57 protein-coding genes (1 of these 57 only partly in view) are annotated in these 53,948 nt (G+C 58.3%); 31 read left to right on the top strand and 26 right to left on the bottom strand.

Annotation, left to right across the window (positions count from 1 at the left end):
• The 7 genes in view from JK208_RS13560 to JK208_RS15925 are tightly spaced (at most 54 nt apart) and all read right to left on the bottom strand, a layout consistent with a single transcriptional unit that may run on beyond the window.
• A protein-coding gene (locus JK208_RS13560) for a hypothetical protein (RefSeq protein WP_328750155.1) crosses the window boundary here: on the bottom strand, nt 1-311 show its 5' portion. It extends 118 nt beyond the left edge of the window; the window shows 311 of its 429 coding nt (coding positions 1-311); the start codon lies at nt 309-311; its stop codon lies off the left edge, out of view.
• An 11-nt stretch (nt 312-322) separates the two neighbouring features.
• Entirely contained in the window at nt 323-2,656 is a 2,334-nt protein-coding gene (locus JK208_RS13565; protein WP_194268048.1) for a DotA/TraY family protein, read from the bottom strand.
• Between the two features lie 3 nt (nt 2,657-2,659).
• Nucleotides 2,660-4,219, bottom strand: a complete 1,560-nt coding sequence (locus tag JK208_RS13570; protein WP_077804214.1) for a hypothetical protein — start codon at nt 4,217-4,219, stop codon at nt 2,660-2,662.
• Nucleotide 4,220: 1 nt separating this feature from the next.
• The gene (locus tag JK208_RS13575; RefSeq protein WP_077804213.1) at nt 4,221-5,414 is read right to left on the bottom strand and encodes a hypothetical protein; all 1,194 of its coding nucleotides are present in this window, start codon (nt 5,412-5,414) and stop codon (nt 4,221-4,223) included.
• The gene (locus tag JK208_RS13580) at nt 5,414-5,956 is read right to left on the bottom strand and encodes a hypothetical protein (protein ID WP_077804212.1); all 543 of its coding nucleotides are present in this window, start codon (nt 5,954-5,956) and stop codon (nt 5,414-5,416) included. The genes JK208_RS13575 and JK208_RS13580 overlap by 1 nt, the downstream gene beginning before the upstream one ends.
• Nucleotides 5,953-6,339, bottom strand: coding sequence for a hypothetical protein (locus JK208_RS13585; protein WP_077804211.1), 387 nt, complete (start codon nt 6,337-6,339; stop codon nt 5,953-5,955). The genes JK208_RS13580 and JK208_RS13585 overlap by 4 nt, the downstream gene beginning before the upstream one ends.
• A 54-nt stretch (nt 6,340-6,393) precedes the next feature.
• Nucleotides 6,394-6,732, bottom strand: coding sequence for a hypothetical protein (locus tag JK208_RS15925; protein ID WP_077804210.1), 339 nt, complete (start codon nt 6,730-6,732; stop codon nt 6,394-6,396).
• A gap of 163 nt (nt 6,733-6,895) precedes the next feature.
• Between JK208_RS15925 and JK208_RS13595 the strand changes: the two genes are divergently transcribed.
• The 10 genes from JK208_RS13595 (at nt 6,896) to JK208_RS13640 (ending at nt 17,958) form a co-directional block, all read left to right on the top strand.
• Nucleotides 6,896-7,672, top strand: a complete 777-nt coding sequence (locus JK208_RS13595; RefSeq protein ID WP_077804209.1) for a helix-turn-helix domain-containing protein — start codon at nt 6,896-6,898, stop codon at nt 7,670-7,672.
• 248 nt (nt 7,673-7,920) lie between these two features.
• The gene (locus tag JK208_RS13600; RefSeq protein ID WP_235993407.1) at nt 7,921-8,814 is read left to right on the top strand and encodes a hypothetical protein; all 894 of its coding nucleotides are present in this window, start codon (nt 7,921-7,923) and stop codon (nt 8,812-8,814) included.
• Between the two features lie 128 nt (nt 8,815-8,942).
• Nucleotides 8,943-9,572, top strand: a complete 630-nt coding sequence (locus JK208_RS13605; RefSeq protein WP_015074968.1) for a DotI/IcmL/TraM family protein — start codon at nt 8,943-8,945, stop codon at nt 9,570-9,572.
• A gap of 11 nt (nt 9,573-9,583) precedes the next feature.
• Nucleotides 9,584-10,561 (top strand): DotH/IcmK family type IV secretion protein, encoded by a 978-nt coding sequence (locus JK208_RS13610; protein WP_077804207.1) that lies wholly within the window; start codon nt 9,584-9,586, stop codon nt 10,559-10,561.
• On the top strand, nt 10,558-11,856 hold the full coding sequence (locus JK208_RS13615) for a DotG/IcmE/VirB10 family protein (protein ID WP_077804206.1): 1,299 nt from the start codon (nt 10,558-10,560) through the stop codon (nt 11,854-11,856). The genes JK208_RS13610 and JK208_RS13615 overlap by 4 nt, the downstream gene beginning before the upstream one ends.
• Before the next feature lie 67 nt (nt 11,857-11,923).
• The gene (locus tag JK208_RS13620) at nt 11,924-13,108 is read left to right on the top strand and encodes a hypothetical protein (protein ID WP_077804205.1); all 1,185 of its coding nucleotides are present in this window, start codon (nt 11,924-11,926) and stop codon (nt 13,106-13,108) included.
• A 10-nt stretch (nt 13,109-13,118) separates the two neighbouring features.
• The gene (locus JK208_RS13625) at nt 13,119-13,652 is read left to right on the top strand and encodes a hypothetical protein (protein WP_077804204.1); all 534 of its coding nucleotides are present in this window, start codon (nt 13,119-13,121) and stop codon (nt 13,650-13,652) included.
• 102 nt (nt 13,653-13,754) lie between these two features.
• Nucleotides 13,755-14,186: a hypothetical protein gene (locus JK208_RS13630; RefSeq protein ID WP_077804203.1), complete on the top strand. Its 432-nt coding sequence runs from the start codon at nt 13,755-13,757 to the stop codon at nt 14,184-14,186.
• Between the two features lie 6 nt (nt 14,187-14,192).
• Nucleotides 14,193-14,840 carry a hypothetical protein gene (locus tag JK208_RS13635; RefSeq protein WP_207728952.1) on the top strand — a complete coding sequence of 216 codons (648 nt, stop codon included), beginning with the start codon at nt 14,193-14,195 and terminating at the stop codon, nt 14,838-14,840.
• A 13-nt stretch (nt 14,841-14,853) separates the two neighbouring features.
• Nucleotides 14,854-17,958, top strand: a complete 3,105-nt coding sequence (locus JK208_RS13640) for a secretion protein (RefSeq protein ID WP_077804202.1) — start codon at nt 14,854-14,856, stop codon at nt 17,956-17,958.
• 43 nt (nt 17,959-18,001) lie between these two features.
• Here the strand turns inward: JK208_RS13640 and JK208_RS13645 are convergent, their stop codons facing one another.
• Nucleotides 18,002-18,289, bottom strand: a complete 288-nt coding sequence (locus tag JK208_RS13645; RefSeq protein WP_077804201.1) for a type II toxin-antitoxin system RelE/ParE family toxin — start codon at nt 18,287-18,289, stop codon at nt 18,002-18,004.
• Entirely contained in the window at nt 18,246-18,542 is a 297-nt protein-coding gene (locus JK208_RS13650) for a type II toxin-antitoxin system RelB/DinJ family antitoxin (RefSeq protein ID WP_077804200.1), read from the bottom strand. Before JK208_RS13650 ends, JK208_RS13645 begins: the two co-directional genes overlap by 44 nt.
• 225 nt (nt 18,543-18,767) lie before the next feature.
• Between JK208_RS13650 and JK208_RS13655 the strand changes: the two genes are divergently transcribed.
• The 9 genes from JK208_RS13655 to JK208_RS13695 are packed head-to-tail and all read left to right on the top strand — an operon-like array spanning nt 18,768 to nt 26,449.
• Complete coding sequence (locus JK208_RS13655) at nt 18,768-19,220, top strand: DotD/TraH family lipoprotein (protein WP_194268050.1); 453 nt, start codon at nt 18,768-18,770, stop codon at nt 19,218-19,220.
• Nucleotides 19,213-20,211: a type IV secretory system conjugative DNA transfer family protein gene (locus tag JK208_RS13660; RefSeq protein ID WP_194268051.1), complete on the top strand. Its 999-nt coding sequence runs from the start codon at nt 19,213-19,215 to the stop codon at nt 20,209-20,211. Before JK208_RS13655 ends, JK208_RS13660 begins: the two co-directional genes overlap by 8 nt.
• Complete coding sequence (locus JK208_RS13665; protein WP_194268052.1) at nt 20,208-21,374, top strand: type IV pilus twitching motility protein PilT; 1,167 nt, start codon at nt 20,208-20,210, stop codon at nt 21,372-21,374. Before JK208_RS13660 ends, JK208_RS13665 begins: the two co-directional genes overlap by 4 nt.
• Nucleotides 21,374-21,622 (top strand): IcmT/TraK family protein, encoded by a 249-nt coding sequence (icmT, locus tag JK208_RS13670; RefSeq protein WP_064273037.1) that lies wholly within the window; start codon nt 21,374-21,376, stop codon nt 21,620-21,622. The genes JK208_RS13665 and icmT overlap by 1 nt, the downstream gene beginning before the upstream one ends.
• Nucleotides 21,619-22,038 (top strand): hypothetical protein, encoded by a 420-nt coding sequence (locus JK208_RS13675; protein WP_194268053.1) that lies wholly within the window; start codon nt 21,619-21,621, stop codon nt 22,036-22,038. Before icmT ends, JK208_RS13675 begins: the two co-directional genes overlap by 4 nt.
• Nucleotides 22,035-22,532 (top strand): lytic transglycosylase domain-containing protein, encoded by a 498-nt coding sequence (locus tag JK208_RS13680; RefSeq protein WP_194268054.1) that lies wholly within the window; start codon nt 22,035-22,037, stop codon nt 22,530-22,532. Before JK208_RS13675 ends, JK208_RS13680 begins: the two co-directional genes overlap by 4 nt.
• Entirely contained in the window at nt 22,529-23,692 is a 1,164-nt protein-coding gene (locus JK208_RS13685; RefSeq protein ID WP_077804192.1) for a hypothetical protein, read from the top strand. Before JK208_RS13680 ends, JK208_RS13685 begins: the two co-directional genes overlap by 4 nt.
• The gene (locus JK208_RS13690; RefSeq protein ID WP_077804191.1) at nt 23,689-24,129 is read left to right on the top strand and encodes a hypothetical protein; all 441 of its coding nucleotides are present in this window, start codon (nt 23,689-23,691) and stop codon (nt 24,127-24,129) included. Before JK208_RS13685 ends, JK208_RS13690 begins: the two co-directional genes overlap by 4 nt.
• Before the next feature lie 4 nt (nt 24,130-24,133).
• Nucleotides 24,134-26,449, top strand: coding sequence for a type IV secretory system conjugative DNA transfer family protein (locus JK208_RS13695; protein WP_211576440.1), 2,316 nt, complete (start codon nt 24,134-24,136; stop codon nt 26,447-26,449).
• Nucleotides 26,450-26,664: 215 nt separating this feature from the next.
• On the opposite strand, the gene JK208_RS13700 is transcribed toward JK208_RS13695, so the two are convergent.
• The 4 genes from JK208_RS13700 to JK208_RS13715 are packed head-to-tail and all read right to left on the bottom strand — an operon-like array spanning nt 26,665 to nt 31,693.
• Nucleotides 26,665-27,351 carry a DUF6037 family protein gene (locus tag JK208_RS13700; RefSeq protein ID WP_328750176.1) on the bottom strand — a complete coding sequence of 229 codons (687 nt, stop codon included), beginning with the start codon at nt 27,349-27,351 and terminating at the stop codon, nt 26,665-26,667.
• Nucleotides 27,352-27,400: 49 nt separating this feature from the next.
• On the bottom strand, nt 27,401-30,577 hold the full coding sequence (mobF, locus tag JK208_RS13705) for a MobF family relaxase (RefSeq protein ID WP_211576441.1): 3,177 nt from the start codon (nt 30,575-30,577) through the stop codon (nt 27,401-27,403).
• Entirely contained in the window at nt 30,574-30,924 is a 351-nt protein-coding gene (locus JK208_RS13710; protein ID WP_077804186.1) for a hypothetical protein, read from the bottom strand. The genes mobF and JK208_RS13710 overlap by 4 nt, the downstream gene beginning before the upstream one ends.
• Nucleotides 30,925-30,934: 10 nt before the next feature.
• Nucleotides 30,935-31,693, bottom strand: a complete 759-nt coding sequence (locus tag JK208_RS13715; protein WP_077804185.1) for a Bro-N domain-containing protein — start codon at nt 31,691-31,693, stop codon at nt 30,935-30,937.
• Nucleotides 31,694-32,141: 448 nt separating this feature from the next.
• Between JK208_RS13715 and JK208_RS13720 the strand changes: the two genes are divergently transcribed.
• From JK208_RS13720 to JK208_RS13740, 5 genes are all read left to right on the top strand, one after another.
• The gene (locus JK208_RS13720; protein WP_149026844.1) at nt 32,142-32,696 is read left to right on the top strand and encodes a hypothetical protein; all 555 of its coding nucleotides are present in this window, start codon (nt 32,142-32,144) and stop codon (nt 32,694-32,696) included.
• 115 nt (nt 32,697-32,811) lie between these two features.
• Nucleotides 32,812-33,657 carry a hypothetical protein gene (locus JK208_RS13725; protein WP_077804183.1) on the top strand — a complete coding sequence of 282 codons (846 nt, stop codon included), beginning with the start codon at nt 32,812-32,814 and terminating at the stop codon, nt 33,655-33,657.
• A complete protein-coding gene (locus JK208_RS13730; protein WP_077804182.1) occupies nt 33,657-34,223 on the top strand; it encodes a hypothetical protein in 567 nt (188 codons plus the stop codon). The genes JK208_RS13725 and JK208_RS13730 overlap by 1 nt, the downstream gene beginning before the upstream one ends.
• A 109-nt stretch (nt 34,224-34,332) precedes the next feature.
• Entirely contained in the window at nt 34,333-35,142 is an 810-nt protein-coding gene (locus tag JK208_RS13735) for a hypothetical protein (RefSeq protein ID WP_077804181.1), read from the top strand.
• 22 nt (nt 35,143-35,164) lie between these two features.
• On the top strand, nt 35,165-35,566 hold the full coding sequence (locus tag JK208_RS13740) for a hypothetical protein (protein ID WP_077804241.1): 402 nt from the start codon (nt 35,165-35,167) through the stop codon (nt 35,564-35,566).
• A 108-nt stretch (nt 35,567-35,674) separates the two neighbouring features.
• On the opposite strand, the gene JK208_RS15930 is transcribed toward JK208_RS13740, so the two are convergent.
• Nucleotides 35,675-35,953: a hypothetical protein gene (locus JK208_RS15930; RefSeq protein WP_228119316.1), complete on the bottom strand. Its 279-nt coding sequence runs from the start codon at nt 35,951-35,953 to the stop codon at nt 35,675-35,677.
• A 126-nt stretch (nt 35,954-36,079) separates the two neighbouring features.
• Here JK208_RS15930 and JK208_RS15935 point away from each other — a divergent pair, with 126 nt between their 5' ends.
• From JK208_RS15935 to JK208_RS13760, 4 genes are all read left to right on the top strand, one after another.
• Nucleotides 36,080-36,295 (top strand): antitoxin VbhA family protein, encoded by a 216-nt coding sequence (locus JK208_RS15935; RefSeq protein ID WP_063905511.1) that lies wholly within the window; start codon nt 36,080-36,082, stop codon nt 36,293-36,295.
• Nucleotides 36,296-36,302: 7 nt separating this feature from the next.
• Entirely contained in the window at nt 36,303-36,785 is a 483-nt protein-coding gene (locus JK208_RS13750; RefSeq protein WP_211576442.1) for a Fic family protein, read from the top strand.
• Nucleotides 36,786-37,166: 381 nt separating this feature from the next.
• On the top strand, nt 37,167-39,128 hold the full coding sequence (locus JK208_RS13755) for an AAA family ATPase (protein ID WP_211576443.1): 1,962 nt from the start codon (nt 37,167-37,169) through the stop codon (nt 39,126-39,128).
• 41 nt (nt 39,129-39,169) lie between these two features.
• Nucleotides 39,170-39,721 carry a hypothetical protein gene (locus JK208_RS13760; RefSeq protein ID WP_211576444.1) on the top strand — a complete coding sequence of 184 codons (552 nt, stop codon included), beginning with the start codon at nt 39,170-39,172 and terminating at the stop codon, nt 39,719-39,721.
• Nucleotides 39,722-39,836: 115 nt separating this feature from the next.
• Here the strand turns inward: JK208_RS13760 and JK208_RS13765 are convergent, their stop codons facing one another.
• Nucleotides 39,837-41,492 (bottom strand): site-specific integrase, encoded by a 1,656-nt coding sequence (locus tag JK208_RS13765; RefSeq protein WP_211576445.1) that lies wholly within the window; start codon nt 41,490-41,492, stop codon nt 39,837-39,839.
• A 500-nt stretch (nt 41,493-41,992) separates the two neighbouring features.
• Complete coding sequence (locus JK208_RS16100) at nt 41,993-43,075, bottom strand: site-specific integrase (RefSeq protein WP_349291998.1); 1,083 nt, start codon at nt 43,073-43,075, stop codon at nt 41,993-41,995.
• Nucleotides 43,076-43,230: 155 nt separating this feature from the next.
• On the opposite strand from JK208_RS16100, the gene JK208_RS13775 reads away from it, so the two are divergent.
• Nucleotides 43,231-44,145: a hypothetical protein gene (locus JK208_RS13775; RefSeq protein WP_211576447.1), complete on the top strand. Its 915-nt coding sequence runs from the start codon at nt 43,231-43,233 to the stop codon at nt 44,143-44,145.
• Between the two features lie 175 nt (nt 44,146-44,320).
• Here JK208_RS13775 and JK208_RS13780 read toward each other — a convergent pair whose 3' ends face one another.
• Nucleotides 44,321-44,995, bottom strand: a complete 675-nt coding sequence (locus JK208_RS13780) for a hypothetical protein (protein ID WP_077804178.1) — start codon at nt 44,993-44,995, stop codon at nt 44,321-44,323.
• 314 nt (nt 44,996-45,309) lie between these two features.
• Nucleotides 45,310-45,978: a hypothetical protein gene (locus JK208_RS13785; RefSeq protein ID WP_077804177.1), complete on the bottom strand. Its 669-nt coding sequence runs from the start codon at nt 45,976-45,978 to the stop codon at nt 45,310-45,312.
• 250 nt (nt 45,979-46,228) lie between these two features.
• Here JK208_RS13785 and JK208_RS13790 point away from each other — a divergent pair, with 250 nt between their 5' ends.
• Complete coding sequence (locus JK208_RS13790) at nt 46,229-46,396, top strand: hypothetical protein (protein ID WP_167369412.1); 168 nt, start codon at nt 46,229-46,231, stop codon at nt 46,394-46,396.
• Nucleotides 46,397-46,549: 153 nt separating this feature from the next.
• A complete protein-coding gene (locus tag JK208_RS13795; protein ID WP_211576448.1) occupies nt 46,550-46,810 on the top strand; it encodes a hypothetical protein in 261 nt (86 codons plus the stop codon).
• 154 nt (nt 46,811-46,964) lie between these two features.
• On the opposite strand, the gene JK208_RS16105 is transcribed toward JK208_RS13795, so the two are convergent.
• From JK208_RS16105 to JK208_RS13825, 8 genes are all read right to left on the bottom strand, one after another.
• Nucleotides 46,965-47,090, bottom strand: coding sequence for a hypothetical protein (locus JK208_RS16105; protein ID WP_255376059.1), 126 nt, complete (start codon nt 47,088-47,090; stop codon nt 46,965-46,967).
• A 141-nt stretch (nt 47,091-47,231) separates the two neighbouring features.
• Nucleotides 47,232-47,360 (bottom strand): hypothetical protein, encoded by a 129-nt coding sequence (locus tag JK208_RS16110; RefSeq protein WP_268898553.1) that lies wholly within the window; start codon nt 47,358-47,360, stop codon nt 47,232-47,234.
• 28 nt (nt 47,361-47,388) lie between these two features.
• Nucleotides 47,389-47,883 carry a single-stranded DNA-binding protein gene (gene ssb, locus JK208_RS13800; protein ID WP_077804176.1) on the bottom strand — a complete coding sequence of 165 codons (495 nt, stop codon included), beginning with the start codon at nt 47,881-47,883 and terminating at the stop codon, nt 47,389-47,391.
• Between the two features lie 741 nt (nt 47,884-48,624).
• Entirely contained in the window at nt 48,625-49,449 is an 825-nt protein-coding gene (locus tag JK208_RS13805) for a hypothetical protein (protein ID WP_077804175.1), read from the bottom strand.
• A 326-nt stretch (nt 49,450-49,775) separates the two neighbouring features.
• Nucleotides 49,776-50,981, bottom strand: a complete 1,206-nt coding sequence (locus JK208_RS13810; RefSeq protein ID WP_149026843.1) for an ImmA/IrrE family metallo-endopeptidase — start codon at nt 50,979-50,981, stop codon at nt 49,776-49,778.
• 71 nt (nt 50,982-51,052) lie between these two features.
• Nucleotides 51,053-51,754, bottom strand: a complete 702-nt coding sequence (locus tag JK208_RS13815; protein ID WP_077804173.1) for a hypothetical protein — start codon at nt 51,752-51,754, stop codon at nt 51,053-51,055.
• A 240-nt stretch (nt 51,755-51,994) separates the two neighbouring features.
• Nucleotides 51,995-52,651: an Abi family protein gene (locus JK208_RS13820; RefSeq protein WP_077804172.1), complete on the bottom strand. Its 657-nt coding sequence runs from the start codon at nt 52,649-52,651 to the stop codon at nt 51,995-51,997.
• 125 nt (nt 52,652-52,776) lie between these two features.
• On the bottom strand, nt 52,777-53,283 hold the full coding sequence (locus JK208_RS13825; protein ID WP_077804171.1) for a helix-turn-helix domain-containing protein: 507 nt from the start codon (nt 53,281-53,283) through the stop codon (nt 52,777-52,779).
• Between the last annotated feature and the right edge of the window lie 665 nt (nt 53,284-53,948).

The following is a 53,948-nucleotide window of genomic DNA, read 5'->3' on the forward strand; positions in this document are numbered from 1 at the left end:
TCGGCGTACTCTTCCCATTCTTTCGTCAGGGCGCACTGGCGCTCCAAAGTCTCTGCCACTTGGGCAAGTTGCTTTTCGAGATCGCTGATCCGAGCTTTCCGCTCTGCCATGATCCCTTCTTGCCATTTAATGTGATCAAGAAACTCCACGCCTTTCGCTGTAAGGGTGTCGATAAGATTATCTTCTTTGCGGCGCCGTAAGCGATTCTGGAAGCGTTCGACAAACTGCCTGTTTTCAAGGTCTGTTTCCGCTGCCATTCGCCCGAGAGCGTAGCCAGCCCATCCGCTCAATCCACTGCCATCACTACTCACGGCTGCCACCTTCAGGTTGTTTTGGAGAGTGTTGTATCAATAACCCGTTTGCGGTCCCCGGCTGCTCCTTGACTACCCTTGCCTTGACCGTCCTCTTTTTTCATCACTGACTTAAGTGAACTGTCAATTCCTTTTAAGGTTCCTGCCATACCAACGACGGCTGCATCCCGAGAGAACTGGTCCAGATCGACCCGGCTTCCTTCATGAAAGCCAATCATGGCCGGAACGCGTTCGGGAAGGATACCAATCAACCTGAAGCACATCAGCGCCAGCGTGATGTGAACCGTCACGTACAGGCCGAGCATCACGACAATGCCTACCAGATTGGTCACGATCCAGCCATGCGACAACACGAACCCTGCGGCAACCCCGAACGTCTGGTGAACCAGCCAGGACATGGCATCAAACACGAAATAGCCGAGGAAAAGTCCGAACAGCATCAGGGTCGGCCGAAAGAGGACGTTAAAGATCAGGGCGTATCCTGCCTTCGCGTGCCCATGAAGACCTTCACCCGACATTGTCATGTGGGCGAGCATCCAGAGCGGAACCGCAATCACACCTTCGCAGACCAGAATAAGCCAGCCCGCAACGGCTGCCATCCACATGATCCAGGGCACCATAGGCAGCACAAAGGCCAGCATGAGGCCGGGAACCAGGAGCGCCATGGACCCCGACAGAATGGGCGTACTGAGAAAACTGACAACGATATGCCCGACCCCAATACCCGTTGCAGCCGCAAAATTGCCCGTCAAAGCCGCACCAGCCGCTGTAATCGCGGATCCGGTGTCCGAGCTGAGAAGCGCTGCTGATGCCATGACCAGAAGGGCGGTCGTGACCATCCAGTTTCCCAGGCCCATGAGATTCCCGAAGGGATCCGTCCAGTAGCCCTCAGCACCAGACGGCTCGATGAACGCCATGGCTGTCTGGAGTGTGTAGTCAGTCAGATGAAGAGACCGCGCCACCTGCGACAGGACGCCTGCGCCATCGCCTGTTGGCGTAACACCCGCGTAAAGGTCGCTGCTGCCGCCTGGAGCATTCATGCCGTCCTGCGTCACAACCATGTTGGAGATATTGGCGAGAAGCGCACCAATGGACTGCATCAGCGGCGCGATGTCCCCATGTAGATCTTCGCCAAGGCCGGCATAGGTTGGCGCGCTGACGCTCGGCGTTGAGGCCATCAGGGACATGGTCTCGCCGTTGAGTCGGGCGAACTCAAGATAATAGGCCCCTGCGCCCGTCCAGCCGAGGCTATCCAGTCGGTTCTTGGTATTTGCAGCACTTCCGTTCGTGCCGCTGTTCCACGCCTGAAAACTTGTGCTTCGCTGCATCACGGCGGCCTGAACCTGCTGGCGGATGCTGGCAGCCTTGGCCGTCAGCTTGCTGGTATAGTCGTTCGTGGCCTGCGTCATGAGGGCTACGAGCGGTGCGAGACTGGACGACTTCTTGGTCTGCCAGAATTGGTTCGCAACCTGCTGAACCTGTGGCCGGATCTCGCCAACCAGGACGCTGTCGAGGATCTGCTGCTGCATGGCGGCCGTATCCACAGTCACGCCCAGAACCTTTGTCGCGGCCCGGGGCGCCTGAATGGTCACAGAGCCGCAGACCGGCTGACCATCCCCGGTTGTCATCTGATATGGGTAGGTGATGACGCCGACATCCGCGCCTGGAAGAACCCAGACGCGCTGACCGGTAGGAGCCGGCACAAGGCTGGAATTGGATGAGGCCAGATTGACCAGATCCCGGCACATCTCATTGGCGATCAGGCCTGCCACAATGGTCTTCGTGCCCGGCACCATAGGCTGCGCGATGGTTTTCCCGTCTGGCCCGATCGCCTGCACTGCCGACGAATAGACCGTCTTCGCCATACCGACGCCCCAGAGAGATCCCTGGACGAACGCGGCCTGACCGGCACTGAAGCCACCTGCCACCGGAAGCATCATAACAGCCCCGAAGGCCATCCGCACGATGCTCATGGACGTCTGGTTTGAACCAAGCACCTTCGACGTTTCAGCCGAGCGGTGCATGTTCATCATCATGACGTAAGAGACAAACGCCATGGCCAGCGCCATGACGAAACCGGACAGATCGCCCAGCATGGTTCCGATAACCGTGGCCTCGGTGCCGGTGGAGGTCGAGGACGACCCGAAGACCGGAAAGACCGACTTGATCATTGTCGCGGCCCAGTCATCACCGGGATCGAGCATGTTCCAGGTCACGCCGTAGGTGGAGTTCCCGGACGTCGAGTTGCCTGTGACCGACTGTGCGTGAGCTATCCCTGTTGCGAGTGAGAGAGGCAGGGCGCAGAGCGCCCAACCTGTTCTGCTGAGCCGTCTGAAGAAGATCATCAGTTACATTCCCGGGCTTGCGCTAGCGGACGCGGACGGAGACGGCCGAAAGACAGAGGCAACGGCCTCGACCGCCTTTTTCAGCAGCTCACGCGCCTTCTCTGAGAGATCTTCGACCATGCTGGTCCCGGCTTCCTTTCCCGGCACCCCCTTGGCGAGTTCGCCAATCTTGCTGTCCAGGCCGTTGAAACGCTGCTCAACCTGAGCCTCTGTCCCACGCTCTAGCCCAATGTCGGCGGCTTTTTCGCGGTGAGCGCCATAGGCCGCGACGGCTTCACCCGCTTCTTTCAGTTGCGCTGCGAACGCCTGGTTGGTGCTCCGCTCGGCTTGAAATCGTGATTGCAGGCCCTCATGCCGACCTCCCGGCCGCATTTCGCTCAACACGCCATCCATGCCGTTTGGCTCGGATTTTGCGGCGTCTGCAATTTCACGCATCACCGAAGATGCAGGCGTATTCTGCACGGCTTCCAGAGCACTCTGCGCCTTCAGGCCGAGGGCTTCCGTCCGATCCAGATGGTTGGCGTCCGCCTGCTGTCCATGGGCAGCGTTCATCGTCTGCGCCTTGGCCATCCAGTTAGACCCGGGCGTTACGGTCTGCTGCACAGCCTCGGGACGAATGGCCTGTGCGAGACGGGTAAAAAGACCCGGACCGCGCACCTGATAGACAACCTTTTCATCGTCCTTCTGCTCATGCTGGTCTTCTGCCTTTTCGGACGGACCAGTCTTCGTGCGGCTCCCTGCATCCTGCGCCGGACCAGTCTTGCTTCCCCCCTCAGGCTTCTGCGTGGTTGTGCTTTCATTTTGTCCTGCTCCGGTTGACTGAGGGCGGGCGCGGCCATCCATCTCGGGTTGACTGTTCCTGTCACCACCACCTGGCGAAGGGTGCATCCTGTTATCGGCGGCCTCGGGTCCAGGCGAACGCGCTGGAGCGACAGTCTCTTCCTCCTGCGGCCCTTCTTCGTGATCCAGATCGGGAGCATCCGGGACGTCTTCAAAAGGCGGTGGCTCAGGGCTCCCATCGAACTCGGAGGCCGGTTCCACAGGTCTGACATCTGCTTGTTCATTCTCTGTGACGGTCTGCGCTTCCGGGTCGTGCGTAGAGAACCGTGCGGCGTTGGCGACCCGATCCGTTAGCGAGTGCAGAACCTCGTCAATCTCCGGATTGCCCTGCTGGTCAGCGCCCATGGAGGCCACCTGCTCGGAAACGGAGCGCACGTTGTCAACCAGCCGCTGATCCATCAGATCGGGGGTCTGTCGCATAAAGTCCTTGAGGGTCTCGGACGTCAGGCCGGGCACGGTCATGGCGCGTTGCGTCATCTCTTCGCGCAGCCCGCTCTCCTGAGGCAGGACTGGACCGACCAGACGCTCAGCATCCTGAAGCACATAGGCCACGTTCGTCCGAAACCGGTCATTGGCGGCGAGGTCCGGATCCTGCTGCTTCTGCGCCAGCAGAGTGATCTGACCGGCAAGCTGGGGAGCCTCTTTTTCAAGTTGCGGCCGCACGCGCTCCAGGCTCTGGAACACGTCTACGAGGGCGGGGGGCTGGGTATCGTTCTGGGCCATGTCAGCCTCCGGGATTGACGTTAGGGGACGGGATCGGGGCAAGTCTCTTGGCCTCGCTTTCCTCTTCGTGCTGCGCCACCTGCGTTGCGGCGAGCGAGGACTGGAAAAGGCCGAGGCGGTAATTCTGCAGGGCGAGGTAGTTGGCCTGCGCCTGCTCGATGGCCAGCTCACGCATCACGGTGGCGGGCGGCATCTGCTGAAGGTTCTTGTTCCAAGTCACACCGGAGACACGACGGTTGACCTCAAGGCTCATCGAGGTCAGCCACGAGGCCTGATCCGAAACGGCCATCCCTTCGGCCTGCATCTCTGTTTTCTGCACATCCGTCAGGTTGATCGACGGGATCTCAAGCGAGGTGATGAAATTCATCACGTAGCGCGACAGCGACATGCGGGCGTTGTAGGCACGACGACGCAACGCGGCTTCGCGGCCGGACGTGGACGTAAGCTGCTCACCGCGCAGTGCGGCCGGTGCCACGGGTTGAATGAGTGTGGTGCTGTAATCGTTGGCAGCGTCCACACCGCCGTCAACCGACAGGGTATCCTGCCCGAACAGGGAAATAGCCCGTTGGTCCGCATTGGGCAGGCGGGAGAGAGCAGAGCACAGACCGGCCGTGACGTCTTCCTGTGAGCAATACCGCCGTCCGTGCAGCGCCATGCTTGAGGCCACGCCCTGGCCCTTGCCGTAATACGACGGCGTTCCGGCGTCGGCTTCTCCCCGACTGTCCGTAATTGTCGCAATGGCCCGTGTTGCCGTGCGCGCAGACTGCGAAGCCCCCTGGGTGGCCTGCGACCCGTCGATCCCCGTGCAGAACTCGGGGTTCATCATGTGCTCGTCGCGGATTGTCGTATCCTGCTGGCGCCGAGCGAACTCCGCCATGGCTGTATTGGACGCATCGGCGATCCGCTGCTCTGCGGCGACACCAGCCTTTTCGTAATTACTGAGTTGGGTGAACCCCTTGTTCAGCATAGAACTGACGGAGTTCGGGTTCGTCAGGCTGTCCATCGAGCTGTTCAACTGCGACGTCAGAGTCTTGGTCATTGACGACAGCGCACTGCCCGTAAACTTCTGTAGGGCGCTGATGGCCGCGACCACGGCCGCTTCACCGATGAACGCATTCGCAGGCTTCGGCATCGCGACAAGAACGGTCGTGCAGAGGAGCATCGTTGCGATTGTTGGATTGAGGCGGATCTTCATCAGAATACCCCATCCAGCGGTGTGCTTGTGTACCCGGTCGGCAAGCGTGGCTCACCACGCACATAGCCATTGGAATCCCCGTTCCCGAGACTTCCGGCCGCGAGCTGGGGACCGTTGCCGCCAAAGTTCAGGGACGGGCACATCAGGCCATTCCCGCCTGAGAGGCCAAGGCCGACATTCACACCGTTCAGGCTCAGGCCACACTGCTGCGCGGCCCCGACGGTGTTGTTCCACTCACTCTGGGCCGCAGAACAGATCTCTCCTTCGACCTGCCCGACAACGTCATTGATCAGCGCCGCAGGGTTGGCGATGTTTGTCAGGAGATTGAGGCCGGTCCCGTTAAAGAATTTGTCGAGACACGACAGGCCGCTGACGCTTTCAGGCTGCTTTTCGTAGGCATTGTTGGCCTTGATCCGCCCGTTGACGGCGTCCGCTGCGGCCCGTGTCAGGGTGGCGCAGGCCTGACTGCCCTGTGTTGCGGCGGAGGCACCTACGGGAAGCAACAAGGCAGCCGCGATAAATAGAAAGGGTGCCCGTTTCATGCGGCCGACCTTTCTTCTTCGGGGTCAAGAAGATCGCGCAAAAGCGCCAGACGGTCCTCTGAGAAAACCCGGGCAGAGAGTTCTGCCCGCTTCTCGCTATCGGTCCAGGTGACAAGGTCGGCACGGCTGGCGACAGCGGCTGCCACGAGATCCTCTCCACCGGCTACGGTCGAGATCACCTCGGACACAAGGGTCCGCCGCTCCTCATTGGGGAGGGACACGAGAAGATCGGCCAGAGAGGCCGTGACCGCCCCGTCGGTGCCGAACGTGTGTCCATTCCGGACACGGAAATGCTCAAGCAGATTGTGGCGTGCGAGAGCGAGATTGGGAGCCAGAGAACTCTGCGGGGTCTCCCTGTGCGGTGTTCGATCGTCTGGTGACATGCCTCTCTCCTGGGTAAGTCCCAGCAGAGAAGCAAGTCGATCTGCGACTAACGCTTATTTCTTCAAAATAGTGACGTGTGCGCGCCCAACCTCGATACGCTCACCGAGTGGGCTGACTGTGGTGGCCAGAACCTTGTTCCATTCCCGACCGCCCTGCCAGTCCACGGCCTCACCCGGATCGACGCCCGCGCCATAGGTCACGCGCACTCCTGAGGGGACGATTTGTCTGATCGCGAAGGAGAGTGGCACCTGATGACCATATCCAGCAGTCATGCGGAAATGATGGACTATCTTCGGCGGCGCAGTCTGGATGGACGGTTCTACAGGAGGCGCGAGAGAGACTGGTCCCGAGGGCGCAGGCTGCACATGAGCTGGAGGCAACATTACAAACATTCGGTCTCTCCTGAAATGACTTAAAGTTCTCAATCGCAAATCGACGTGCGACTAAGGAGAAATGTTAAATACGAACTCAGTTGTCAGGGGCGCTCTCGTTGGTATTTTGCTGTATCTGGACCCGAAATCTGGTGCGTAGGCCTGCCGAGAGAGAGAACTAGCCATGAACAAGAAAACAGAGACGCAGGTAAGTGACGGGCAATCTGACGAATACCTTGTGGACCTGGGACAGAGAATTAAGGATGTCCGGGAAGGCAAAGGGATGAATGTCGTAAATATCTGTTTCGTAACAGACTTGGCTGTCGGGACAATTTCAAATATCGAGCGGGGGAAAAATGTATCTTATGTGACCCTGCATAAGATACTTCTGGCCCTTAAAACCCCTCCCAACGAAATACTCCCACTTGATAATCACGATATATTGCCGATCGAAGTTACAATCAGCGAGGAGGAAACTCAGAAGTATCTGGAGCTCGCTGACGCTTTCCAGAAAACTTCAGGGTCTTTATCTCACCTCATCCAAAAACTTCATCTGGCCCGCGAACATGATGTTGCCGCCCGCAAGGGTGCCACCGCCTCAGAAAGCGATCCGCGAGAGCCTGTTGTAAAGCAGCTGGGTGAGAGAATCAGAGATATCCGACTTGCGCGTCAGATGAGTATTTCTGAATTAGGCGCAGCTAGCGGGCATCAGACGCCGGCTATGCAGCTCATTGAAATTGGTCTGCGAAAGCCATCAATTGAGTCTCTTCGACGCATCGCAGCGGCCTTGAAGATCGCTACAGCCGATCTGTTTCCTGGTCTCCCCAATCAGAAAGATATTTTTAATTCTCTCCGCACGCTCGGGCTCTACAGCAATATCCAGAGCGTCCGCGAACAGGTGGAATTTTTTAATGACAGCTTCATCGCATTGAGCGGCGCCATACAGAAAACCGTGAACTAACGGAAAACTTTTAGTCGTTCAGTGTTATATCGCTTGTAACCGATGATCTATCATCGGATAAGTCCTTATACGTTGAAACGTGATAGGGACTTCCGACGATGTTTGCACGCAGCCTCCGCTCCTCACTCCCCGCCCTCGGCAGCGTAGAAGAAGCGTTATTTCACTCGTCTGATGTTAAAAGTGAAAAAGAGCAGCACCTGATTTCTCCCGGAAAAAATTCCGAGGAAGTCAGGACACTCGTCATCAAGATGGCAATAAAAGGTGTGAACGTCGCGCATATCGCGGCTGCCCTTTTCATAAGCCGCCTCGAAATAGAGGCCATTGCGCAAAAGGAAGGACTAGATCTTAAACGCACCCCGCTCAGAAGCGGGCCTCGGGCATGGTCTCTTCGCGATATCAGTCGTCTCAGCCGCGCATGGGCCAAGGGCGAAGACCTCCCCGCCATCGCAAAGCGCCTCAACCGCACCGTCATGGCAGTACGCAAGAAACGCGCCGCCCTGGTCCTACCCGCACGGGAGCGTTATGCCGAGGCGGTCTGGACAGACGCTGACGTTGCCACGCTGTTGGCACACCGTGAGCGGCGCATCGGGCTCCAGCGCATTGCCAAGAAAATGGGACGCAGTGTCCGCAGCCTACAGCGCAAGCTGGTCAGTCTCCGCCCTGCTGCTGACCCTTTCGCCATTCCCGCTGACTCATCCGTCATTCTTACCTGGGAACAGGCGTCCCGTCTGACACCAGAAGAGCGTCAGGGCCGCAGATGGCAGGTCCGGAACTCTCCCACCGGACTGGTCATCGGCTTCAGCCGAAATGCCTGCACCACACGCTGGTCCGTTGAAATGCAACACGAACTGGCCATGCGGCATTTTGCCTACCAAGCCCCTCAGGCTGTGGCCGATGACTTTCTCTTGAGCAATCGCACCATCGTCAGCCAGTCCGGCTGGCTCCATCTCCCGCGACGTTCCAAAAAGGATATGCGCAAGACGTTCGATCCCAACCTGTATGAAATCTATCTGAACAAGATGGATCACATGCGCCGCGAGTGCCTGGGAAAGAAAGGGTTTTTCTTCTGGAGCCCACGTCGTGGCGGTCGCCGCACCAGTCGTTTGCATCAGCAGACTGCCGTCATGCGCTCAGGCGATTGATCCGCAAATTTCTCTGCTTTTTTCAGCTTCAGTCGCAGATCAACGGGTCACGGTAACGATGACACAGTCATCATGAGGTTTGAAATGCCATCCGCAGCCCCGCTGTCGCTCCACGGAGACACCGCGCCATGAGCCGCTCCTCGGGATCCCTGAGCCGCCGCCTGACCGATCCTGATTTTCAGGGAAAGATCGTTGAGCGTTCCTTGCAGACGTCCATCGCACTCGCCGCCGTCGTGGTGGTGCTGGCCGTGCTCCTGGCCCGCGCCTGGTCGTATCATCCGCTCCCGAAGTATTTCTTCGTGGACGGAATCAACGCCCCTCGCCCGGCTATTGCTCTGAACAGCCCGATCCTCAGTCAGGAAGACTTCCTGTCCTGGGTCATCAAGTGGTCGCTCAAGCCCTACAATATCAATTACCGGGATTACCCGTCGCAGCTTAACGCGGCTGGCGCGCATTTCACCCTGAACGGCTGGAACACGTTCGCACAGTCCTTTGTTCAGGACGGCAATCTGGCGAAAATGAAAGAAGCCAAGCTGCTCTGCTACGCGCAGCCGACCCGTGCCGCAACCATTCGCCAGCAGAGTATGGTCAACGGTCATCACCATTATGTCGTGCAGTTCCCGTTCGTTCAGACCTGCGAGAACGTCAATCTGGAAAGCTCCCAGACCCTGATTGCGACCGTGCATGTCGAGCGCGTCGATGACCCGGATCACCCTGACGGCATTGCCATTACCCAGCTTGTGGCCAGCCCGCAGTGAGGATCCGCACCATGACAACCCGCTCTTTTTCGCTGTCCCTCCTCGGCCTCCTGGGCCTGATGCCCTTCACCGCAATGGCTCAGTCGGTTGCGCCAGCTCCGGATGCCGCGCCCGCCGCGCCACACCTGTCGCCAGAGCAGCAGGACCAGCAGGCTGCCGAGGATGAAGCCATTCCTCTGACACCGGAGATGATTCATCGACTGGGTAAACGCCTCAAAGAGAACCAGAGGGCGCGTGAAGATGTCGCCACGGAAGTCGCGGCTCCGACCAGCCGACCAGCCATCCGCGTGTCATTCGCGCCCGGTCAGCAGACATCGCTGATTTTCACGACCAAGGGCTATCCCACGGCCGTCTCTTTCGTGGACCGCTCCGGCGCACCCTGGCCGATTGCGTGGAACACGACCAGCACATCCGCCAATCCGGACGGTCTGAAGAACTGCTCGTCGGACGGCGGAAAAGGTGGCTCTCCTGCCGTGCAGACGACAGGGTTTTACACCTGTGTTCCCTATGCTGGCAGCAACACCATCAACATCGAGCCACTGTCGCTGTCGCCACGCGGCGGCCTGCTCGTCACGTTAAAGGGCGCCATCAAGCCGATCTCCTTCCTGCTTCTGGCCGGTCGCGGCACCTATGACGACAACCTGACGGTCCGCGTCAACGAAGACGGCCCCAATGCGAAGCAGGAAATGGGTCCGGAAGCCGCCCCCGGCACGGCGGAGCCCTTCATGAACGCCATGCTGTCCGGGATCGCTCCGGCCTCCGCCGTTCCCCAGAGCGTCGAGGGTCTCTCTCCTGACGATGTCCAAGCATGGCGTATGGGCAATGAACTCTACATCCGCACGCGGCTGGCGCTCATGACGCCTGCCTGGGACAGTTCAGAGCGCGGCGAAGACGGCTACACCCTCTACGCCTTCCGCCAGACCCCCTACATTCTCCTGTCGGATTCCGGTCGGACCGTGTCCGCGTCTCTCAAGGACATGACGCCATGATCCCGAAACTGCCCAAGTTCAAATCCGTCCTGTCGAGTGCGACACGCGGCGGGAACCGACGCCTGCTCCTGCTCGGGGGTTCAGCCGTCTCGGTCCTCGCTCTTGTCCTCCTTGTCTCACACCATCAGACCAAGCAGATGCCCAAGTCCAATCCCGGGCATATTGCCGAGATGAATGCGCTGCCTGGTGGCACAAACACAAACCCGGAGCAGGACCGTCTGCGTCAGATGCAGAACACCGAGACTGCACAGAAATCCGAACGCGCCGGACAGTCCTATACCCCGGATCTGGCACCCGCTGTCACCCGGGACAAGGGCGAAAGGACCGGAGCGGTCCTGTCGTATGATGGCGCGCATGATGATCCAGCACCTGCCCGGCCGCAGGAAATCGGCTATGACGCGCCAATCGCGTCCCCGGCACCACCTCCCACGCCGCCCCACATCGAGACCGCTCCGCAAGCCTCGATCGTCCAGACCGATCCGGCCTACTCTGCGTCAGGCAATGGCGAGACATCCCAGGCCGAGCAACAGGAACGCGAGAAGCGCCGCGCCCGTTATGTCGCCGAGATTGCGCGCATCGAAAGCGGACTTCAGACCCGGCCTCCCGTCTCGGACCTTCAGGAAGCCGTCTTCAAGCCCGAGCAGGAGGCGCAGCCCCAGGCCGAGAAAGCGATGGCTTCGCATGGTGCGACAGGGGCATCCGCAGCGGCCACGGCCTCACATGATACGGCCGCCGCGCCAGCCCTGATCCCGGCCGGTCGCGGGATCTATGCCCATACCGTCACGGCAACGGACAGTGATCTGGCGGGTCAGATCGTGCTGGAGGCCGATAGCGGCCCCATTGCAGGCGACCGCATGATTGCAACGGTTGCGAGGGCACCCGGAAACGAGCAGCTTCTGGTCGTGCAGGTCAACAAGATCATTCATCAGGGCCGCACGCTATCGACGAATGGCGTGGTGATGGCGCCCGACAGCATGAAACAGGGTGTCGCCTCCAGCGTCGATCCCCTGATCATACAGCGGTTCGTCATGCCTGCCGCCGCAGCCTTCGTGCAGGGGCTTGGGCAGGCCATCGAAACCACGTCCAATGTCTCGGGCAGTTACAGCGCCCTGGGCGGCATGAACTATATCCAGCGTCTGAACATGGGCCAGCAGCTCGGCGTCGCCGCAGGAAGTGCGGCTTCGGCCGTCAACAGCGCCCTGACACAGGATACGCCAACACGCACGCGGATCATCCTCGCCGCCAACGTGAATGTCGGTGTGATGTTCATGGATCCTGTTCTTGATAAGCCCTGATTTTCCGCACTCAGTCGCAGATCGTTACCCGATCCTTCTGGCAGTCTCAGCCAGAAGGATCTTTTTTATGAGTTCCACAGTTCACCACCTGAACACCGAAGTCGCGCCGCGTCGGATGGAGCCCGTTCACGCAGCGCCACCACCGCCCGATCAGCATGACATCCTGTCTGATGATCCGGAGCGTCAGGACACCGAAACAACGGCCCACGACGACAGCCACGCGACGGAACCCGCACTGTCAGGCCCGGCTTCTTTTCTCACACCCCTCATCTCTCGCTACGAGGCTCTGACGCCGCGCCAGAAGCTCTATGGCGGTTCGGGCCTCGGGATCTGCGCGGTCCTGCTCGCGGGGATTCTTGCGACCAGTGGCCACCATCATCACCCTGTCTCGGCACCGGGTCAGGAAGTGGGCATGGACCAGACGGCCGCGCCCGTGGCTCAGGCCCCTGAACCTGCTCCGTCCGCACCGCCGCCCGCAAGCGCCGATCTGGCGGAAATGCAGACCCTCGGCCATCCTAAGACTGCCGCGGCCCCGCCTGCCTCCGTACCGGCCGCGAAAGCCGCGCCCGCTGCCGTCGTTGCAACACCGCCCGCACCGCCACAGTCCGCAGCAGCCCAGACGGATGCGCCTGCGGTTACACCTGCCGCGCCTCCTGCGGATCCCGTGCAGGCGGCTCATACTCTACAGGCCGCGCCCATGGCGACCCAGCAGCAGATCGACGTGCTTCAGCTCGTCACGGCCGAGGCCCGCGTCATCGAGCGCGAGCGGGGCGAAGTCGAAAAGCTGCGCCAGTCCCTTGCAGGACAGCGCAAGGCTGAAGAAGACAAGCTGAATGATCTGACACGGCGCATCTCCCTGGTCGAAGCCAGTCACGCCGTGACAGGTGCCGAGAACTCCGGTGCGGACGAAGCCGCTCAGGCCCATGCCGCTGCCGAAAAGGCCCGTGCCGCTCTAAGCGCTGCCATGAACGGGCCAGCGTCCAAGGCTCCGGCCCTCTCATCGTCGAGCGCCCCACCCGCTCCGGCCGCCGTCGCCGCACCGGCTCCAAAGCCTGCCTGGATCCATCATTACCGGATCGTTGCGGCCTCACCGCAGCTCGCCATGATCGAAGACAGCGCGGCCCCGAGCGGTCAGGACCGTCAGTTCGAGGTGGGTGTTGGCACGGTCATTCCGGGCTACGGCGCGGTCCTGACCATCAGCCAGCAGGGCGCCACCTGGGTTCTGCACACGGCCCATGGCGACCTGAACTGAGGAGGCCACCATGGAAGGCCTTGTCAATCTCGTCCACGAAATCGCCGTTGGCATGGGCTGGCTCCTGCCCACGGCCTGCTATGCGGCGGCCGTGTCCTGCCTGATCTTCAGCCTGATCGGGATCTATCAGTATTACCACCCGACCATTCAGGCCCTGCAGGACAAGCCCTGGCTGCCCTATCTGTCCCTCGTGCTGTGCGGTGTCTTCGCCTCGTTCAACGTCATCCTCACCAAAAGCACGGCCTCGGCCGGAACGGACGTGCAGGTCACTCTGGGCGACGCAGCCACCAGCTACAGCACGGCGGACAGCCTGATCACCGGCACCGGCCCCAAAGACGCAATCATGGCGATCATCAAGGACTTCGCCCTGTTCTTTCAGATGTTCGGGGCCTGGACGTGCTTCTTCGCCGTCCTGACCTGGTTTGCCATCCAGAGAGGCCGCTCGAACCGCGAACGCCTTGGCTGCGGCATCCAGTACGTCTTTGGCGTCATGCTCCTCAATCCGGTCAAGGACGCGACCTGGATCCTCTCTTTCTGGCCCTGAAACGGGCTGACGAAAAAAATACCTCTCTGCCGCCTCAGTCGCAGATCACGCGGTCAGATTGATCGGCAGAGGGGATTGTCCCTCACAACGGAGAACCAACTCATGACATCCCACACAACCCCGTCTGCTTCCCGCGCTCTCACGAAGATCGGCGCAACCGTCGCGACAGCCACCATGCTGCCGATGGTCATGGCCGGTAACGCTCTTGCCGCTGCTGGTGGAACGGCGTCGAGCAACGGTCTTGGACAGCAGATCCAGAACATGGCGCAGGAAGGCACGGACACCATCGGTGTCGGGTCTGCCGCAGCCCTTTACGGTCTGGCCATTGTCGCCCTCGTGACGGGCATCGTGCTGTTCTACAAATCCCAGAAGGAAGAAACCAAGCGTCCCGGCATGGCTGTTGCAGGCGTCGTCTGCTTTGTTCTGGCCGGTGTGGCTGCGACGGGTCCGAAGTGGATCAACAACTCTGCGAACACGGCCTCCAACGGGAATGCTGAAATCAGCAATACCGCCAAGAGCTACCAGTTCCAGTAAGCCGACATGACTTCCGATCCGTTCTTCCTCCAGCCTGGTCTCGACCAGGAGATCCGGCCCGGGAAAGACGGGTCGAATGGGTCTTTCACCTGCGCGTGCTGCGGCCTGCCGTCGCCCGGTGCAGGTCTCCCCTGGACCGGTCCCTCCTCAGAGGCCGGTTTCCGGGTCTGCCCGGTGTGTAATCTTCTTCAGGACACGTCGCGGGCAGCCATCGACGCCGAAGCCATGCTCGTCTGGTGGCCCGAAATGTCCCAGGCCCGCCTGATGTTCCTCGCCCGGACCGCCCATCAGACGCTCCGCCTGATGGCCCGCCAGCAGGGTCAGTCTGACCGCCAGTTCTGGGAAACCATCCTCAAGGCTATCCCGGACCCGTTGCTCGGCACGCAGTTTTCCCCCTCTTTCCGCACACCCATGACGCTCCTGCGTCTGCTCGAAAGTCGGCGCGCGGAAGCCGAGCACCGGCTGCAATCGGGCTCCATCCGTCAGGTCACAACGGCCATGCGCCTGTGTGGCAGCGCCGATGAAGCCGTCCGACGCAATCTCGATCTGCTCCGCGCAGGCCTTCGTATTCTGCCGACCGGCAGACTGCTCGACGCTGGCGCTGACGTTTATCCGGCCTTCCTCGACAAGGCCCTTGCTCTTACCCCATCCTGACGCGGAGTTTCCAATGTCTGGCTTTTTGACCGAGTTGCTTGCCAGCGCGAGCCTCTTCCTTCGTCAGCCCCTCGAATCCTTTTGCGACGTCGAGACCAATCACACAGATGCCGTACATCACGACCGGCTCGTGACGCTGCGGGGCGAGTACGTCTCTGTCCTGCGCGTGAACGGTCTGCGCACCATGTGCTCGCGTGCGGACGTGGAGGCCATCGCCGAGCAACAGCGCATCGAGCTGCAAGGCCTTCTCGAAGGCACTGGCCATGCGATCGAAGGCTGGTACATCTCCGATCCCGATCAGGCCCGCGTGGCCGTCGATCTGCTCGCGCTCAACGGATGCGAGCAGATTTCACGCATGATGAACGCCGACTTCCACGACATCATCAATGAGCGCCGCCTGCGGTGGCCTCAGGTGATGCGGTGGGAAGATGCCTGCTACATTCTGTGGACCCGACCGGCCGTTCTGACGCGTGAAGAAAAGAAGCAGGTGGCGGCGGAGCGGAAAGAGCAGGTCAAGGCGTGGCCAAAAGCGGGGAGCGGCCAGCGCTTTACCCTGCGCTCCGAACTGATGGCCGGTCGTCACGACGCCTTTGTCGCGCGCGTGCAGGACAGCATGTCCAATCTCGGTATTTCCACGACGCTTCTGCGCGCCGATGAATCCATCACGCTGGCGCGTGAGACGCTCTATCGCGAGACGGCCGGAAGCGGCTGGAAGCCGACGCTAGTAGGCGATCGTGTCATGGCGCGGCTCCCGGATGACGAAAAACAGAGCAAAAAGACTGAAAATCTGCTCTGGCCGTCCCTGCGCGACCAGATCTTTAATGCCGACGCCGAAAATCAGGGCGGTCAGCTCGTGACGGTCGGCGACTACACCTATGCGCCCGTGGACATGCTTCTCGGTCCCGAGGATCCGCGCCCGTTCTCCGAACTGCTCAACACTCTGGGCCGCAAGCGCCTACCCTGGCGGAGTTCCATCATCCTTGAAGGCGGTGGCAAGGCCGCGTTCGCGATCAAGGAAACGGGGGCCACGATGCTTGGCATGTTTCCGGGCAACAAGGACATCACGCGGGCGTTTCAGGCGATCAAAACCAAGCGCGAGAAGGAAAACCATAATTCCGTCCGGATGCGGATGACCGCCAGCACCTGGGCTCCGGTCGGCGAAGACAAGCTGCTGCGTCGCCGTGCGGCCGATCTGTCCCAGGGCATTGAAAGCTGGGGCGGCTGCAAAACGACCCGGGTACCGGGCGATCCGCTTGAGGCCGCCATGGGATCGGTGCCCGTGCTCTCTCTGGGCTCTACGGCCACCCCGTCTCTTGCGCCTCTGGGGGATGCCATGGGCATGATGCCGTGGATGCGAAGCGCCTCCCCCTTCCCGCAAGGCTCCATCCTTTTTCGCAAGCCCGATGGCGGGATCTGGCCGTTCGATCCGACTGGCGGTGGTGTGCGCGAACATATCGCGGATATTATCGTAGCCCCCCCAGGCAGCGGTAAGACCGTGCTCGGAAACACCATTCTTCTCGGCCTGCTCCTGAGTTCTGCCGCTATGGGCAATAATGGCGTCAAGCTGCCGCTGCTGGCGAAGCTGGACATCGGCCATGCGTCTCTCGGCTTCATCGAAATGGTCCGCAACGCGCTCGGGCCAGATCGTGCCCATGAGGCCATCTTCGTGGAAATGCAGATGGCTCCGGGGTTTGAGGTCAATATCTTCGACCTTCAGGTCGGCCTCGAATACCCGCTGCCGCTCGAAGAGGTCGCGATCGACAATTTCGTGTCGCTGCTGGCCACACCGCTCGATGGCATCCCGTTCGAGGGGATGGACCAGCTCGTCGGCGATGTGATCCCGGAGGCCTACCGTCAATGCACGGGCTTTGCGGGCGGCAATCCGAAGCACTACCGCGAAGGAATCGAGCCCAGTGTGGATGAGGCCATCCACCGCCTCGGCCTCCAGCTCCCGCACCACGCTGCGGCCGAAGGCGATCTCGACAGCGCGGATCCGACCTGGTGGCGGGACGTGGTGACGGCTCTGATCGCTGCGGGCGAGCATCGTCTGGCAGGGATGGCCCAACGTCACGCGGTTCCGATTCTTCAGGATCTGATTGCAGCGGCCCGCGCGCCGGAGATCTTCAATCGCTATTCCAAGATCATCCTGCCGACGCACGAGACGCTCATTGATGCGTTCGAGCGCTATATCATGGCGGCGATCAAGAAATATCCGACGCTCTCAGAGCCGACCCAGCTTGATCTCGGTGATGCCCGGATCATCGTGCTGGATCTGGCCCGTGTCGCGCCACAGGGTTCAGAGAGTGCAAACCGGCAGACGGCCCTGATGTATATGCTCGGCCGTTACCTGATCGGCCGTAACTTCTTCCTGCACCCGGAATATGCGGATCTGCCGGTCATGCCGGACGATGTGCGGGAGTATCACCGCAGCCGCTTCACCGAGATGAAAGAGACGATCAAGCGCCTCGATTTCGAAGAGTGGCATCGTCCCAAGGAGGCTCCGCAGGTCGATAAGCAGGCGATCCGCGACGTTCGTGAAGGCCGTAAGCACAACGTCCAGCTTTCGTTCATCAGCCAGCGCAGCGGCGATTTCAGCGCCGATCTCGTCGGCCAGTCCACGGCCCGCTGGATCCTGAAATGCGGCGACGAGCGCGAGGCCAACGAGATGATCGAGAACTTCAAGCTCACACCTGCCAGCGCCTATGTAGTGCGCAACCGCCTGCCCGGTCCAGGCCGCAACGGTGCGCCGTTCTTCGTGGTGATGAACGCGGCCGAGGGCAAATACGAGCAGCTTCTGGTCAATGTGCTCGGCCCCATCGAACTCTGGGCCTTCTCCAGCACGCCGAACGATACCGCATTGCGGTCGCGTCTCTTCGCCCGGATGCCCTCAAGCCGCGCCTTGCGGTGCCTTGCCATCGTGTTTCCAGGCGGGAGTGCGGAAAAGGAACTGGCACGCCGCAAGGCTCTGGCGATGAAAAGCTCGTTTCTTCAGGACGAACAGGCCCAACAGGGGGTCATGGACGCTTTGGTCGAGGAAATTCTCTCAGGTCAGGGCATTGCAGGCGGCTTGTACGAACGCCTGGAAGCCATGGACGAGCAACAACGGGCGGCGGCCTAGGACACACCACCGACAAAAGAAGGGGGCAAGAGCCCCCCTGTTTTCACAATCGGATTTTTGCAGTTTCATAAACTGCACTTTTGTCGCGCTTGCCGACAGCGATCAAAAGCACACTGATCTCCTGATCATGCACCTGATAAACGCCCCGGATGCCATCATCACGCAGTTTGATTTTATAACAGTTCGGCAAACCGCGTAGCTTGTTCTTTGGAACATGGGGGTTGTGCAGGATCTTGCGAAGTTTTTTTAAAAACCGTTCTGCAACGCTATAATCCAGAGCGTACAGTTCATCCCTTACGACTTCCGGGATGTCCAGAGAGTAGATCGTCAAGGCTCACGTTCCTCATAATTTCCCCCGGGTTCTTCAGGCGTTTCTTGACCAGATCAAGAAGAACGGCGTCATCGTCGCTCACGACTTCTTTGCGGATCGGCAGACGGTTGTTTCTGACGACATATTCAAGAACGTCCCGAAACAGGTCAGCAGGCGTCGTTCCGAGTTCCTTGACCTTCCTGAAGGACTCTTCTTTGAAATCGGCTTCGAGCCGCATTCCGAAATGGGCTGTGTTTGCAGTGATCTGGGGCATCGTGTCAGGATCTCTCTTTACTCTGCGGCACTCACTGGCACTCGCGTATCTTCTCTATCGGACCGACTTACTAGAAATGTTTGTCAAACATATGTTCAACAAAAGCAACACAAAAAAAACGGGGTAAACAAGACTCATCCCTGAATGGCGATGAACCGCCGTAAGGTTTTTTTCTGAAAGTCGCAGATAGGCTCGCGATGATCCTTCCAACATCTGGAGGGATCCATGCGACACCACTACCTTCTGACACCCGTTCTTCTGCTGGCCCTCTCGGCCTGCGCCACCAAGCCGCCCGAGCCTGTCGCGACAACAGGCATGGCCAATCCCGAGCTTGCGCTGCAACGCGCCATCGCCACGACCGACGCGGATCTGGCCCAGCTCGGCACATTGCGCCCTACCCCGCCGCCCATGACACCGGACCCCGGCCTTCCGGCTGACCTCAAGCGACAGGTCTGGTTTGTCTGGCAAGGCCCGCTTGAGCCTGCCGTGCGGAAACTCGGCAAGGACATCGGCTACAGCGTGACCGCGTTTGGCACGCATCGGAAGGTGATTGTCCAGATCAATGCCGTAGCCCCCGTGATTGACCACCTGCGCACGCTCGGCGAGCAGGCGGGAGATCAGGCCACCGTCTCTGTCGATCCCCTCTCCCACGCAATCTCGGTGACGTACCATGGCTGATCGCGCCCTGCTCTGCGGCCTCGCAACGGCTGCCTTCCTCGCATTTCCCGCCCTCGCAGGTGCGGCCGACAACGGCACCATCATGCCGTCCACAAGCACTCTTCCTCCGCCAGCCCGGAGCGGAACGCTCGTCTCCATGCCCAACCCGCCTGAACCAGGCGCGGATCAGGTCAACGCCAATGATGAGGCCCTGGGCAATCCGGCCAACACCCCGGTCACGGGCGCGCTTCAGCTCGACCGCATCACAGGCGGCGAGGCCCCGCCGTCTCTTGAAGCCTTGCAGGACGCGCGGCCGAACGATGAAGCAGGCGATGACCTCAAGCCGGGCCGACGCGAGCAGATCCGGCAGGCTGCACTGACCTACGGCGCACAGGGCGGACAGGCCGCGCGGTCTTTCGCCATCAACGAAATGCTACGCCACAACGAGCCCATCCTCGACACGACGTTCGATTTCCGCCCCTTCGTCCTGCCGGTCGGTGATGGCCAGACGCTGATGCAGCCCCCTATCGTCAGTCAGGCGCAGATGGCCTTCGCTCTGAACGACACCGGCACCATCGCCCATGAAAGCCGCTGTGTCTTCGAGATTACCCGTGAGGCACAGCTCACCTCTGCCGCTCCGAACTGGCGCACCTATCTGGTCCGCTCCTGGAACAGGCCGCGTCATCCGGCCTCATCTGCTTTGCCACACACCGACAAGGAAGTGCGGCACTGGAACGACTGGGTGGCCGAAGGCTGGGCCTCCGGAGAAAAGGTAGCGGATGAGATCTACCTGGCCGATCTCTCGCGCCTTCAGCGCGACATCACCGGCATGGCCCGCTACCGCGTCCTTCTGCGGGCCGGTCGTGTCGAAGAGCCGCGCGTGGTGTTCGAGAACCGACAGGCCGTGGGCGGCGGGGACAGTCTGCATCTTGGCGACCGCGTGATCCGCATCACCGGGCAGCCTGGTCTTCAGGCCCGCAGCCGCGTTGCCTATCCGGAGGACTGCCGATGAGCGCAGTCCTCAAGCTGCGTGACGCTGACACCTGGGCGCACGAACGGGCGAAGCGCGAGTGTCCCTGGGTCGCTGAAGCCCGGAAGAACGCGCCCGGTCTCGATGACTTCCTGAAATGGGCGCATGGCCTCGGCGCGTCGCGGATCGACCTGCTGACCGGTCATCGCGCCACGCTGACGGTTCATGGCCGCAACCGCTACGCCACCATGGACCCCACGACATCGCTGGATCTCAAGCAGATCGTGGATCACGTCTATGGTGCAGACGGCTCGCCGCGTGTCCTGATCAGCCTTCAGCTCGATACGGCCTATAGCGTCACGCTCAACCGCCGTGAGTCCCTGCGCTTTCGGATCAACATCTTTCCCGTGCAGACCATGCGTGGCCCGGGCATGAATCTGGTCTTTCGGCCCATCCCGACCCTTCCAGCCAGTCTGGATGAGCAGCGGGTCGAGCAGGAGATCCGCGATACCAACCTGCTGAGAAGCGGCATGGTGCTCACGGGAGGATCGACCGGATCGGGCAAGACCACGTTGCAGTTCGGGCTGATCCACGAGCGGCTGATGGATCCGACCGTCTCGTGCAACATTTCCACAGGCGAGCAGCCAATCGAGTTCCTTTTCGATAGCCTCAAGCCGCCGAATGGCAACCGGATCACCCAGACCGAGATCCGTCCGCCCAATCTCACACCGCCCCTGTTTGTCGAGGGCTCCATGCGCCGTGAAAACTCGGATCTGGTCCTTGGCGAATGTCGTGACGGCCCCACCATGGAAGCGGCCATCAACTGCGCCATTACGGGCGGGAAGCTCTCGACCACCATTCATGCCGATAACGGCCCGCTCATGATCCAGCGTTCCATTGCGCTCTGCCCACGGGCCGAACGCGACAACCTCGTGAGTGCTCTGGCTCAGTCCCTGCGTTTCGTCATCAACCAGCGTCTTCTGGAACGGGTCGGCGGGGGCCGTGTGGCTGTGCGCGAGTTCCTGACCTTTCATCAGGATCTGCGCCGTCAGCTCATGCGAACCGAAAGCGAGCTTTGGCCCGACCTCGTGGCGCAGGCCATCGAGAGCGACGGTCAGAGCTACGCCGTCGCTATCCGCAAAGCCCTGGAAGAGGGGCTGATTACTGAAAAGACGGCCAACGATGCCTGGAGGAGAGACGCCTGATGTGGCGCGCAACCGCACAACCTGTCCGTCTGGCTATCCTTGATGGCCGGGCCTGTCTCCCGCTCCTTGTAACGGTCACGTACTGGAGCTGGACGACGCTGTATATCGGCGTTCTGGGCACCGCCCTGTTTGCAACGATCAGCTTCTTTGGTCTGACGCTGCCCGCTGCCCTCAGAACTGTCCGTCGCCTCATCACCGGCCCCGTCCGGTCCGGGCGGCCGACCTGGAAGCGGAGGCGCTACGGATGACCCCCTCTCCTGCCGTCACGCTCCTGTCGGACGTTCTGGTCCGGGCCATCGACCGCAAGGGCCTCGGCGTCATTCTGAGCGATGCCACCAACTCAACCCCCTGCGCCAGTACGGTCGCGGCGTCCAGCAGCGGTTTCCTGCCAGCGTTCCTGATTACTGCCGAGGCGCTCTGGTTTGAAATGACTCGGCACGGCTTTGGGTTGAAGCTGGTCGATGATCCTGAAGCCGCCCTCGGCGTGACCGTCCTCAACCATGACGCGCAGTCTGCCGTGACGGTCCTGCTCTGTCTGCTCGACGTGCTGGATGCCCTCCCGGTTCAGAACAGGCAGATCAACCTGTGCGATCTGAACGGCCTCTGGCAGGCGAGCATGGCACGTCTTCAGCCGGTCTCCGTCCAGAAGGAGCAAGCCGCATGAAAACCCGAGTTTTCTTTCCGTTGGCCCTCGCGGCCCTCATGGCAGCCCCGGCTGCCTTGGCCGAGGACGATGGCGGACGCCAGATCGCAGCCTGCCTCAAAGAGTCAGCCCATAACGCGCATGTGCCAGCAGGCGTCATGCTGGTCCTGCTCTATGTCGAAGGCGGTCATCCCGGACAGGCCGTGCAGAATACGAACGGGACGTCCGATCTCGGCCCCATGCAGGTCAATACGATCCACGTCCCCGAGATTGCGCGGCACTGGCACACTACCCCGTCCCGTGCCTACGCGGCCTTGCGGAATAACTCCTGCGCCAATCTCGAAGCGGGCGGCTGGATCCTCGGGCAGGAAATGGCCAAGGCCCAAGGTGATCTCTGGCAGGCCGTCGCGGGCTATCACTCCCACACGCCCCGCTTTGGCACGGCCTATCTGAAGCGCTTTTACGAGATTTCCCAGACTCTGATCCGAACCAGCCATCAAGGAGACCCGGCATGAGCGGCACAGCTTCGCGGTCCTCAGGCTCGCGCTCGTCAGGCGAGATTACCCTGATGCTGGCCGGTGTTGCGCTGCTCGGCAGCGTTGTCCTGGCCTATATGGTCTGGTCAACCTTCCACACCGAGATCAGCCGCTTTTACTGCAAGGCCCTGATCTGGCAGATCGGCATCCTGCCGCGCACGCCTGAGCTGGCGCGTCTGAATCTCCAGCTTCATCAGGCCCTGCACCATCCGGCGTCCATTCGCCTGATCCAGCTCTATTACGGCCTGTCCATCGTCGGTCTGCAGCTCCGGTGGGTTGCAGTCCTGGTCGGCGGGATCTGCGCAGGTCTGTGTCTCTTCTTCGGGGAGAACAAGGCGCTGCGGGCTGTCCTTGATCTCGAAGGCCTGATTGCCGTGCAGGCAAAAATGTTTCCGACCCTGCGCGGGTTCGCCAAGCGCCGCATCACCCGGCTGGTTGCGCCTTCTAACGGGGCACCTCTTCCGGCCGACCCGGCCCTGACGGCTGACGAATGGCGCAGCCGCTTTGCCACGGCCGCCGATGGTAGTTTCAGTGAGGTCTGCGCGCAGGAAGCCTTCGAGCGTCAGCTCGGCCCGCGCTACACAACGGCCGGTCCGGGCGCGGCCCCACCTGCGGCCCAGGTGCTCTTTGCGGCCTTTGCGCTGCACAAACTCAAGCGTCGCGATGAGGCCATGACCCTGCTCGGGCAACTGTCAGAAGGTCTGACTGACGCAGGACTTGATGGCGATACCGGCCCGAAGGTCAGCCTGAAGGTGCCCGCAGCGGTCCTGAAGAACGCGCAGGACTTCCTTGCAGATCCCGATGTGCAGGCCACGATCGCGCAGAGCTGTAACCGTCACGGGTGGACCACGACCGCCCTTATGACGCTTCTGTGCGATGCCCGCTTTGAGGCTGGTGTGCTGGCGCCGCCCGCCTTCGCCATCATCAAGCTCATCGACCGGCCGCTTTGGTACGCCCTGCACTCTCTGGGCTACCCCAGTGAAAACCCGAACGAAGACGTGCATCCCAATCCCCGGATCGAAGCCGCTGGCGCCCGTGCCCACTGGTCCGAGGAACAGCGTCTGCGTCGCCCCCTCTACATCCCGGTGCTTGATCGCGCCCTCTCCACGCTCCGCTCCACTTGGAAGACAGTTTCATGACCCGCATCATTCTCCAGCACGGCCAGAACGCTCCCCTCACGCTCGACATCGAGGAGGGAAACACGGCCCCGATCCATCTCCATTTTCCGCAAGCCCTGCCACCCGCGGCCGTTCAGGCCGAGATCGTCCCGGCTGGAACTCAGGCCGTCGCACCTGGCCGGATCCGCCGCTTCCTGCCGGTTGCCGCAACAGCCGCCGTCTGTGCCGGTCTGTTGTACACTTTTGGGGGCCTGCACGCGTCGGCTCCCACCATGCCGGAATCCGCACCTCTTCCGCCGTTGCCCTCCAGCGGCCCGCTGGAGACTCAGCCGCAAGCTGCGGCACCCACGGCACCACAACAGATCCTGAAGGCGCTGCATCAGCCCGCCCATCTGGAAATGCCATCCCCGGCACCCGCGCCCGCGCAGGCCGGTTCGCCATTCGGTCTGGAGCACTGAGGCCATGACGGCTCGCAAGATTGGTGCCCCCCTTGGCCATCAGCAGGTCGAGCGGGGAAAGACATACCGCGATACCCGCCCGTTCTGGACGAAAACGAAGGAAGAGCTGCGTTCCCCTCTGGCCGGATGGCTTGGCTTCGTCGGGGTCGGTCTGGGCTGGTTCGTGCCCGCGATAGATGGCGCGCTGATCCTCGCGGCCCCGGCCGTCGCGGCTTGGGTGGTCCTCCGTCCTGAGCGCCTCCCGCTCCACATGCCGCGTTACAGCGGGCTGAAGGATGCGAACGATCTCAATCCCAAAGATCGCAAGGCCCGTCAGGCCAACGGCATTCTCTATCTCGGCACGGAAGCCCGCACCCGACGCCAGCTCTGGATGTCCTCTGACGCGGCCCGTCAGCACGCGGCCATTCCGGGCACCACCGGATCAGGCAAGACCACGGCCATTGTCTCCCTGATGACGAACGCCCTGGCCCATGGCTCCGGCTGCATCCTCGTGGACGCCAAGGGCGACAACACGGTCTACGGCGATGTGCTGGCCCTCGCAAGGCGGTTTGGGCTCGATGACCAGGTGCTGGCGCTGAACTTCCTCGCCGCCTCCGGCACCCGGGATTCCAACACCTTCAACCCGTTTGCCACCGGGAATGCGGACGCCATTCGCGAAATGCTGGTCAGCCAGCTTGGCGAACAGCCGGCCAATGATTCCAATGGCGTGTTCCGCGACCGCGCTGTCGGCCTCATCGGCACAGTGGTTCCGGCCCTCGTCTGGATGCGCGACACGCACGGCATCCCCATCAATATCGACGCCATCCGCTATGCGACCGACCTGCGCTGGATCGGCACCCTCGCCCGGCACAAGGTCTTCCTCATTCGCAATCCCGGTTCCAATCAGGCCATCGAGCGCAGGGTCGAGGATATTCCGGACGATGTGCTCTGGCCACTTCAGGCCTACCTCGGCGAGCTGCCCGGTTATGATTCCTCTCTGGAGTGGAACGCCCAGAAGGAAAATAGACCGTCCGAGCAGCACGGCTATGCCAAGATGTATTTCTCGCGCGTCTTCACCCAGCTTGGCGTGAGTTTGGGGCATATCTTCAGTGCGGAGACGGCCGACATCATCATGCGCGATGTGGTCCTGAACCGCCGCATCCTGATCGTCATCCTGCCATCGCTGGAAAACTCATCAGACAGTCTGGCGGGCCTGGGCAAGATCGTCGTGGCCTCGCTGCGCGGCGTCATGGCCCAGCTTCTCGGGGCCAAGCTGCACGGCTCTGCCAGCGAAGTGTTCAAGCTGAAGGCCGGTGCCGGCGATGCGCCGTTCCAGATCTTCTTCGATGAGTTGGCCGCCTATGTAACGGACGGCATGGACCGGATGCTCGCCATGGGCCGTGGCCTGAACTGCATGTTCTGGATCTCGTTTCAGGATCTGCCCGGCCTGACGGCCCGGATTGGCGAAAAGGCCTTCTCGCTTCTTGGCAATGCCAACCTTACCCATGCGCTCCGGCTTCAGGATGCCATGAAGACCCGTGAATGGCTGGAACAGCAGGCCGACAAGGTTGAGGTGACACAGGCCACCCGCGTGGAGAATGATGGCTACGGCTATTACAACGGCTCAGGGGCTGAGGTCCGCGAAGTTTCCCGTCTGCCCTGGAACGATTTGCAAAGCCTGATCGAAGGTGAGGCCGTGACGATGTTCGGCGGCCGCGTCATTCATTCCAAGACCTTCTTTGCCGACATCAATGGACGCTCCGGCGAGGTCCGCCGCGCCCGTCCGGTCATGCTCCCCTCTCCCAAGTCCGGGCATGGTGTGGATCCGGACGCCGAGACATGGGGCATTGTCGAAACGCTGGAGAATGGAGACTTCCAGATCGAGACCGGCAGCTCGAACCTCCCGCCAGAGGTCAAGGCCCTGATCGGCAAGATCGCGAATGAAAACCATCGGGACAGCAAGGCCCTCATGGGCGATGTCAGTACGCACCTGACGGAAATCGCGTCTTACCTGCGGACGGCGACGACACAGGTACAGGCGGACGGAAGCACGCCGTTTGCCGGGATGCTGGCCTGGGGCCGCTTCCATCGCGACGATAACAAGGATGAAAGCCTTGTGCCTGCGCAGCCCATGGATGGGGCCTTTCTGGGGAAGGTCGAGCAACTGGAGCGCCTGGTTGGGAGCAGGACGGGGCGGACGCCTCGTCGTCGTGCTGTGCTGGTGCTGGCGACGCGCGATCAGATCAGGGTCCTTCCAGCCAATACGTCCGGAGCGAAGGGGGCGAACGAAAAAGAGATACTGGCATCTTTCCGCAAAATTGGGGAGCGCCTTCAGGCGTAACGTCGATCTGCGCAAGACGACTTAAGAGCAATGCAGAACGCTTCGAAAGGCTCGCATTGTCCCCAGCGATCCAGCCATAATAGCCAAAACAAAGCAGCCCTGATCCGCTGTGGCAGCTTTATCCGGAGACCAACGGTTTACTGTCCGCGGACACCAAACATGATGAGGCCATCCGGATTGGGGCGAGTATTCACCTCGCCCTTCTCAAAAAGCCATTAACCAGGAAAGCCTCCAGGCGCCACAGCTCTTTGGGCATCTCTTTCTATTGCAGTCCAGCAAGAGGAGATACGCTGCTGCCTGCAATAATCGGCGTAGGCCAATCCAAAAGAAAACAGAGTCCGCCTATAATTACCATCGGTTACTTGTTGATTGACTGGTAGTTGTCTCCACCCATGAAAATATGGCCGCTCAGCATCCTCAACAAAACGTGCAGGTGCGGGTACTTGATGAGGATCAGGGACTACTAAAGGGTTCGCGCCATTCGGTATCTGCCCACTAGCAGCAAAATTTTGTAAAAAGGCAGAGGTAGAAAACGGCATAGCAGGGTCATAACGCAAACCCAAATAATTGCACAGCCTTCTATATTCTTCATTGTCCAGAAAAGCGTCAAAATGAAGATTTAACGTCCCGTAAAATATAAATGCAAACGGGTTTACACCGGTAGCCCCAAAAAGTAGGGCTAAGGGTTTGTTGTTTTTTCCGGATTCTCTAGTGAATACTACCGAGAAATGTACACCATTTCTCTCGTAGGGAAAAACGCATCGCTGAATACCCTGATCAACCATGCTATCCAGGAGGGGCCGGAGCTCATTCATCGCAACCATAACACATCTCTCTACCGCAAAGTTTTTGAGCTTCGGAACGAGCTCCCATAGTTCCACTTCTGTTCTATGTGAGGTCATTTCAAGTGTTTGGGGCGTCTTTTCGTCAGGCTTGAAAGCATTCCCAAGCTTAGCCGGAAGGAGAGAGATGCTCCGAAAGCTTCATTACCCGTCTTGCGCGCAAGTCGCGCTCTTCTTGAGACGCAACAGAAGCACTGGCTGCCAGAAGCTCCTCAATCTGACGGTCAAGATCTTTCAGTCTCGGCCGCGCCGTCTTTTCTAAGGTAATCGCCTGAACCCGGTCCGCGACCTCGCGCCCGTAGTCCCGGCCCTCCTGCGCCATCTCCTCCTGCATCTTGCCGAGACGGATCAGTTCCTGAACGTGCTTCTCCCGTTCCTCCTGGGACGTAAAAGGCAGATCCATGCCAAGCGCCTTATAAGGCTTGTTGGACATGCCCTTGGCCACATGGTTCCACAGATCGTCACTGGTGATCTCCGTCGTATCACCGAGCGCGCGCCCGTTGCGCACGGCCTCAAATGTCGCGCCGTCTGAGATCATGGTCCAGGTCGTGCCTTTGGCGCGGCTCTCCGCCACGTAGGACGTGAACCCGGTTGCCGTCGCGACACCTCGCGGGAGCGCGTTGATATGCTCGTCAGACGTGAGGCCCTGGGCGGCATCAATGGTCATGGCATGACCGAAGCCAAGCAGGATCCGGCCGGTCTTGTGGTCCTTCAGCCGACGCCACTCAACATCTGCCTCCCGACCATCCTTCATCCGGACGCGCAGGCCGTCCTTGCCGTGCGAGACAACCTCCACGACATCGCCATTGTTGCCAACGGTGGTCCCTTTCCCTTCGACCGCCCCCCAGGTGCGCCGGAAAAGGCGCAGTCTGTCTCCGGCCGCCACCTGAAGCTCGTAGGCCTCGCCGCGCTGATCGACCGCATCGAGCTTGACCTCATCGCGGGAGATTTCGCCACGCTCCTGCAGGATCCTGCGCACGGCGCGGCTGAGATCGGCCGCGTCCTGATTGGTCAGGGCCGACATGCTGATGCCACGCGTTGAGCCGGACGCGGCCAGGGCGTCGCGGCGTGTGACATACAGCTCGGCAATCTGTTGCAGCACTTCGTCCTGGTCGCCGCCGACCAATCGGATCGTGCCATCCTCACGCTTCATGTCGATCGCACGGCGCACCTCTTCGAGGTGAAAGGCGTTGCGGGGATCGTCCGAGTTCTCCTCGTCCCGGTTGGCGTAGGCGGCCTTCCCTTTGGGTCGAAGCGCTTCCAGCGCATCCGCATCGGGCTTCTCGCCACGAAACAGTCCGGCAATCTCACGATTGCGGGCGGTCGTCTGGCGGACCGTGGAGAGCAGCTCCGGCATGTCCTCCTTGGCCAGAACCCTGCGCAGGATCTCGACGGTATCACCGGCCTCAATGGACTGTGCCTGCTCCCGATCACCCAAGGCCTTGATGGTACAGCCGCTCGCGCGTTGCAGCTCCAGAAGCTGAAGCATCTGGCGCGGTGCGATCTGCCCGACCTCGTCAATGACCAGCACCGTGTTCTCGTCCACCGTCTGCTCGCCTTTCTCCAGGCGGCTCAGGAACGGCATCATGGCGTAGCGCTGATGAATGCCGGCATCGCCAAGCGCATCGGCCTGACGCCAGGCCGTCGCAAGGCCGATCATCTCACGGCCCTTCTCCGAAAACCGGGTATCGCGCTTCCAGGCATCCACAAGCGGCTTAAGCAGCGTTGTCTTACCGGAGCCGGCAACGCCCGTGAGCATCGAGATCTTTCCGGCCTTCCCCAGGGCATAGATTGCCGCCTTCTGGGATTGGCCGTGCTCGTTGTCAAAATCGAGGTCGCAGCGCTCGATGGCCTCTGTGAGTTGGGCATCCGAAAGGGAAGCGCTGCGATCCGCCGAGGCCCTTACGGCTTCTTTGGCGAGCGTCTCTTCGACCCGGATCTGGGCCGTATTGGTCACGCGGACCCGATCATTCTTCATGCAGGACACGAGGCTGACCTGCTCGCCCCGGACCTCAAGCCCCTTGTCCTCGATCAGTTTGACGACCTGGTCAATGTCCTCAATGCCACCTGAGATCCCCGCACCGATGAGGCCGCGTGCCGCGTACATCCGCAGTTTGTCGTGATCGAGCACGGCAGCCGTCTCGAACTCCTTGCCGAGATGCTTGGCCGCAAACGCATAGGCCTGCTCGTGTCGCTCCGCGACCGAGAGTGCAGGAGCTTCGGCTGTATCGAGAACGCTGTGATGCTCCCACCCGATCTCGGCGGCGCGCTCGCGCCAGGCCTGAACGTCGTCGGCGGATTCATTCTTCTTCTGCCGGTGCGCCAGACTGGCGGCCTTGAGCATCTTGTTCTTCAGCTCGGCGGTCATGGCGTTCCAGTCATGACCTTCTTTCTCGGCATAGGCTCGCGCGGCCCGCGTCACCTCGGCCGTGCGGCTGGAGAAGGCGTCACAGGCCTCCTGCGGAACAGCGGAAATAACAGTCGCCTGCTCTTTGGCGTCGTAGGACTGCGCAATCCCGAGTTTGCGCAGCTCATCCGCCAGCTCCGCCTGGAAGAAGGCTCCGAACTCGTGGACGCGGGACCGCAGGCGCTTCGTGTCCAGCGAGCCTACATGGCCGCTGTCGGTGACAACGACATTGTAGAGCGAATTATGGATGTGCATCTGCGGATCGCCCCCGGTCGGAGCCTCGCGCAGGTAGGTTGTATCGGTCTCGGCATCATGCAGGGTCAGGGTCGGTCGAGACGTGCGGTGCCGGTAGGACGTCCAGGCGACTTCCCCGGCCTCTTCTCCGTCTTCCCCACCATGGCCGCGTCGGGCAAAGCCCAGCTCACGGGCCACATACTGCATGGTCGCGTCGTTGGCCCGCTGCACTGCGTTCCAGATCGCGGCTCCTTCGGCCTGTGTTGGCGCAAACTCGGCAGCCAGAGTGACCGATTTGTGCGGGGCCATGGTCAGGTCGTAGGCGCTGATCTTCCGCTTGGCCTGAGACCATTGCTCGCCATTGTCGGCGCGCTTGCCTTCGAACAGGGCCGCAAGTGTTTCGGTCGTCGGCATGGCCCGCCGATCCACGCCAAGCACATCGGCCATCTTCTGACTCATGCCCGGATTGAACGACGCCCTGCCATCCCGGCCGAGGTAGTAGTTCGTGAGGCGCTGACCGTCGCCGTCAGGCACCTTGCCGGTATCCGTGCGAAAATCGTGCTCCGGATCCGGCGCGCCCTCGGTGAAGTAGGCGGCGACGAACCGGCCGTTGCACTCCGCCGAGATCTTGCGGAAGGTCATCATGACGGGCGGCCGTCCTCTGCTTTCGTGCGAACCTTGCGGCCTTCAAGCAGGTCATTGTTGCGGGCGGTCGTATGGTCGATGCGCCTGATGACCGGCTCCTGATCCTTCATCAGCTCGACCAGGCGCGCGAGAATGTCGTCCAGTGTCGGGCCGTCCCCCTTCTCCGAGGGGGTCAGAAGCTCAATGAGGATACTCAGCTTTTCGCTGATGAACCGGATCTCTTCCCCCTGCTCGTCAGAGCGGGTGATGAGATGCTGAAGAAGCTCCCGGTCCGTAATATCGGTCTCGGGAGCGCGGTCGGGGGTCTGGGTCTGATCTGTCATGCTGGCAGGATAGAAAGCCCTCATGCGACTGAGATCATTTCGTCAAAGCGTCAGGCCGTTCCCTCTCCTTCTGTGCGGTTGTTGCCGCCTGCATGACCCATTGCGCTAGTCGAGTGCTCAGAGAGATGGCCTGATCAAGCTGTTGGCCGCAGGAATTTTCGGTCACGGCCTTGTTCATGATGACGTCCTCGGTTCGGAAGTTTCGCCACAGGGATCCGACCAGTTGAGCAGAACTCACCAACGCCTGCACATCGGCCTGATCAACCTCGACAAGAATTTCTTCCAGATCTCGCGCTTCGATGTGAAGAGGCCGCCCCGGCAGGTTCAGAACCATATACCGGCCTGGCAGTCGGAGCCTCTCTCGAAGCCGCATCATCTCGGCTCCCTCAACACCGGCCTGAGAACGGTCTTTGCCGAGGTAGGAACCTGTCTCGAAAACTTCCGGCAAGACCGCGTCTGTAACCCATCGACGAAAGGCCTTTGCGTGAGGACAGCGAGAAACAAAGGTGAGGTGAAGGGCACCGCTTCTGCTAACCGCGTTGACCGTCTGCAAACCTCCATGGGTCATCATCTTCATTGAAGTGTGCTCGTCATCATCCAGCCGCAGCATCGCATCGCGTGAATTCGAGAGCCCCAGTACCATGCAAACCTGGCTAGCACGGAGCCATAGTTTTCCTTCGTGAACCACGCCCTCCAAACAGTGGTTTTGAAACATAAACTCGGTGGTACGGGCAGCATCATGAACTGCCTCTGCGGCGACAGCTCCCGCTTCGGTATCCCTGTCCTTGGTCATGGATGGTCGGCTCCTGATGAGGCAGCCCCCTCACTGTGAGGTAGGCTTCTCTTCCTCTTTCGGCCGCCATCGTGCTGGGTCTTTATGCGACTGAGATGCCTGAAATAGACGGCCTCTCGCGCTCTGGGAGCAGCAAAGGGCGTCGTTAGTTCCGACGCCCTTTCAAGCCCGCACGGCGCATCCGCCCGCACCAACGGTGCAATGGTCTATGAAGAAGCTCTTTTCTTTGCCTCATAGTTGCCTCGTCAATTCTCAATCCCGCCTTGCAGTCGCCTCGTACTAGCCTCGAAATGGCTTCGGAGACGCCTCGTAGATGCCTCCATGATGCCTCGAACTTGACACGGAGATGCCTCGCCTGCGAAAGAGGTCCGACGCACCAGAGGCCGTGAAAACGGTTCAGAGTGCGAGGTGTGTCCAGAACGGACACAAAGCGGGGGCGAAAGTGATCATGTCCAAGGCACTGAGAGAGATTCAGGAGGCACACAAGACACGCCCTGCTCAACCGCACTCGAAAGCCGTCTATCAGTGGCTCAGAAAAAATCAGGACATCGTGTCTGAACTTCGCGAGGCGAAAATCGCCACCTGGGAGATGATCGCCGAAGCCGCGAAAAAGGATGGTGTGGAGGTCGAACTCTCTCCGGTTGGACTTGGGGCCATCAGAAAAATGTGGTCACGCCTCAAGAGCGAGCGAGAGAAAATCACAGTCGGAAAACCGGCAAACGACGCACCCGATCAGACGCCAGAACCGCCGAGCCGAACCCCGGCAGACTGGCGGCCTGCCGCTGTGGAAGAGTATTACGCGGAACGTGAGGAAAGACCCGTCGCGCCGCCACCTGCCGCCACGCCACAGGTGCCCGCCATTTCGGCCGCCGTAACGTCACCGTCCTCCAGAAACGCGGACCCGCATACGAACATTTCTGCTGAGGGTCGCCAGTCTCTGGAACACATCCGGGCAAAGCTCCGGGCGCGCAGAGAAGAGAAAAGAAGGCTCACGCCAGACTGATTTTTTTCTGAGCGGCGGAGTTAAGTCGCAGAATGGCCCGGCACTATGGCGTCTGAAAGAGGAAGAGAAGCCCATCTCACAGTGAGGGGGCTGCCTCATCAGGAGCCGACCATCCATGACCAAGGATATTGCCGCCAAAGCCCCCACAGGCGCTGCCGACCAGAAGGCAGCCGCCCCCAAGCGCAAGCCGGTTATTTTTACGATCATTGGCCGTCAGCGGGTCGGGAAGACGACCCTGCTTAATGCTCTCGCCCAGACAATCCACGAGCAGGGCGGCACACCCGAAATCTGGAACACCGATCTGCTGAACCGGTCGCACTCCATTTCCAGTTTCCATGATGCGAAAAGCCCCACAGGCGGTGACACGAAACGTCAGCGGAAATGGCTGGAAGAAAAGATCCAGTCTCTCATGGAAAGTCGCCATGACGCCATTCTCGACATCGGCGGCGGATGGACAGCGCTGCATGAGTTAATCAGCACGGAATCACTGACACGCGCCCTCGACATGATGGGCATCACGCTCTCAGTGGCGTTCCTCATCGGCCATGAACGCGCAGATCTCGATTATCTGGAAGACCTCCAAACCAACAAGAAGTTCTCTCCCCGGAACGCCGCAGTCATTCTCAACGAAGGCCTTATTCCTCCTTCCCTGGACGTGGATGACGTCTTTGAAGAGGTTGCCATTCACCCTGCGGTTGTCGAAGCCATGGACAACGGCGCAAAGCTCGTCCTCTATCCGGCTGCCGAGCCCATGAAAGACGTCTGTGACCGAACGCTCACATTCCGCGCCTATGCCGAGGGCGAACAAAAGGACGGGTTCCCGACCACCTCAATCTTTGACCGGCTCGCGATTGACCGTTGGTACCGCCGTGACTTCCCGGTCTTCCTGCGGGAGCTAGGCGAGCCTCGTCTGCCGAATATGCCTAAGGGCCTCCCTGTTCCGGCCGAAAGTGACGTGTAATGTCTGACGGCCTTACCCAGAGGATTTCCGACTGTCAGGCCAGATTTGAAAGCTCACTGGATGCGCTCCGTGAGCAGACGCATCGGTGGACGCTTCGGCCGCGTTCACCTGAGGCCAAGGTTCTGGATGGCCTCATGATTCTGATGGAGATGAACAATCTTCATCAGGCCCTCCTCCTCAAGGATCGCGAACACTCTGAAGCAGCGCACAGAGCGCTGTTTCAGGAGGCCGAGAAGCGGATGGAGCAGTGTGTCGCGAAGTGTGAAAGCCTGCTGGATCAATGCACACGCTCGGCAACGGAGGAGGTAATTGAGGTCAGGCGTGCTCTTCATGAAGGCGTGGCAGCCTCTCGCCAGCTTCAGAAGATTGACGAAAAGACCGTCAAGGCAAAGGTCGCGGAAGTCCTTGGTACGGTCAAAGGCGAAATCGCCGAGAGCATGAAGGCCCAGATCGTGATGGCGGGCACCCGGGTTCGAAGGGACGAAATCAGCAAGCGGGCCGGATGGTTCGCCACCATGATCGTCGGGGGAACCGTCTTCGGAATTATCCTCGATCACCTCATTTAGGTGTGTCCGTTTCGGACACACCACCTCGCGCCATCAGGCAGCGTTTCAAACAGCCCTCAAAGTCGCAGACGACAGACGGATACTGAGCACCCCAACACAGGAGTGCCCAATGCCGCCCCCCGTCAAACAATCCTTCCTGATTACAGGTCTGGCTCTCTCAGCCGGACTTGGCCTCAGCGGTTCGTGCCAGGCGCAGTCGATCGAAGTGCCTAACGGCCTGCCGGAAGTCCCGCATGTCGTCTATCCGGAAGTCGGCCTGCCGAACTTTACGGTACCGGCCGGGACCGTCCAGCAGATCGGCGGAGACGGCAAGGTCATCCAGACCACTCAGCCGGTCTCGACGGGGTCAGACTCACTGCAAACGCTTTATAGTAAAGCGTGGGGCTATCAGGCCGCCGACAATGCCTCCTCCATCGGTGTAAACCCCGCTGCCTTGGCCGCGACATGCCAAGTGGAGTCCGGCTGCCAAAATGTCCATACGGCGAATAGTTCAGGAAACACGATTACTGGTGCCTTCCAGATGTCGAATGGCACATATTCCCAAGAGATGAGCAAAGCCCTTGCGGATAATCCGGGGTTAGCAACCAGCATTACGTCTGGAACAGCAGGTCAGCAAGATCCTGCTACGCAAGCCGTTGCAGCCGCACAATATCTAAAGGATGCCGCCCTGTCCCTTCAGGCGGCAGGCGTCACCAATCCTACCGCGCTAGACACACGAGGCTATTATAACTTCGGACCTTCAGCCGGAAAGCAGATTGCTACTGCTTCGGACGATATGCCCATGAGCGATATTCTGACCAGTTTTTCTTCGGACAAACTTGCGCAAAACGGCATATCGGCGGGAGAGACCGTGGGCCAATGGAAACAGGCTACCGCAAACAAAATGGGCACCGGGGCAAACGCCTCTGTACTCTCGTAAAAGATAGAGGGATCATATGTTGATGACTAAAGCTTTCACTTTTGCGGCCTTCAGTCTGGCACTAGCCAGCCTGTCCTCTGCCCATGCTGCGGGCAAACACCCCATCAAAGTTCTGCCAGGCTACACATGCATGGCTATCAACCAGACCGACGAAGAGGCGATGGATTTCAACCATCCCGCGCTATTCAAATCAGCACCGTCCGACACAGCGAGCGATGCAGGCCTTGCTGGCGCACAAATGGCAATCAAGACCGGGGCCTCACCAGTAAACGGTTATCTCCCCACGCTGCGGATTGATTTTAAGCCTGCATGGGTGAAAGCCACGCTGGTCAAACCTTATGCGGCCGCAGCCGACCCAAAAGCGCGTTGTGTCCCCGCCGTGATGTCTGATGGCACACAGGGATTCATGTATCCCCACAACTAATTCGCCATCACCACGACTGATGACGATCAGGCAGCCTCCGGGCTGCCTTTTTCATATCCCCTGAGCCTGGACGTGGAGACACCGGAACCTACCACTTCGCGGGCAATGTCACCCGGCTTTGCGGATCTCGGCGAGAATAGGATCGGCCTTACGTTGCCGGGGACAGGGATGGGCCAGATGAGCCGCTTCCAGATCCAGCAGCCACAGGGACAGATCAGCCGGAAGTGAGGACGTGCCCTCCAGGCAGCGCCGGAACTGGTTTCTGTGCATATCGCATTTCTCGGCGGCCTGACGCTCGGACCATCCGATCCGGAACAGGGCAAGAGACAGGCGCGGACCGGTCAGGTGCTTCGGGCGGCTATCGAGAGGGGAAAGGCTTTTCGTCATGCGAGCATCCTGCCGCTGTGTTCTGCGACTGAACGCAAAAAATCTCGCCTTGAAACACATCTTCAGAACGGCCACGAACCACCGGAAAACCTTGCCATTCCGGGCAAAAACCGCTATTTTCTTCTTATGAGTTCAGCCAAAACCCTCTTCGCTCCGACGCCTTTTTCCGCTCTTTCGGATGAAGAGCGCGCGCGCCGCCAGGACGCGGTCGAGTGGACTCTCGCGGCCCAGAGACGGCAGGGCTACACGCATGATCCCCTTATCGAGGATGCCTGCCAGTCGTTCGTTGCGGGGCAGATCGACCTTGCTGAACTGGGGCGGAGACTGAATCCCGCCCTCTGACGCGTCGATGCCTCCCGTCCACGGTTACACCTACCCGAACGTCTGCGACGATCCGGACCAGACAGACGTCCTGCGGAACCGGATCGGCCTTCGCCGCCATTCCGAACTTCACCCTGAAGAATACCGCCGCACCAGCCACAGGATTCTGGAAATCCGGCTTGGAATGGGGCCATCCGGCTCTTTCGATGCCGACCACCTGAAGGCCATTCATCGGCATATCTTTCAGGACGTCTATGAATGGGCGGGCCACATGCGCCACGAAAGGCCGGTCGTGGACGGGGCACGGGTCGAACCGATCGGCTCCATGCGGAAAGGGTCAACAACCTTCCTGCCCGGCTCCCACATCGACATGGGGCTGACCGAGGCCTTCAAGCCCATCCGCGACCCGGACGTCCTGAAGACCTCCACGCCGGAGCAGTTTGCGGCCATCGCCGGCAAGGTTCTGAACGAACTCAATTACGTCCACCCGTTCCGGGTTATGTTGAATTAGAAAGCCCAAATTTAGGTATGCTCATCAAAAACGGTCATTTGCCATCAAAACAGAGTAGCGTTTTTGATGAAGACAAAATTGTGCATGCAGATACGCTCAATATCTGTATCGAAGCAGTATTTCCTACATAACCACAAATATATCAAGATACTCACAAGAGATTACAGTCATATTCACTCTGGAAAACAGATAAAAAGTCGGCTTTCGATAAAAACCTGAAAAGTCAGCTTCCCGCTTTACAAATGAGCCCGTAAATTCTGGAAAAACTCCCTTCATTTCCATCTTTTTTCGAAATCCAATATCAAAGATTGCGGGGCCTTGATGATTGGCCGTTTTGTGATTTATTTTAGAATTTAGAGATTATTAAAGATGGAATATAATATGAAACTAACTCACATTCGCATTCAAAATTTCAAGTCAATTCTTGATACAGGTAAAATTTCCATAGGTGAATTATGTTGCCTTGTGGGAAAAAATGAGGCCGGAAAAACAGCAACTTTGACCGCTCTCCAGTCGATCCGCCCTTTCGGTGAAGCGCAAACAACATTTGATGTAACACAAGACTACCCGCGACGCTTTGCTACTCGTTATAAAGAACGTCATCCCGATACGGATGCAGTAGTGGTCGAAACTTGGTGGGAAATATCGGAAACGGCTTTTCAGATCCTTGCGGACGAATTTGGTGGGGAAGCAGTAATATCGCAAGAGATAAAAATCAGCAAGTATTACAATCAGGAAGGTACAACTTGGTCATTACCAATAAATGAACATCTAGCTATAGAACACGCTATCGTAGCGCAGCGCTTAAATGCAGTTGAAAAAAAAGTTGTCGAAAAAGCGACAACCGTAACAGAGCTAATTCATTTGGTAAAAGAACAAGGTGGAACATCTGAGAAACTGAAAGCTCTTTCAAAACAATTTGAAGAATATAGGAACCATTCTGTATTCGCGCGAGGCATTGACCTTATTTCGGACCTTGTCCCAACATTTTTCTATACCTCTCACTATGATCGAATGAGCGGCCAATTGTCCGCACAGAAGATTTTTCAGGATCAGCAACATCATCGCGTTGATCCTGGTGACGAGATATTCATGAATTTCTTACGCCTTGCAGGGACTAATCTTGAAGAATTGACTCGATCGCCTCGGTATGAAGAACTGAACGCTAAGTGTGAGGCCGCATCTGCAGATATAACCGATCAGATTTTTCAATATTGGTCGCAAAATAAATATCTCGAAGTCCAAGTCCATTTAAACGAAGGACGTCCGGAAGACCCGGCTCCCTTCAATGCAGGCGCGGTTGCACGGGCTCGTGTATACAACAAGCTTCATAGGGCAAGTGTTCCGTTTTCAGAGCGAAGCGCGGGATTTGTTTGGTTCTTCTCATTTCTCGTTCAGTTTGCAATGATGCGTCGTCAGACAGACAATGTGATTATTCTGCTTGACGAGCCCGGCCTTACGCTTCACGGAAAAGCACAGGAGGACTTACTCCGCTACATCGAAAAAGAGCTCCTACCATCCCACCAAGTGATCTATTCCACTCATTCTCCTTTCATGGTCCCACCAAGGCGTTTGGCAGATTGTCGTGTTGTTGAAGATGTTGTTAAATTAATTGACTCTACACGTCCAGAATCCCTAGGCACTAAAATAACTGAAGACGTAATGAGTACCGATAAGGATACTTTATTTCCACTTCAAGGCGCGCTGGGATATTCGGTGACGCAGTCTCTATTCATGGGGGAAAATAGTCTTCTCGTTGAAGGGCCATCTGACATTCTGTATTTGCAGGCATTCTCGAACGAGCTCGAACGACGAGGACGCAAGGGCCTGAGCCCAAAATGGATCATGTGTCCTGCTGGTGGTATCGATAATATTAAACCATTTGTCTCATTGTTTCATGGCAATCATCTAAATGTCGCGGTACTTTCTGATCAAGGGCAAGGAGAAAAAGGTAAAATCGAACGTATAAGACGGAGTGAAATACTTACAGGAGAACGGTTTTATACAGTTTCAGAGCTTCTTGATCGCTCAGAAGCTGATATTGAAGACATTATTCATCCGGAATTATTTTGCGAAATAATTAATAATGCCTATAAATTAGAAAACGATCACAAGATTACACCAGAAAAGCTGCGAGAAGCAGATGGGTCTTTGCGTCAGGTAAAACAGGCTGAAGCTTATTTTCGCTGCTTACCTACTCAATTCCCCGAATATAGTCACCACCGTCCCGCCGACTGGTTAATCCGTAATCCGGATATTCTCGAAAGAGAAAATCAAGCAATAAACGATACCCTAAATAAGGTCGAAAAAATATTTTCAATATATAATAATATTATTTCCTAACCTCTTACACGATCAATGAGTTTATAGGAATTGAAAAGATTATGGGAAATATAGTGATTGATCAAGGCTTAGCAGCATTGATCGCTGCCGCCGTCGCCTTGGTGGCGTCTATAATAGGTATAAGATCGTCCAAACTAGCTTCACGGATATCCGCAAGACAGAACGTCGTAGGTCAAGACTTAAAAGATCTTAGTCATTATCTTTATCAGGTAGTCGCTCTTTCTGTTGAGGCAACAAAATCACGAAGCCCAGAACGATTTAACAAAAAATTAGAAGAGGCAAATAAAGCAGCGAAAATGCTTGGGGATCTTAGAATTCGTCATCGTTACTCCATACCCTTCATATTTGAACCAATTTGGTATCTGAAAGGTATGCCACTTTACATTGAACATTATCGGCACGACCTTGAAAATCCACGTATAATTATGCTGCGTAACCAAGCAACTAAATTAAGGAGGGCAATCGACTTATCTTTGGAAAATTATTTTTTCTATGGGAAGGCTCCTGGTTATCTTGCGCGAAAGCAACTAAAATTTAAGGGGAAGAAATTAGAAAGAATTTTTTTAGAAAGGAAACCTAGTGTTTCTTCGTAAAGAATCTTATGGCGTATATTGATAAATCTGGTTGTTTAAGTTTCTGATTAATAATTATGTTATATACCGAAGTAGAAAAAATGAGCGCTTTTGCCCATATTCTTCTGAAGAATGTTCATTTTTTCTCTTTTATACGAGAAAGAAGCTTATCGACAGCTTCAGAATCCCCGGTGATTGCGTCAGTTTCATCCTTGGTCAAATTGAGTTCCTGTAGCATATGCACGTAACGTTCTGACTGCTGGGCAAGATGTTGCGCAAAGTTTTCAGCTGGATCATAGAAGTCGCAACGTGCGCATGCCATTCTATGTGAGCAAGCAGAGTATGCAGGGTTTGTGCACCACCCATGACCTAAGTCATAGCGGAATATTGGATCTCCCGGGCTTGCCTGGCTATCAACTAACACACTGACCATTCGTAAGTTTTCGGTCATTTTGGCGCTTTTATGAAAAGCGGTCATCAGACGTACTGGTGTTAATTCAAGATAATGCTGTGTACTAGAAAAATGGGTATGGCCCAGCCAATTCATCACTTCGACAGGACCAAGACCGGAAGAGCTATTATAAAGCTTAGTTGCCATAGTGGATCTTGCGCGATGACTGGTAATCGCTCCTCGTGAATCAGCCGTAGGAAGCCCGGCTTTACGTAATAAAATAGGAATAATGACGCTGTTAAGGACGTCGTTGCTCACGCGTCGACCGCGGAAACAAAACAAACTCTGTACCATTTGACCCGTGGTGGAATCACGTAATGGCGGCTGCGTTGGTCGCACCTTTTCCCACGCCTTTACCGCATCCATTAAGGGCCTCTCGATAGGTTTCACAAATTCGCCTCGAGTTTTATTAACGGGAATGCGCAACATAGGTTGATCGAAATCGGGCAAAACTTGTTCAGAACTATCGTCTGACCCACCACCTGGCAGATGCTCCATATAAGTGCACCCCACCTCTAGCCGTGTAATTTCGTTGGAGCGACAGCCACTGAATGCCCAAACGACAGCAAGAGCCTGTACCATTTCCAGTGGATAAGTATAACGCCATTGACCTCGCTCTAGTGGTCTTGGCAAGTCTTCGGCCCTGAGGGAAAGTGCTGCTGCCCTTATCTTTAGCCAAAACGCTTCGTCGATGGGGCGAGGGTTACGTTGTCTACTGCGTAATACTTGACGTGGGACAGAAAAGCCACGAACCGGATTGAAGGAGGGTTTTATCCACTCCCAGTATTGTAGGTCTCGAAAAAAAACTCGCATTGCTGAAAGCATGCTGATCTTACTATTCGGCTGTAGCGGTTCGCCCATATTCAGATTCGGCCGAGGTTTTTTTAGTAGTTCCCCAATACGCATTGTATCTACAAAACGCACATATTCAAATGCAATATCTAATGTCCAATGAACCGGTGAGGTTATCTCAGGGTGTTCTCGCATTAGCCATCTACCAGCCGTCATCAAATCTCCGAAATGACCACGTCGCGTTTTTTCAGCAAGTGATGATGTCTGATGCCAACGTTGGCACCAACTAAGCCACTGTTCTCCAACACCAAGACGTTCCCAATGCTCGGGTTTTTTACGAGGCCGGAGATACGTCACACGTTGGCGAACTATTTTTAATTCAACTAGAGCTCCACTTATCGTGCTGACTTTGCTCCGTCCGGCCTGAGACGATATATTCTTTGCGTATTCAGAAAGAGTTTCATCTGTAATGTCCTCCAAATGCGGGGACCAGTGAAAGAGAAGTATATCGGCTACCGCCTGCCTTAGTACGCCCTCTCTTGAGTTCATGGCGAAGCCCATCCGTACGAGGGCACTACGGACTTTCTCAAACTCTGCATCCACGTTGTCTCTTCCGAACAACTCTCGTGCAAGTGCCAGACGCGGTGTTTTTGTGGGCAAATTGTAGTTCCGCCCAAGCTTGGCGCCGTAGGCCCGCGCCGCACCTATGACAAGCAAGGATGGACAAGTCGCACCATGGTTTCGCCAGACATTAGCCCAATCGTCAGCAGACCATGTTTGGGGTGGCGTCAATAGGTCTGCTGCGCCGCGTATAATCGCAGATAGCAGCTGATATCTTGGAGAAACCCTACGAGATTCTCGTGCTTCGAGATACTGGTCTGCCGGCTCAAGTAAACAGTACAGTGAACTCACTAAATCACGAAACCCGCGTCTCAATGATTTTATAGATTTTACACGACATAATATCTCGATCTCCTCTTCTGTGAGAAAAAGTGATTGGGACTGAACGCAATTATGAACTGTCATCAGCGCGTTATTGGTTCTCGTTTTCATAAACTCTTGAACCGATCAGCCATCATATGGGAGGCACGGGCAAAAGCATTTGCAAGATCACGCCCGCTTAAGTGGATGTACGTCATAGTGCTGTCTGTGCTGCGATGTCCTGCAAATGCTGATAGCTCTTTCAGATCAAGTCCAGCTCGCGCAAGATCCGTGAGGCGCATATGGCGGAGTGTATGAGTGCTAAAGCCGGGGACAACAGCAGCTTTTGCCAAGGCGGCAGCAACCAAACCCCAAGTATAGCCGCCTAGCGGCTTTCCCCGATTCCGAGGGCTATCAGACAAAAATAAGAAGGGACTGGAAACAAGATGTAATCGACGTTCAGGTAAGTAGGCACGAAGTAAGCCGCTAGCTGTAGGAGAAAACACTACAATCCTTTCTCGACCGCCTTTAGCGTGTTCGGCACGGATGATAATTTGACGTGCAGAAAAATCGAAGTCGTCAAGACGAAGGGTAATGAGTTCATTACGTCTCAATGCTCCATCGTAGGCTAATACAAACATTAAGCGATCACGAACGGATCTTGTTTGCACTACGGCTATTAGACGTTTCCACTGATCGTCGCTTGGTAATTTAGGAATGTAACGTGGAGTAGGCACGAGACCACGTCGCGTTGGAATTATCTCGCCCTCTGGTGTCCGTCGGACACTGCCATGTGGGACGGGATTACGATCAAGAAGACCACAATCTACCAAGTAGTCTGCATAAATCCTGAGTCCTACTACTCGCTGCTTCACCGTCGCCCTTGCTAGACGCGAGCCCAGGGATGCCCGGTGGCGCGACGACGTCTGAGCAAGATGTAGGACATAACGGTGCGGAATTGATTGGTCGAAACACAAATTACTGAGATCACCTACCATTTCTATTAGGCTCTCAATGGCACGGCCATAGGCTAAAACCGTATTACGACTTAGCCCACGAACCTCAAGACTTGTTAGGAAATTTATAGCTATTTTTTCAGTACTACAACGAGGAAGCAGGTTGGCCCATGCGGGCGAAAGTGGGTCCGTACACTGGAGCGGCGCTAGCGCCGCTCCAGTGTACGGAGGATCTGGGTCAGACCTGGTTTGCATCTCAAGACTCACTTTTGTCTATGGAAGCTACGATAGCTATCGGACAATTCAAAGTAACATGAGAAGGCAACGGCAGAACGCAGGAGGCGTTTGTCGCGGAACTCGGCCGACACTACGGGCATAATGTGGACCTCTCCGTCATCACGAGATCTCGGATGGTCTCCGCGTCCATTGCCGGCACGCAGGATCCGGACCATCCGGCCATGGCGGCCCTGCTGACGGACGCCAGTTCGCCCGCCCGCACCCGTGCTCTTAAGGAGCTGATGCAGGACATGGGCTCCGGTCCTGCCGCAAGGCCGCTGGATGACCTCGTCATCCGCACGGCCGCGCCTGGGGAAACTGTCTCGGGGATCTTCAAAACACGAACCAGCTTATCCGGTGCGTTTGAAACGCCTGACGGGATCGTGGCGGTGCCTGTCGCGGATCTGCGAAACGCTGTCCGAATGGACGGCGGGTACACCATCACCGTGCAGTCGGATTTTTTGACGGCCTCTGCTGCTCCGATGCTTCGGCCCGTACCGCGTCCGGTCGTCCCGGCTGTCTTCGGGCCTGCGGAAGAGAAGCGCGAAAACGCGCTCCTGGCACAGGCCAAGGAAGAAGGCCTTAAGGCCGCCGCCTCTCTTCATGCGTTCTGGTCGGCCCCGCCTTCCCTCGTCTGCCGCGACATCGAGGCCGCTATCCGCCAGGAGGGCGGCGATGCAGCACAGGCCTTTACCGGCATGAAGGCCGGAGGCCGTCATGCGGCGCTCGGGAAAAAGATCGAAAAGGAACTGCGCCACAATCCGACCTTCGCGCGCGAGCTGGGCAAGGTGCAGAAGGACATGGCAGCCTATGGCGACAGTCGGGGAAAGGCCTTTGCGTTTGGGGCCGCTCACGGTCGGGAAACAGAAATCCTGACAGACCTGGCCGGGACGGATCGGGAGATCGCCCGCCATGCCAGCCGGACTCCCACTTCTGAACCGGGCCGCGCCCTGATTCAGACCCTGACCGGCCAGCCCGCCCTAACCGCCACAACGGACCCGGCAGACCGCCCGTCTCTTTCGTCTGCCCAAACACCCGGCCCCGGCTGATCGCCCCCGGTTTTCCTAGACCCATCCTGCCTGTGCGGCGAGCACACTGACGGCGACGAAAGAGGAATGGAGGTGGCGTTTTCCTGAGCCCATCCTGCCACCGGCCAAGACGGGCGACGGGACAGGCCGTCGTCGGAAAAGAACGCGGGTGAACGAACCCTTCAGGGCCGCCCGGTTAAAGGAGCCGTTCACGGATGATTTTTCCGGCGAGTTCGATGGACTCATTGCTGTTGAGGCCACCCGCACTGGTGAGATGCGGGATCACGGCGAGAGGCGTCTCTCCGGGATAGAGCCTGATGCGTTTTGTGTGGTTTCCGACCTTGAACTCCGCGAGTTCACACTTGATTTCTGGTTCGGATGCGATGCTCACGAAATCTCGCTCGTGTGTTACGCCGACGCCAATAAACAGTTTTGGTCTATGCTCCTTGACCTGCGCTCTCATTGTCTTGAAGCAAACATTTCTGACATATGCGATGTAATCGGCCTTGCTTGCGAAGCCTGTACGCTCCTGCGCTTCAGCGGACCATGTATCGACGGTCAGGCAGTTTTCCGGGAAGAGGTTTGTGAGCATGTAGCCGCAGTCTGGAGACGCGAAAATGCTTCTTTCTTTTGCAAACTCGAAGGCTTCGCTGATGGGATAACCCTCGATGCAACAAAGCAGCTTGTGGGCTTTTCGATTGTATCCTCCGGGGTATCCCCATTGCTTTTCGACTGAAAAACCTTCTTCCGCGACCAGGGCGGGATTTGTATTTTCGGAATCACCAAACTCAATGCCACAGAGCCAGGTGGAAGGCTTTTCAGCACTTCCAATATCTCCCGGCCCATCAAACCGGTAGTCGTCCAGCCTCATCGTGTGACCTTTAACGAACGACGCATTTCTTGAAAGCATTATGGCCTCTCTGGAAGTAACTTCGTTCGAGACTAGGAAACCGCGTTGAGGGAGGCAATTCTACCCTTGCCTCTTTCGATTGCCTTAGCGCAGCCCCCTGTGGGGGGCGAGCACTGGGGGCATCACACTCCGCGCCGACTAGGCGCGTCCGCCTTTGCGGGAAAAACCGAGAGGGGGACACCAGAGGGCGGACGGGAGAAGAGGCCGAGGGCAGAGCCGAGGCCGTCAGCGCGGCCCCGGTTAGTGGCCGGACCTGCTGGCCCGGCTTGTGGGGGTTAGAGAACGGCCCCCCACTGTGCGGCGCGGACGTTCTCGGTGAGGCTGCGGGCGTTGTCCTTGACGTAAGGCTTCCAGTCTTCCCCGATCAGTTCGCGGTAGGCGTCACATGCGCCCTGAGCCAGGACGGCGAGCGCGTAAGCCTTGGGAGCCTGCTGTGCAGCGAAACGGACGGCCCGATCTACGCGGTTTTCCCCGCCGTCGATGCCTTGGCGGTCTTCGTCGCGGCTTTCGTTGCTGAAAGAGTTCTGTTCGTCGCGGGCAATCTGGCGCTTGTTCTCGTAGAAGTTGGCGGCCCCATAGGCAGAGCGGATCAAGCCGTCCACGATGCGGCCAAGGTGCATTTCCATGGCCTTGAAATTGCGCTCGCCCCGGAAGTCTGTGACGACAAGCACGTCCTCAAGAAGCGTGTACTGGTCGCGGATCATGCTCAAACCGGCCCCCATCAGCTCGTCATAATCGCCAGCCTCGAAACCGAAATGCTGAACAATGGCGGAAATCTTGTCATCATTGGGGGCGAGACGGAGAACGTCCGCCAGCGTGGGGGAGGCAATGGCCTTGGTGCGCTCGCGGGCTTCGTTGAAACGGCGGACGGCGGCGGGGCTGGCCTTGTTTGCAGCCTTGCGGTTCTGGGCCTTCGGTGCGATTGTGGTTGCTGCGTCGGACATGAAACTCACCTTTTCTAGTCTAGCGAAGTCCCGTTCGGTGCTAGAACACCGTTCGGGGCGCTTTGTCTTGAGGGGCAATCCCTTTCGACAAGTAAAAGATAGCCTTTCTGGCCTTTCATGACAAGAGAAAAAGCACGAAAAACCGCTATAAAACGCGCTTTATTTTTGCGTGACAAGTAAAAAGATTTCTTGATTACTTTATTAATACCTGTCGTTTTCCTAGACCCATCCTGCCCGTGCGGCGAGCACATTGACGGCGACGAGAGTGGAACGACAGTGGCGTTTTCCTGAGCCCATCCTGCCACCGGCCAAGACGGTCGACGGGACAGGCCGTCAAGCCCGGAGCGTCCTGAGCAAGGGTGGCTGGCCTGCGGCTGATGCGGGGTCGCGTGCGGCCCTGCAGCAGACGCGGGCCTGACACCTGCCGCCGAGGGTCGCGCAGTGGCTTTACGGACTGGCACGGCGACTGTCAGACTGAACGCTGGATGCGAGGCCGCCGTCGTGGAACGGCCCTCCCGGGCGGTCCTTCAGGACCGTTCGGGAGGGACGAGGAGCCGTCTCACGGTCGAACGTGCCAGACCAGGACCGTCCGTTCAGGAAAAAGAACGCGGGTGAACCGTTACCCGGATGGGCCGCCCCGACCCTTCTTCTGTTTTTTCTACCTACGGCCCTGATTTGCACCGGAACAGTCCCGCGTCAGGAAGAACACACCCCCACCCACGGCAAGCACCAGCAGGCCTCCCCGGACTGGATGCAAAAAGCCCTGCCAGATCAGGAGAAGAACGGCTGCCTGAATACTCAGTGCAACAATGCGGATTATGGTTTGTCGTGACATGAGCGCAGTCTAGCTCTTTCCGCTGCCCTGGCGCAGTCCCCCTGTGGGGGGCGAGCACTGGGGGCATCACACTTCGCGCCGACGAGGCGCGTCCGCCTGACTAAATCGGGCGAGCGGACAAAAAAAGCGGCCCGGAGGCCGCCTGTCCGTGTCACTGATGGGACGTTCGCAACTTTGCGAGCCGGGTGGCAATCGGTCCGATCGCAAGCCCCAGACCGATGGTGAAAACAGCGGCAGGAAGAAGAATAAACAGGATACTCTGAGTCACGTTATCCATTGGTTTTCGCCTCCGTCTTGTCCTCAGGATAAGGGATATAGGCCAGAAAAGTCAAAGAAATTGCCTCACGCGCCGCACCCAGAAAAAAGCAGGTGACGGCACGCATGGGGGTCAACGGTCCTGTCCCGGAGATGAGTGGGGTCACGATGCCGAGCCCCACGCGCTGAGGGCGAATGTCTGAAGGACGCTGGCAATCGCCTTGTAGCGGTCTTCCTTGTGTTTAGAGCGCTGCGGTGGGGGTAGCAGCGCCATGAGGCGGTCTTTGTTCATCTTACGCTATGCCCCTTCCCCCCGGCACTCAAAATGGAATTTCGTCATCGAGGTCGTTCCCGCCCGGTGCGTCCCAGCCCGCATTGCGGTTTCCGTTGCCAGACGATCCCCCAGACCGGCCGCCACCGTTTCCACCAGCAAAGCCGGCATCGCCCTCATCGCCATTGCCTCGGTTGCTGTCGATCAGCACCAGCTCACCCCGGAAACGGTCAACGACGACCTCTGTGGTGTAGTGCTCCTGACCACCCTGATCGGTCCATTTGCGGGTGCGGAGTTCGCCTTCGATATAGACCTTGCGGCCTTTGCGGAGGAACCGCTCCGCCACGTCACCAGCCCGCTCATTGAAGATGACGACACGGTGCCATTCGGTACGCTCACGGCGCTCCCCGCTCTGCCGGTCGTTCCAGGTGTCGGACGTGGCCAGAGGGAAACTCACGATCTTGGACCCGGACTGCGTATTGCGGACTTCCGGGTCTTTACCAAGGTTGCCAACGAGAATGACTTTGTTAACAGAACCGGCCATGAGAACCTCCAAGAATTAAGGAACGTATCAACTGGACTGTTTCGGCGTTATTGCCTTCGTCCATGAATAGATATTAGGTTTTTACTTTATCGCAGTCAACAAAAACCGCAGGAAACCGCCGTTTTTGAGAAAATAAATCTTCAATAATTGACGATTTACTTGTTGAATACTTAATGGATATTTGATGTTTTCCTAGACCCATCCTGCCCGTGCGGCGAGCACACTGACGGCGACGAAAGAGGAATGGAGGTGGCGTTTTCCTGAGCCCATCCTGCCACCGGCCAAGACGGGCGACGGGACAGGCCGTCAAGCCCGGAGCGTCCTGAGCAAGGGAGGCAGGTTTGCGTCTGCTGCAGGGTCGCGCGCGGCCCTGCAGCAGACGCGGGCCTGACACCTGAAGCCGAGGGATGTGCAGTGGCTTTACGGACTGGCACGGCGACTGTCAGACTGAACGCTGGATGCGAGGCCACCTCCATGGAACGTGCCTCCCCGGACGGTCCGCAGGACGGGCCGGGGAGGTTGAGGAGCCGTCTCACGAACCGATCCCCAGACCAGGGCCGACCGTTATTGGAAAAGGATGCGGGTGAACCGTTACCCGGAAGGGCCGAGACGCAGGGTCCAGACGCACGGTTGAGGGCGGCTGGACCCTGTGGCTCGGTCGAACTTGGCGACGCAGGAGCCTAGTAAGATAGAGTGAACGAACCCTTCAGGGCCGCCCCCAATCCTCTTTTCGCCTACCCTTCAAATCACCCACGGGTCAGTCTCGAAGAAAGAAAACATACTATCCCCTCTCTCCCCCTCTGCTTTCTTCATTTTCCTTCTCAAAACTCTGCGCTCCTGGCGCGCTTTCCGCCTCTTCTTTTCGTGGGCCTTCCAGCAGCCCCGCAGGACAGCCCGCAGCTCCGGACACGAGGCACTGATCTGTCCATAGGACTGACGCCGAAACCGGGCGACGCCACCGAACCGGTCGATCCCTGTCAGCAGGGTGCTCCTGCCGATCTCCGGATAGAAGATCACGCCGAGGCCATCCTGCGCATCGGGTGTCGAGGGCGGGCGGAGAAAGAGGGTGGCGAAGCCGTCCGTTGTCTCAACCCATCCCGGCACCGGCCCTACCAGTCGGCGCAAAGGCATCAGGTCAAAGTCAGGGCAGTTCTCGGCTACGGCGGGCGCGAGAGGCGCAGACCTGTGCCAGAAGCTGGCGCTACAGCCCGCCCAGTCTCTCGAAGGATCCGTTGGAAACAGGATCGAGAAAACGGTGATGAGGTCTGCTTCATACACGAGCTGACCGCCCTGCCATTTGGCAAAGCCCGGATCATCGAAGCTGTCGAAATACTCCATGCCCCGGATACTGACGTCCGGATAGTCGTCGGACAGCCCGTGACCGTGCCCGAGGAAGGACGTGCCGATCCCGTTTTCGAGGGTCATCACCAGCGTGGTGTCGTTCTCCCACGCCATCTGGCTTGGTGCACAGGTCCGGTAGGCGCGCTCTTCCGCGATCTGGCGCAGACGGTCCTGCGGGGCGGTGAGCGTAAAGACTGTTGTGACGGGACTAGCCACGAGAAGCATCCTTTTTCTCTTTTCAGATGCTTTCCCGCAGGCGCAGACGGCTGGACGGGACAATGGCGCGCCCTCAGGGCGCGGGCCGCGTGCGGCCGAACCATTGTGGCGGCCGGACGGCCTGTGGCGCGTCTTCCCTGTTTTTTCTTATTTACAAAGTGCGCGTCCGAGGAGTGTACGATTGACGGCTGCTTACGCCTACATCTCGGACGTGTGGGGCGTGGCTCAGCGCCTCCCCAAAGCAGACGTCGCCCGTTGCACGCGACGACGGGTCTGCTTGAATCCCGGTGCAGCTCAAACTCATTTTCGGGCAGGCCCTAAGAGGGTTCGTTCAGTTATTCCCTATCAGGGAACGGGATTATTTCTCCTTTGGGCGACAGATCGGCTGCCGACGACCCCGTGCGAATTTTGAGAGAAACAACTTCTGCTGGCTCCCGATCAAACCAACCGCTCGGTAGACTGCACAAGCTCTCGACATCCGACGCCGATATCGTGAACTCCGTTGCCAGAAGATCGGCCTTACCGCGAACTCCATGCTCGACAATCAGGTTAAGGCTGTCACGGAGCGCTTTCGGCGCCACAATTGGCCAATTGTGGTCCAGTGGCTCCCCTTTCGACCAACCTTTGGCAGAGTAAAGTTTATAAAGTTGCCGAGTATATTCCTCGGGAATGATCTCAAGGTCACTAAGGCGCTTGATCTGAGCCTTAATCGAGACACGCCACCGCTCTTTCAAATTGGTGAGCATCGCCAGTGAAGGGTATTTAACTTCGTGTGGATATGTCGTGGAAGGCATAAGAAGAGCGCTTGCCAAACGAAACGCCTGCCGTTCGATCATGCGAAGGTTATCTTGGAACTCCTCCTCCGGTACCTGGTGATGCAGTACGACATGGGCAAGTTCGTGAGCAGCGTCCATCTGCCGACGAGGAAAGGACATTTTATCGGTTGCTAGGAGCACATGCGGGCGCCCGTCCACTGGAGACCAACTGCAAAGACCGTCCAGTTTGGTCGTGCCCATCGGGATCGTCGCCACTACGATACCTATACGCTCCATGAGCACCACGACATCGCCACATGGACCTTCGCCCATGTTCCAGTGTTGGCGCAGCCGTAGCGCAATGTCTTCGATGTCTTCATCTCGAAGTTCGCCGTAGGTCGCCCCATCTAGAACATCGGGGATGTCGATTTCCGGCAGGTCGACATAATGTCCTAGCACGAAGCTGACTTCCTGAAGCCAATGCATTTGCGCCTTTTGGTATGCCAGATCACGCACAAGCGTGCTGGCCAAAGAGCGCAGAAATGTTGGACGTTCGCTATGGTAGGGCGGCCGAAGAAAAAATTCAGGCCGAACGCCTAACTCACCAGCAACTCGGACGAGCGTGGAATAATCGGGACTCTGGTCAGCCCCAAGATCTTCCCAACGCGATACTGAGGTAGGGCTGACACCAAGACGTCTTGCGAGCGCAGATTTGGTTGCAATCCGGCGAGCCTCGCGAGCTTCGGTCAGTCGGGCGGGTATAAATCCCGGAGTACCAATACGCATATTTCGAATCCCATCGGCTCCGTACCCAATGGATACGGAGCAAGCATACCTTGTCTGAAACCGGGTTCCGGTTAGTCGGTGGTTCCCTCAGCGATATCGCTGTCGGGCTGTGTCTCGGGTGGGACGAATATCTTACGGGTTTGACGCAGCTTCACAATCTTCGCTTCACAATCCGGACCATCTGGTGTGACTGGATCGGAAGCGTAACCGCCCAGGAATTTCTCCAAGGATTCGTAGAAGATAAAGTCTTTATAATCCGACCCGATTACCCCGATTGCGATTTCCTCGATCATCCCGGCGCGCTCGCGATCCCTCGCGGTCAAGAAGAGCGCGAAGATATCAGTTGGCCGCGGGCTTTTCTCATCAACGAGAAGGCTAGGCTGAAGATGGACGTTAAGCGTCACCCCGGCTGCTCTCGACATATTCTTGGCAGGAATCTTGCGCCGTTCCGGCATGGCGGCAAACCCGAGGATAACGCCAGATTCGCGACCGGCAAATCGTGCAAAGGGTTGGAACACCTTCAAGTCGGTACCGAGCATCACGCCATCGATAAGCAGATGCCCGCCATGAAGCTGAACGACCTCTTCGTAGCCTTCTTCCTGTAGACGGAATCGAATTTGACCTTCCGCTTCCCGACTACGCTTTGGGTTAAGCGTCAACTCTTTGCGCACCACCTCGTGTGCCTTGAGTGCTTCTGCCCGCAGCCTGTCCTCCAGATCGAGCAAGAGGTGCTTGGGTAGAGCGTCAAGAATGGTGCGGCGAATATCGGTCATAGGGTTTGTTTAGCGAATAAATGGATTTAATCCAACATTTTTCGCGTTTTGAATGAAGAATCTCTTGGAAATCGCGCTTGACAATAAGCAGCTCCCAGCGGGGGCGGGTTGAGCATAAGTGCATTGTCGTCTCCGCCTTCATTGCCAGTCGGAGGTGGGATGGAGCGAGTGAAATAGGAGGTCGGCAATGGTGGTGTCGGCGCTTCCGGTGCCAGAGGGCGGTAGCTCAGACTGCTATATCTAAGCGCCGTCACCGTCTTGCAAGACAAGTCGTTCGGACGGGAACACTTGGGAAAAACGATCAAGCGACCGGCACCACGAGGCGGCCGCCGGCGAAAGCCACACCGTGATTTGCAGGATCGCGGAATGGTGTTTTTCTAGGTCCCAGAACAGGATCGGCTCATGATGAGCGATCCGGTTGCGGAGAAGGCGGATCGGGGTCAGGGGGACTGACAGGCTCTTGCGCGTGAGACCCTTACCATCCTCGCGTCTGGCAATACGGTGCAAATCCGTCTGCCACAAATTCTCGTAGGGCTTGCCAAGCATCGTGGTCCAGAAGCTCAGGGTGAGGGCCGCTACGACGCGGCCAGGCGTGGCCTCCTTGCGCTGCCGCGCCAAGTCCAAGAGCGCGGCCGTGACCTGCTCCCTTTGATAGGGGCCGATTAGGAGATCTGGCTCCTCGAACCAACGGCACCCCTTGTGCTCCGCCAGCACGGCATGGACGCGATTACGCAACGCCACTTCAAGCACCTGAAGAGGGACGTAGAGCGCTTCGGATAGGCGCGTGTTAAGGGCGTAGAGGTCGAGCGCCCTCCGCCGATCGCCACCCGCCCAACTCAGGTAGCGGCTGAACCGCTCCAGCGAGAGGGCTTGTTCAAGTTCTTCGTCCACGATCATATACACGCTCCCGAAGGCGTCCTCTGGCCTTGCCCTAGGACGTCAGTTGATCTATATCTTTCCGCGTAAGCCCCGGTCCCGTCTCTGTCAGCAATGACATGCGGCCGGGGCAACCTGTTTCTGGGCTAGGATTTTGTCCTGACTCGCCGTCGGAGCGGCGATAGCTGTGCGTCCGACCGGGCTTGGCGGAGCGCCTTTTTCGCGTCTTTTTCCCGCGCGAAGTCAGGCTCCAGGGAACGCACCTTCTCAATCAGCCCATCCAGATGATAGATATTGCTGTCATAGTCGCCCGCAGCGGTGCGCCGCATCTCGCGACGGATCAGCCCGGCTTTCTCCAACAGAGCGATGTTGTTCTGGATCGCCCTCACGGTTACACCCATACGGTCCGCCATATCCTTCTTCGTGGGAAAGGGTGGGCGGCTCGCGTCGTACCAGTATTCCAGCAGCTGGATAATGATGTTGAATTGCATCGGGCTCAAGTTCATGCGCCCTTGGGAGCGAATGAGTATCGCAGGAACGCCGGCATAACCGTGGCTGACCACAGATTTGCCCCAAATCCCTTCCGTCGAGGAAAGCTTGCGCGTCGGTTTGGCACTCGGAAAATCAACGACGGTGTTAGTGGTCTCGCTCATATTACTTCTCCTGACGCCAACCTATGGATGGGACCGGACCAGCGCAACGCTCGCACAGAGTGGGGGTGGTGAAATCGAAGGGGCTACCCGATTAGGACTACTTGCGATGCTATCTCTGAACGCTGCTTAGGTAGCGCTACTTATGTGGTTGTTTGGAGGGGAGAGGTGGCGCACTAAATACCTAACAGGTAGATGAAAATAATTCTCTACCATCGGAGGAATTTCGTTCTGAAAATCAACCTTGAGTCGACAATCACTCCGGCTGATGAAGGAATACGTATGATCGACGCTCATGTTTTCCGCGGTAGGCGTTCGCCTTAGCCCGGGTCAGCTCCATGCTCGAACCCGTCATGGAGTAGACGCCGCGCGCTCCGCCGAAGCCGGGCCATGTCTCGACCACCTGGAAGCCGCTGCAATAATCGCTAACCGATCGACTGAGTAGCGGCGCGCAATTCGTCTCAAGCAACGTCAGGGCGGCCAACTCGACGATCACGCTGCTCCAAGTCAACACCTATATTTGAGGCGCTCTGGGATTTGCGAAGACGTCCGCTTTCAGAAGCATTCCATCCAAAACTCGATTGACCGGGTGGGGGGGGGGGGGGGGGGGGGGGGGGGGGGGGGGGGGGGGGGGGGGGGGGGGGGGGGGGGGGGGGGGGGGGGGGGGG

The organism is Gluconobacter sp. Dm-74, from assembly GCF_018256135.1.
Classification (GTDB): domain Bacteria; phylum Pseudomonadota; class Alphaproteobacteria; order Acetobacterales; family Acetobacteraceae; genus Gluconobacter; species Gluconobacter cadivus.

Bases quoted from the DNA above. Each gene is read 5' to 3' on its own strand.
- JK208_RS13740 (WP_077804241.1), top strand. From the start codon at position 35,165: ATGACTAAAGCTTTCACTTTTGCGGCCTTCAGTCTGGCACTAGCCAGC.
- JK208_RS13565 (WP_194268048.1), bottom strand. From the start codon at position 2,656: ATGATCTTCTTCAGACGGCTCAGCAGAACAGGTTGGGCGCTCTGCGCC.
- JK208_RS13680 (WP_194268054.1), top strand. From the start codon at position 22,035: ATGAAAACCCGAGTTTTCTTTCCGTTGGCCCTCGCGGCCCTCATGGCA.
- JK208_RS13760 (WP_211576444.1), top strand. From the start codon at position 39,170: ATGGGAAATATAGTGATTGATCAAGGCTTAGCAGCATTGATCGCTGCC.
- icmT (WP_064273037.1), top strand. From the start codon at position 21,374: ATGTGGCGCGCAACCGCACAACCTGTCCGTCTGGCTATCCTTGATGGC.
- JK208_RS13695 (WP_211576440.1), top strand. From the start codon at position 24,134: ATGACGGCTCGCAAGATTGGTGCCCCCCTTGGCCATCAGCAGGTCGAG.
- JK208_RS13640 (WP_077804202.1), top strand. From the start codon at position 14,854: ATGTCTGGCTTTTTGACCGAGTTGCTTGCCAGCGCGAGCCTCTTCCTT.
- JK208_RS13825 (WP_077804171.1), bottom strand. From the start codon at position 53,283: ATGAGCGAGACCACTAACACCGTCGTTGATTTTCCGAGTGCCAAACCG.
- JK208_RS13735 (WP_077804181.1), top strand. From the start codon at position 34,333: ATGCCGCCCCCCGTCAAACAATCCTTCCTGATTACAGGTCTGGCTCTC.
- JK208_RS13700 (WP_328750176.1), bottom strand. From the start codon at position 27,351: ATGACCTCACATAGAACAGAAGTGGAACTATGGGAGCTCGTTCCGAAG.
- JK208_RS13710 (WP_077804186.1), bottom strand. From the start codon at position 30,924: ATGAGGGCTTTCTATCCTGCCAGCATGACAGATCAGACCCAGACCCCC.
- JK208_RS13600 (WP_235993407.1), top strand. From the start codon at position 7,921: ATGGCAATAAAAGGTGTGAACGTCGCGCATATCGCGGCTGCCCTTTTC.
- JK208_RS13810 (WP_149026843.1), bottom strand. From the start codon at position 50,981: ATGCGTATTGGTACTCCGGGATTTATACCCGCCCGACTGACCGAAGCT.
- JK208_RS13595 (WP_077804209.1), top strand. From the start codon at position 6,896: ATGAACAAGAAAACAGAGACGCAGGTAAGTGACGGGCAATCTGACGAA.
- JK208_RS13725 (WP_077804183.1), top strand. From the start codon at position 32,812: ATGACCAAGGATATTGCCGCCAAAGCCCCCACAGGCGCTGCCGACCAG.
- JK208_RS13690 (WP_077804191.1), top strand. From the start codon at position 23,689: ATGACCCGCATCATTCTCCAGCACGGCCAGAACGCTCCCCTCACGCTC.
- JK208_RS15935 (WP_063905511.1), top strand. From the start codon at position 36,080: ATGAGTTCAGCCAAAACCCTCTTCGCTCCGACGCCTTTTTCCGCTCTT.
- JK208_RS15925 (WP_077804210.1), bottom strand. From the start codon at position 6,732: ATGTTTGTAATGTTGCCTCCAGCTCATGTGCAGCCTGCGCCCTCGGGA.
- JK208_RS13615 (WP_077804206.1), top strand. From the start codon at position 10,558: ATGATCCCGAAACTGCCCAAGTTCAAATCCGTCCTGTCGAGTGCGACA.
- JK208_RS16110 (WP_268898553.1), bottom strand. From the start codon at position 47,360: ATGAACAAAGACCGCCTCATGGCGCTGCTACCCCCACCGCAGCGCTCT.
- JK208_RS13780 (WP_077804178.1), bottom strand. From the start codon at position 44,995: ATGAGGCTGGACGACTACCGGTTTGATGGGCCGGGAGATATTGGAAGT.
- JK208_RS13575 (WP_077804213.1), bottom strand. From the start codon at position 5,414: ATGAAGATCCGCCTCAATCCAACAATCGCAACGATGCTCCTCTGCACG.
- JK208_RS13605 (WP_015074968.1), top strand. From the start codon at position 8,943: ATGAGCCGCTCCTCGGGATCCCTGAGCCGCCGCCTGACCGATCCTGAT.
- ssb (WP_077804176.1), bottom strand. From the start codon at position 47,883: ATGGCCGGTTCTGTTAACAAAGTCATTCTCGTTGGCAACCTTGGTAAA.
- JK208_RS13630 (WP_077804203.1), top strand. From the start codon at position 13,755: ATGACATCCCACACAACCCCGTCTGCTTCCCGCGCTCTCACGAAGATC.
- JK208_RS16100 (WP_349291998.1), bottom strand. From the start codon at position 43,075: ATGCAAACCAGGTCTGACCCAGATCCTCCGTACACTGGAGCGGCGCTA.
- JK208_RS13775 (WP_211576447.1), top strand. From the start codon at position 43,231: ATGGTCTCCGCGTCCATTGCCGGCACGCAGGATCCGGACCATCCGGCC.
- JK208_RS13665 (WP_194268052.1), top strand. From the start codon at position 20,208: ATGAGCGCAGTCCTCAAGCTGCGTGACGCTGACACCTGGGCGCACGAA.
- JK208_RS13765 (WP_211576445.1), bottom strand. From the start codon at position 41,492: ATGAACTCAAGAGAGGGCGTACTAAGGCAGGCGGTAGCCGATATACTT.
- JK208_RS13685 (WP_077804192.1), top strand. From the start codon at position 22,529: ATGAGCGGCACAGCTTCGCGGTCCTCAGGCTCGCGCTCGTCAGGCGAG.
- JK208_RS13820 (WP_077804172.1), bottom strand. From the start codon at position 52,651: ATGATCGTGGACGAAGAACTTGAACAAGCCCTCTCGCTGGAGCGGTTC.
- JK208_RS13655 (WP_194268050.1), top strand. From the start codon at position 18,768: ATGCGACACCACTACCTTCTGACACCCGTTCTTCTGCTGGCCCTCTCG.
- JK208_RS13715 (WP_077804185.1), bottom strand. From the start codon at position 31,693: ATGACCAAGGACAGGGATACCGAAGCGGGAGCTGTCGCCGCAGAGGCA.
- JK208_RS13805 (WP_077804175.1), bottom strand. From the start codon at position 49,449: ATGCTTCTCGTGGCTAGTCCCGTCACAACAGTCTTTACGCTCACCGCC.
- JK208_RS13650 (WP_077804200.1), bottom strand. From the start codon at position 18,542: ATGCCCCAGATCACTGCAAACACAGCCCATTTCGGAATGCGGCTCGAA.
- JK208_RS13730 (WP_077804182.1), top strand. From the start codon at position 33,657: ATGTCTGACGGCCTTACCCAGAGGATTTCCGACTGTCAGGCCAGATTT.
- JK208_RS13585 (WP_077804211.1), bottom strand. From the start codon at position 6,339: ATGTCACCAGACGATCGAACACCGCACAGGGAGACCCCGCAGAGTTCT.
- JK208_RS13570 (WP_077804214.1), bottom strand. From the start codon at position 4,219: ATGGCCCAGAACGATACCCAGCCCCCCGCCCTCGTAGACGTGTTCCAG.
- mobF (WP_211576441.1), bottom strand. From the start codon at position 30,577: ATGATGACCTTCCGCAAGATCTCGGCGGAGTGCAACGGCCGGTTCGTC.
- JK208_RS13720 (WP_149026844.1), top strand. From the start codon at position 32,142: ATGTCCAAGGCACTGAGAGAGATTCAGGAGGCACACAAGACACGCCCT.
- JK208_RS13660 (WP_194268051.1), top strand. From the start codon at position 19,213: ATGGCTGATCGCGCCCTGCTCTGCGGCCTCGCAACGGCTGCCTTCCTC.
- JK208_RS13755 (WP_211576443.1), top strand. From the start codon at position 37,167: ATGAAACTAACTCACATTCGCATTCAAAATTTCAAGTCAATTCTTGAT.
- JK208_RS13625 (WP_077804204.1), top strand. From the start codon at position 13,119: ATGGAAGGCCTTGTCAATCTCGTCCACGAAATCGCCGTTGGCATGGGC.
- JK208_RS13610 (WP_077804207.1), top strand. From the start codon at position 9,584: ATGACAACCCGCTCTTTTTCGCTGTCCCTCCTCGGCCTCCTGGGCCTG.
- JK208_RS15930 (WP_228119316.1), bottom strand. From the start codon at position 35,953: ATGACGAAAAGCCTTTCCCCTCTCGATAGCCGCCCGAAGCACCTGACC.
- JK208_RS13750 (WP_211576442.1), top strand. From the start codon at position 36,303: ATGCCTCCCGTCCACGGTTACACCTACCCGAACGTCTGCGACGATCCG.
- JK208_RS13620 (WP_077804205.1), top strand. From the start codon at position 11,924: ATGAGTTCCACAGTTCACCACCTGAACACCGAAGTCGCGCCGCGTCGG.
- JK208_RS16105 (WP_255376059.1), bottom strand. From the start codon at position 47,090: ATGGATAACGTGACTCAGAGTATCCTGTTTATTCTTCTTCCTGCCGCT.
- JK208_RS13580 (WP_077804212.1), bottom strand. From the start codon at position 5,956: ATGAAACGGGCACCCTTTCTATTTATCGCGGCTGCCTTGTTGCTTCCC.
- JK208_RS13785 (WP_077804177.1), bottom strand. From the start codon at position 45,978: ATGTCCGACGCAGCAACCACAATCGCACCGAAGGCCCAGAACCGCAAG.
- JK208_RS13635 (WP_207728952.1), top strand. From the start codon at position 14,193: ATGACTTCCGATCCGTTCTTCCTCCAGCCTGGTCTCGACCAGGAGATC.
- JK208_RS13675 (WP_194268053.1), top strand. From the start codon at position 21,619: ATGACCCCCTCTCCTGCCGTCACGCTCCTGTCGGACGTTCTGGTCCGG.
- JK208_RS13815 (WP_077804173.1), bottom strand. From the start codon at position 51,754: ATGACCGATATTCGCCGCACCATTCTTGACGCTCTACCCAAGCACCTC.